Below are 57,671 nucleotides of genomic sequence, written 5' to 3'. Positions count from 1 at the left end.
ATTCTGTAGCGTCGAGACCATGCCTGTAGCTTGCTTGGGATCGATCACCCTCGATTGCAGTGATCCACAACGCCTTGCGGAATTCTGGCGAAATATGCTGGGCGGCGAAATCACGTACAACACTGAGAAGTTTGCGACCGTCAGCACAGGCGGTGGCCAGATCACCGCAATCCGCATCGACGAACACCGCCCGAGCACGTGGCCGATGGCTGCAATACCGAAGCAGATTCATCTGGATTTAGTGGTCGATGATCTGGACATCGCACAGGAGCAAGCTGTCAGCCTCGGTGCTCAAATCGGTAGCCGGCAGAACGCGCCGGAGCGTTGCCGGGTTCTACTCGATCCCGCTGGTCATCCGTTCTGTTTGTGTCTGGCGGGTCCGAATCTGTCGCCGTGGTCAATGCCTGGCGAATCTGCGTGAGTTCGTCGATCAGAGCTTGAACGCGCCGCTCGATTTCGTCACGGATCGGGCGAACTGCTTCAAGGCCCTGTCCGGCCGGGTCGTCGAGAACCCAGTCTCGGTAACTCTTGCCGGGGAAGATCGGGCACGTGTCGCCGCAGCCCATGGTGATGACGACATCCGAATCCTGGACGGCGTCGACAGTGAGGATCTTCGGAGACTGCGCTGAGATGTCGATACCGCGCTCTGCCATCGCCTCGACCGCTGCCGAATTGACGGTCTCGGCGGGTGCGGATCCGGCGGAACGGACCTCGATGGCGTCGCCTGCGAGATGGCTCAGGAATCCCGCGGCCATCTGAGATCGACCGGCATTGTGGACGCAGACGAACAACACCGATGGTTTGCTCATGACCTCGCTCTTTCTCGACTGGATGAAACCTCTTCGACTGCAAAGCGTTTGCGTAGTGCAAGGGAGACATAGACCAGCCCGACGAGCACCGGTACCTCGATCAGCGGGCCGACGACACCGGCAAGAGCTTGCCCCGAGGTGGCGCCGTAGGTGGCGATGGCTACCGCGATCGCGAGTTCGAAGTTGTTGCCCGCGGCGGTGAACGCCAGGGTCGTGGTGCGTTCATAGCCCAATCCGATTGCGGCGCCGAGGATGTAGCCTCCGCCCCACATGAGCGCGAAGTACGCGAGCAGGGGCAGCGCGATCCGGACGACATCCCAAGGCTGGGAGGTGATCTGTTCGCCCTGCATCGAGAAGAGCACGACGATGGTGAACAGCAGACCGTAGAGCGCCCAGGGGCTGATCTTGGGGATGAACTTGTTGTCGTACCAGTCGCGGCCTTTGGCGCGTTCGCCGAAGAAGCGGGACAGAAAACCTGCCAGCAGCGGGATACCGAGGAAGATCAGAACGGATTTGGCGATCTGCCAGGGCGAGGTGTCGATGGTGGTCTGTTCGAGGCCGAGCCACCCGGGCAGGACCGAGAGGTAGAACCAACCGAGCACGGCGAACATGATCACCTGGAACACCGAATTGATGGCGACCAGCACCGCGGCGGCTTCGCGGTCTCCGCAGGCCAGGTCGTTCCAGATGATCACCATCGCGATGCAGCGAGCGAGACCGACGATGATCAAACCGGTTCGGTATTCCGGCAGGTCAGGCAGAAACAGCCAGGCGAGGGCGAACATCAGCGCCGGGCCGAGAACCCAGTTCAGGAACAGGGAGCCGGCGAGGAGTTTCTTGTCCCCGGTGACTGTGTCGAGGCGGTCGTAGCGGACCTTCGCCAGGACCGGGTACATCATGATCAGCAGACCGAGGGCGATCGGTAGCGAGATGCCGTCGATCTGCACCTTGTCCAGGGCAGTGTTCACACCGGGGATCCAGCGTCCAACCAGCAGGCCGACGACCATGGCCACGCCGATCCAGACCGCCAGATAGCGGTCGAGGGTGGAGAGTTTTCCGACGACTTCGGGGTGTTCGGTGGTGGCAGCGGTGTTGCTCATGCGGTGACCTCTACGCACGCGTCCGCGACACTCACGCTCGTACCTTCAACCAGTAGAACGGCGGAAAGCTGTTGCAGCGCAGCCGGAATAACCCAGTAGTACACCCAGGTCCCGCGTCGTTCACAATCGAGTAACCCGGCCTGGCGCAACACCTTGAGGTGATGCGAGATAGTCGGCTGAGACAGATCGAACGAGTCGGAGATGTCGCAGACGCAGGCTTCACCACCCTCGTGACTTGCCACCAAGCTGAGCAAGCGGAGACGAACCGGATCGCCGAGGGCCTTGAACATCCGAGACAAGTCGCCGGCCCAATCCTCGGTCAACGGTTCACGAACGAGCGGGGTGCAGCAAGCCTCGGAGTCCGGCAGCTCTTGATTCGACATTCTTCGATATTGACAGATATCGAATCAACGCGCAATCGGGCATCCGGTCAGCCGGATCCCGGACTCATCCCTCGGCGATCGCCGTTCGACGCTCGAGCAGAACAGTGTCGCGCCACACGCCGTCGAGTTCGGCGATCTTCTCGCGAAGGCCGACCGTTCGAAACCCGGCCGAATGATGCAGCGAGATGGAGGCACGGTTCTCCGGGAACATCGACGTCTGCAGAGTCCAGAGTCCGTCGGCGTCGGCGGCCATGACTTGCTTGCGCAACAACGCCTTTCCGACGCCACGACCACGCATGCCGTCCGCAACGTACACGGAGTTCTCGGCAACCCCGCGGTAGCAGTCACGCTCGGAAACCGGACTCAACGCAGCCCATCCGACAACAACACCCCCGACAGTCGCCACCCATCGATGCTGCGGCAGCCACCGTTCGTGGAGATGCTCACGCGAGGGGACCTCAGCGGCAAAGGTGGCATTTCGGGTGTCGATACCCTCGCCGTAAATACGGCGAACCGCATCCCAGTCGTCGTCGATCATGGCCCGGACAGAGACATCGTCGGGCAGATCACTCGGGCAGCACGGACGCGGAGCAAGGACTCCCATCACCACATCCGCCGCCTGCGGCAAGGCAACGCAACACGTCGGACTCATCGCGACGACCGTGCTCGTCCCTTCCTTACGCATGGTCACAAAACCCACATCGGCGAGCTTGCGCAGGTGGTGCGACACCGTCGGTTGCCCGATCCCCAACGCCTCGGCGAGCGCTCCGACGGTAATACCACCGACCGCGCTCGCTACCCGGTGAAGCAATCGGACGCGCATCGGCTCGGCAAGGCAGGCGAACCACTGCGCGTAGGTATCGGCATCGCCCTGCGCGAGGACGGAAGAACGGATCTGATCCGGGTCCGAATCGCCGACTCGCACCGTCGGAGTCTGCAGCGAAGTCATCTCTCCATTATATCGACAGCTGTCGATGGTTGCCTACATTGATGATCGTCGATACAGTTCCCCGTAGATCGATAATCGTCGATGAAAGGCACGAAAATGAACCCCCTACCCGTTGTCGTGATCGGGGCCGGCCCGATCGGCCTGGCAGCCGCAGCAGAACTGCGCGAGCGCGGACTCACACCCCTTGTATTCGAGCGCGGAACCACAGCCGGTGCTGCGATCTCCGAGTGGAATCACGTTCGACTGTTCTCCCGGTGGTCCGAACTCGTCTCCCCCGCCGCGCGGCGACTCCTCGACCAGAATGGATGGAGCTCACCCGACGGGCAGACCTATCCGACCGGCCGGCAATGGCGCGAGCTCTACCTCGAACCACTCGCCTCGGCCCTCGCCGACCTGGTCCAGTTCGACACCGAGGTGATCGGCGTCGCTCGACGCGGACGTGACCTGGTCGTCGACGCCGGACGCGACAGCGAACCCCTCTCGATTCACCTGCGGCGCCGGGACGGAACCGAGGATCGGATGTTCGCCCAGGCCATTGTGGATGCGTCCGGCACCTGGGGCACCCCGAACCCGCTCGGTGGTGAAGGTCTTCCTGCACTCGGCGAAGGCGCTGTGGGTACTGCGATCCGGTACCGGGTTCCTGATCTCGACGATCCGGCAGTGCGGGCACAGTTCGCCGGAACGCACACCGTCATCGCAGGTAGTGGCCACTCCGCGCTGACGGCGATCGTTGCGCTGTCAGGGTTGGCGGAGCAGGCTCCGAGCACCCGCATCACCTGGGCGGTCCGCCGAGGAAACATCGGCTCTGCATTCGGAGGCGGCGACGCTGACGAACTGCCCGCGCGCGGCGCCCTGGGCTTGCGTGCAAAGAAGGCCGTCGAGGATGGCCTGTTGAGAGTCGTCACCGGCTTCCGCACCGCAGAGGTGACAACTACCCCTTCGGGACAACTCATACTCGCCTCCGATGCGGGTGATCGCATCGAGAACGTGGACAACGTCATAACGCTGACCGGCTTCCGCCCCGATCTGTCCTGGCTCTCGGAAATTCGACTCGGCCTCGACCCGGTCTTACAAGCACCGGTCGAGCTTGCTCCGCTGATCGACCCGAACGTCCACTCGTGCGGCACCGTTTACCCGCATGGCGCGAAGGAGCTTCGCCATCCGGAGCCGGGGGTGTACTTGGCTGGAATGAAAAGCTACGGCCGAGCACCCACCTTCCTGGCGATGACCGGCTACGAGCAGGTTCGCAGCATCGCAGCCGAGCTCGCCGGCGATCACGAAGCAGCGGCCCGCGTCGAGTTGATCCTTCCGGAGACCGGAGTCTGCGGCGGCGCAGGCATTTTCGACGAACCTGACACAGCAGAAACCGACACAGGGAAAGCCGAGGGCGGATGCTGCAGCGCCCCCGCTCCGAAACTGATCACGCTGTCTGCACCGTCCGGCAACACCTGCGGATAGAAACAGTCCTTGACGACGGAACCAGCCCGCCGGGCTGCCACATCCGGCCGAACAAGGCATGCTGATCGTGTGCATACATTCGAGGTCTGGGCGCCCACACCGGAATCGGTCCGGGTCGAAGTCGACGGCATCACGCACGAGATGGACCGGACCGACGACGGGTGGTGGCGCGCCGAGGTCGACTGCGACAACCGCGCTCGCTACGGCTTTGTCGTCGACGGTGAAACACTCCCGGATCCGCGTTCACCACGCCAGCCCGAAGGCGTGCATCTCCGCTCCCAACTGCACCAACTCGACGAGGCGTCCTGGACCGACTCTCAGTGGACCGGACGACAACTCCCAGGATCATCGGTCTACGAACTGCACATCGGAACGTTCACCCCCGAAGGAACATTCGACGCCGCGATCGAACGTCTCGATCACCTGGTAGACCTCGGCGTCGGCTTCGTGGAAATCATGCCGGTCAACGGCTTCAACGGAACTCACAACTGGGGCTACGACGGTGTGCTCTGGTACACGGTCCACGAGATCTACGGTGGCCCGGACGGATTGCAACGCTTGGTGAATGCGGCCCACGAACGCGGACTCGGCGTGATTCTTGACGTGGTCTACAACCACCTGGGCCCGTCGGGCAACTACCTCGAAAAGTTCGGCCCCTACATTGCCGATGGAGCGAACACCTGGGGCCGAACGATCAACATCGGCGGTCAGCAGTCGGGCGAGGTTCGCGAGTACATCATCGGGAATGCCCTGCGATGGATGCGCGATTTCCACATCGACGGTCTACGCCTCGACGCCGTCCACGCGTTGGTCGATCACACCGCAACGCACATCCTCGAGGAACTCGCCGTCCGAACGGAAACACTGTCGGCTCATCTGGGTCGACCGCTCACGCTGATCGCCGAAAGCGATCTCAACGACGCCACTCTGATCACGCCACGAGCGGCCGGCGGGTTCGGCTTGGACGCGCAGTGGGACGACGACATCCACCACACCATTCACACGGCCGTGTCCGGCGAACGCCAGGGTTATTACGCCGACTTCGGATCCTTGGAATCCCTTGCAAATACATTGCGGCGCGGTTTCTTCCACGCCGGAACGTATTCCTCGTTCCGTGGACGGGTTCACGGCCGGCCGATCGACATCACGCATCAGCCCGCCAGCGCCCTGCTCGCATACACGTGCACCCACGATCAGATCGGCAACCGCGCGATCGGGGACCGCCCGAGCGCCTATCTGACGCCAGGACAATTGGCGATCAAGGCGGCGCTGGTCCTGCTCTCGCCGTACACGCCGATGCTGTTCATGGGCGAGGAATGGGGAGCGACGACGCCGTTCCAGTTCTTCACCTCGCATCCGGAACCGGAACTCGGCGAGGCCACTGCCAAAGGCCGCAAAGCGGAGTTCGCGGCGCACGGCTGGAACAGTGACGACATTCCGGATCCGCAAGACCCACAGACATTTCTGCGATCGAAACTGGACTGGGACGAGCGAGACGACGAGACACGCGCTCGCGTCCTGGCCTGCTATCGCGATCTACTTGCCCTGCGCAGGAAGCGAATCGAGATCACCGACCCTTGGCTGGGGCACCTGCACGTCGACTACGACGAGGACGACCAGTGGATCACCCTGCGCCGCGGCGCATTACAGATCGTGTGCAATCTGGGAACGGACGCGGCCTCGGTCCCGGCCGGCGGAACCCCCATCCTCTGGTGGGATCCGCCGACACAGGACGAGACCGCGTCCGCAACAGTGGTGCCGGGGCACTCGTTCGTCGTACTCGAAAGCTGACTAACTCTCGAGATTCCGGTATTAACGCTTCGCGTTCTCTGGTGTACTCCGCAGCATCCGCAACACCAATGCGGCACTGACGAACAGAACCAAAGCTGTTGCACCGGCAGCAACGTGCATACCGTCGACAAACGCCGACTTCGCGGAATCGGCAAGCACCGAACCGAGTTCACCAGGTAGGTACGTTGCTTCCTGCAGGGCACCGCCGAGTGTGCCCTGTGCAGCGTGCGCCTGATCTGCTTCGAGCATCGAGGTGTCGATTCCCTTGCGGAAGATCGCCATCACCACGCTGCCCAGGATCGCCACGCCGAGCGCGATGCCGAGTTCGTACGCGGTCTCCGACACAGCGGACGCAGCGCCGGCGCGTTCGGGTTCCACCGAGCTGACCACGAGATCCGATGTCAACGTCAACGCGACACCGACACCAGCACCGGCCAGACCGAAGCCGATCACGAACATCAACGGGCCGCTGTCGACGCCGAGCGCGAGCAGCATCGCAGCACCGATACCGGCAACCGCGAGGCCCGCGCTGAGCACGTGAGACACCGACCACCGGCGAATCAACCAGGCCGCCGCAACCGCGGTGAATGCGCTGAGCAACATACCCGGGAGCATCAGCAGGCCGGCGTCGAGCGCCGAGTTACCCAGCACCAACTGCAGGTACTGCGAGCCGAAGAACAGGACACCTGCCAGCGCGAAGATCGAGAGCAGGTTGGTGATGACGGCGGTGGAGAACGACGCGTTGGCAAACAGCTTCAGATCCAACATCGGATCCTTCAGCATCCGCTGACGACGCACGAACACGTAACCCGCCGCGAGACCAACGAGGCCGATCACCAGCAACGTGATGCTGACGCCGTGCACCACGGATTCCTTGACCGCGTACACCAGCGGCAACATGGTCGCCATCGACAGACCAGCGCTGATGAGGTCGAATCGACCCGGATTGGGGTCCTTCGACTCCGGGATCAGGATCGGGCCGAGTACAACCAGCGCGATCATGACCGGAATGTTGATCAAGAAGACCGAACCCCACCAGAAGTGCTCGAGCAACCAACCACCGACCAACGGGCCGGCCGCGGTACCGCCACCTGCCATCGCGCCCCAGACGCCGATCGCCTCGGTGCGCTGACGCGGGTTGACGAAGATCGTGCGGATCAGACCGAGGGTGGCAGGCATCAGCGTTGCACCGGAAATACCCTGCAGCACGCGGGCGGCAATGAGCATCTCGGGACTGACAGCGAGAGCAGCGATGATCGAGGCGAGACCGAAGCCGACTGCGCCGATCAGGAGCAGTTTTCGCCTACCGATCCGGTCGCCGAGCGTACCCATGGTGATGAGCAGACCGGCGAGCACGAACGAATAGACGTCGATGATCCACAGCAACTGCGTGCTGCTCGGCTCGAGGTCGGCGCTGATGAACGGAAGCGCAAGATCGAGCACCGTGCCGTCGACTGCGATGAGCAACACAGCAAAGGCAAGGACTATCAAGCCCGCCCAGTCACGCTTTGTCGCCCGAACCTCGTCGGGATTGATTGCAGACGTCTGATCTGCCGACACTGACATTGCTCCCCTGCGACTTTCTCTGAGTTCTTTCGAAAAGATTTCACTGAACCGTCCAGCCGGTACAGTAGGTCTACGGTAACAGTGAACCGTCCGAGCGGTAAAGTTATTTCCGGGTAGGGTCACATCACATGGCTGCCGACACTCGCGATCGAATTCTCGACGCACTGGAGAAGCTGCTGCTGGTCAGCGGCGTTGCCCAAGTCACGCTCGAAGGCGTTGCCGCCGAAGCCGGGGTTTCCAAGGGCGGACTTCTCTATCACTTCCCCAGCAAGGAAGCCCTCCTCGCGGCGATGGTCCGCAGACTCGGGGAACGCTCGGATCAGCAACTCGACGACGCCGTAGCCGGCGGTACGACGGTCACCGAGTTCTATCTGCAGATCCCCGATGCGAACGAAAGCGAAGAACTCTCACTCTTCCGGTCGATCATCGCGGCACTAAGAACAGTCGACGGACAACACGACGAAATCCAGAAAGCCGTCACACATGTGATGCGGAGCTGGGACAAGGGCCTTCAGACCGAGATCGCCGACCCTGTGCAGGCCGAGATCATCCGGCTCGTCGGCGACGGCCTGTATCTGGCGGCCATGCTCGGGCTCCCCCAGCCGGATCCCGAACTGCATCGACAGGTGGTCGAGCGACTGCGGCCCTGACCGGGGGCGTCCCTTACGTCAGATAGCGGTACGCCGGGCTTCCCGGCTCGAGCCTCTCGGACTGCATCGGCGCGCGCTCCATCCGCTCGAGTAACGCCGCCAAACCGTCGGCGGAACCGAGTTCGATACCCACCAACGCGGCACCCGTCTCGCGATTGTTTCGCTTGACATACTCGAACAGCGCGATGTCGTCGTCCGGCCCCAGCACGTCCGAAAGGAAGCGACGCAACGCTCCCGGTTCCTGCGGAAAGTCCACCAGGAAGTAGTGCTTGAGCCCGAGGTGAACGAGCGAACGCTCGAGAATTTCGCCGTAACGGGAGACGTCGTTGTTGCCACCGGAGATCAGGCACACGACGGTCGAACCCGGCTCGAACGTCAAATTCTGAAGTGCCGCAACGGAAAGCGCACCCGCAGGTTCGGCGATGATGCCCTCGCTCTGATACAGCTCGAGCATCGCCGTGCAGATAGCGCCCTCGTCGATCTGATTGACGACAAACGATCCCGAACCGGACCGCGTCTGAAGTTGACGAGCAACGAGCGGCAACGACGCGTGCGACACGACGGCGGCACCCAGACGTGAAACGACCTCGTAGGGAACATCGCCGATCCTCTTGACCGCTGCTCCGTCGACAAATGGATCGACGTCGGGAAGAGTCACCGGGCCCCCGGCAACAAGAGCGGCCGTCATGGACGCCGCGCCGGACGGCTCGATCCCGACGATCGACGTCTTCGGCGACCGCTCGTGCAGGTAGGTGGCGATGCCCGCAATGCAACCGCCACCGCCGACCGGCACGACGATCGTGTCGAGAGGGGCGTCCAATTGCGTCAGAATCTCCGCTGCAATGGTTCCTTGCCCCGCAGCGGTGCGCACGTCGTCGAACGGCGGAACCATGGTTGCGCCAGTTTCGGCTACGTCCTCCGCGGCCGCAGCAGCGGCGGCGTCATAGGTCTCACCGATCATGAACAGTTCGACAAACGCTCCGCCGTGGGCGCGGATGCGATCACGCTTCTGCTTGGGGGTATTGGCCGGAACGTAGATCCGACCCTTGATCTGCATCGTTCGGCACGCGAAAGCAACACCCTGCGCATGGTTACCGGCACTGGCAGTCACTACGCCGGCACCGCGTTCGGCCTCGTTGAGCTGAGCGATCAGGTTGTACGCGCCACGAATCTTGTACGAACGAACGCCCTGGAGGTCCTCACGCTTGAGATACACGTGTGCCCCGGTCAACGCCGAAAGACGATCGCTGTACTGCAGGGGTGTCGCCGCAATGACGTGCTGAATTCGCTCGATGGCCGCGTCGATCTCCTGCGCGTCGAGCGCGGGGACGGTGGACTTCGTTACTACGACATCGGGCGAGTTAGACACCCCGCCATTTTCGCACGTCGGAGATCAACCTTCCCACCACCCCGCCCCGCATGGTCTGCGAGGCAGGGTGGCGGTAGGTCAGCCGCGCGGATCCAACTGTGAAGGACGTGGCACGTTCCGCAGATTCGACTTGGCCATCTGTACTGCCTCGCCGACGCCGCCGTTCATCACCATCTTCGACATCGCCAAAGCGAAGCCCTTCATCTGACCACCGGTGATGGTGGGCGGCAACGACAATGCCAACGGATCGGTCACCAGATCCACCAAGGCTGGACCGTCGTGATCGAGCGCGGCGCGTAGGCCCGCTTCGATGTCCGCGGGATTCTCGATTCGGCGCGAAAAGATACCGAGCGCAGCAGCAACCGCCGCGTAGTCGACCGCGGGCACGTCGACCCCGAAATCCGGAAGGCCGTCGACCAGCATCTCGAGCTTGACCATTCCGAGCGTCGAGTTGTTGAACACCACGATCTTGACCGGCAACTTGTACATCGCGACGGTGACCAACTCACCGAGCAGCATCGACAATCCACCGTCGCCCGACACCGAGATGACCTGACGCCCCGGACTCGACCATGCAGCACCCATCGCGTGTGGGAGCGCATTGGACATGGATCCGTGCAGCGCCGAGGAGATGAAGCGTCTCGATCCGTTCGGATTGAGATAGCGCGCCGTCCACACGTTGCACATCCCGGTGTCGGCGGTGAAGATTGCGTCGTCGGCTGCCAGATCGTCCAAGATCGAGGCCGCATACTCGGGGTGAATCGGCGTGCGCTGCTTGACCGGATCCGTGTATGCACCAACCACTTTGGTCATCAAAGTGTTGTGCTTGGCGAGCGTGTCCTCCAGGAACCCGCGGTCGGTCTTGCGATCGAGCTGCGGAATCAGTGCATTCAAGGTGCTCGCGACGTCGCCGTGCACAGCCAGGTCCAGGCTGGTTCGACGCCCCAACCGCTCGGCCGCGATGTCGATCTGAGCGGTACGAACGTCGTCGGGCAAGAACTGATCGTAGGGAAAGTCCGTACCGATCAGGAGCAGGAGATCGGCGCCGTGGATACCGTCGTGCGCCGCACCGTAACCGAGCAATCCGGTCATCCCGACGTCGTATGGATTGTCGTACTGGATCCATTCCTTGCCACGCAGTGAATGCCCGATGGGAGCGCCGACGGTTTCGGCCAACGCCAGAACCTCCGCGCGCGCATCTCGCACGCCCGCGCCGGCGAAGATCGCAACCTTACGCGAGCCGTTGATCACATCTGCCAACGCCTTGACGTCACCGGCATCCGGAACGACTGTCGGCCTTCGGGTTTCGACGAGCGTCGGCGGGGTGCCTTCTGCCGGACAATCGGCGATGTCCCCGGGAAGCACGATCACCGAGACGCCGTTTCGAGCCACCGAATGCTGAATCGCCGACTGCACCACGCGAGGTGATTGGACTGCCGTGCTGACGAGTTCGGTGTAACTCGAACATTCGATGAAGATCCGCTCGGGATGCGTTTCCTGAAAGTAGCCCATTCCGATCTGGGCGCTGGGGATGTGCGAGGCGATCGCGAGGACCGGCGCGCCCGAACGATGAGCGTCGTACAGGCCGTTGATCAGGTGAAGGTTTCCGGGACCGCAGGATCCGGCACACACTGCGAGTTTTCCGGTGATCTGGGCATCCGCTGCGGCCGCAAAGGCGGCTGCTTCCTCATGCCGGACGTGTATCCAATCGATTCCGCCCTTCTCGGAACCACCGGTGCGACGAACCGCATCGACGATGGGATTGAGACTGTCACCGACAATGCCGTAGATCCGACTGACACCCGCGTCAACGAGCTGCTGAACCAATTGATCTGCAACGGTTTTCGGACTCATCAGACCTCCATGACACACTCACGGGAGTCGGGATCGCCGACCCCCGGGAGTGACGATTTACTTGTGATTGATGCAGCGCTTCTTGTGGAATGCGGGGTTACTTGGGTTCGAGCACGAACACCGGAATCTCACGATCGGTCTTCGTCTGATAATCGGCGTAGTCGGGGTACGCAGCGACAGCGCGCTCCCACCAGACCGCCTTCTCGTCGCCGGTGACTTCCCGAGCAACCAGGTCGAAGACCTGCGTCGCGTCACGCAGCGTGACGTGCGGGTCGGCTTTGACGTTGTAGTACCAGACCGGATTCTTCGGGGCGCCACCGAGCGAAGCCACAACGGCATACGAGCCGTCGTGCTCGACGCGCATCAGCGGCGTCTTCCTGACCTTGCCGGACTTTGCCCCGACGGTCGTGAGAACGACGACGGGCATGCCGTTCATGTCGTTTCCCTCGGTGCCACCCGAGTTCTCGATGCGTGCGACCTGATCGGCGGCCCACGACGCTGGACTGGGTTCGTACTCACCTGTGATTGGCATGTGTACCAGTGAACACCCACTCGAGCACCTTGGCCACCGAACCACACCGACCAGGTCCGTCGTCGGCACACTCCCCTGGTTGATCGATTAAGTGAGCTGCCGATCAATAAAGTTCGCTTGCCCGAACTCTCATCTCTGGTTACTCTGAAACCACAGCTTCGAACAGCCGTATCGCTAACCAGGCCGCAGCGAGAACAGACTGCACCGAGAAAGGGACGAGATGACTACCGCAGATATCTCCACTCGCGAATCACGCCCCTCGTCCGACCATTTCGTCGATCTGGCCGGGACTCGGTGGCCGCTGTACAAGATCGAAGCTCTCGCGGTCGGTTTTGTGCTGTTCGTGGTCGCCGGAGCTGTCACCCAGTCGATGCAGGTAGCCGTACTGACTGCCGCAACAGCAGCCGTGGTCACCTGGTGGGCGCGTCGCGTGTACTACTCACGCACCACCTGATCACCCCACTCCCCGATCTCCCGCGAACCACGAAGGGACCTTGCTGCTGATGCAGCAAGGTCCCTTCGTTCGGTTCAGATCCGCTCGATCGGCGGTCAGACCGTCAGACAGCTCGGCCCGAGTAATGCCTTCAGGTCGCCCATCAAAGCCGAGGATGGTTCGACCCGAAGGACGTCGTCGACCTTCCACAAGCTGATCTCGGTTCCACCGATCAGCCGAACGTGAACGTCGGATGTTCCGGGGTGCCTCGTCAGCACCTGCTTGAGAGCACTGAGCTTGTCCTTGGTGCATTGCCGAAGCGGCAGCGAGACCGACAGGGGGCGCGCGACCCCGATCGCCGAAATATCAGGCACCGCAAGGTCGTTGCCGATCAGCGACATCCGATCGTCTCGGATCGAAACGCGAGCCTTGACCAACACGATGGCATCCTCGGCGATGTCCATCCCGTACACGGCGTAGGCCTGCGGGAAGAACAGCACCTCGATTCCACCCACGAGGTCTTCGAGCTGCACGATGCACCAGGTCAGACCGTTCTTGTTGACCCGACGGTCCACCGAGGCAATGATTCCGCCGAGAGTTACCTGGGCACCGTCCTGAACGCCGCCTTCGAGTATCGCAGCGATGGACGTGTCGGACTGCTGGCGAAGAATGTGCTCGACTCCGTTGAGCGGATGGCCGGAGACATACAGCCCCAACATTTCTCGTTCGAGTGCCAGGCGATGCTTGGAGTCCCACTCTTCGTCAGGAATCTTGACGTCGAACACCGAGGTGATCGACTCGTCCGCCTCGGCACCGCCGAAGAGGTCGAACTGTCCGATCGCCTCTGCCTTCTTGGTGCTCATCACGGAATCGATGGCGTCGGCATGAACCAACATCAGGCCCTTGCGCGGGTGACCCAACGAGTCGAAGGCACCGGCCTTGATGAGAGATTCGGTGACCTTCTTGTTGCATGCCATCGCGTCGATCTTGCCGAGATAGTCGGAGAAATCGGTGAACTTCGATTTCTCGGTGCGCGCCTTGATGATCGAGGCAACGACGTTGGCGCCGACGTTGCGCACCGACCCCATACCGAAACGGATGTCGTCGCCGACCGTCGCGAAGTCGACGCGTGACTCGTTGACGTCCGGTGGGAGAACTGTGATGCCCAACTTGCGGCAGTCTGCGAGGTAGATCGCGGACTTGTCCTTGTCGTCACCGACGGAGGTCAGCAGACCTGCCATGTACTCGGCCGGGTAGTTCGCCTTGAGGTACGCAGTCCAGTACGACACGAGTCCGTAGCCGGCGGAGTGCGACTTGTTGAACGCGTACCCGGCGAAGGGAAGGACCGTGTCCCACAGCGCCTTGATGGCGGCTTCGCTGAAGTTGTTGTCCAACATGCCCTGCCGGAAGCCGGCGTAGGCCTTTTCCAGCTCGGACAGCTTCTTCTTACCCATGGCGCGACGCAGCAAGTCGGCCTGACCCAGGGTGTAACCGGCCACCTTCTGCGCCAGTTGCATGATCTGCTCCTGGTAGATGATCAGGCCGTACGTCTCCGAGAGGATCTCCGCGAGCGGCTCCTCCAGCTCGGGGTGAATCGGCTTGACGTCTTCCAAGGCGTTCTTGCGCTTGGCGTACGAGATGTGGGCGTCCACACCCATCGGTCCCGGTCGATACAGCGCCAATGCGGCGACGATGTCGCCGAATCCGGTGGGCTGCATCAGTTTCAGCAACTCGCGCATACCGCCGCCGTCGAGCTGGAACACACCGAGAGTGTCGCCGCGGGCGAGCAGTTCGTATGTTGCCGCATCGTCCATCGGCAACGTGTCGAGGTCCAGGTCGATGCCGCGGTTGGCTTTGATGTTCTCGAGCGTATCGCCGATAACCGTGAGGTTTCGCAGACCGAGGAAGTCCATCTTGAGCAGGCCGATAGCTTCACACGATGGGTAGTCCCAACCGGTGATGATGGCGCCGTCCTGGGCGCGCTTCCAGACCGGGATTGCGTCGGTGAGCGGTTCGGACGACATGATGACCGCGCAGGCGTGCACACCGGCGTTACGGATCAGCCCTTCCAGACCCACCGCGGTCTTGTAGATCTTCGCGACGTCCGGGCTGGAGTCGATGAGCGCTCGAACCTCGACTGCCTCCTTGTACCGCTCGTGCTTCGGGTCGGTGATACCGGAAACCGAGATGTCCTTGGCCATGATGGGCGGCGGGAGCGCCTTGGTGATCTGATCGGCGATGGCAAAGCCCGGCTTGCCGAACTGGACGCGAGCCGAGTCCTTGATGGCAGCCTTGGTCTTGATGGTGCCGAAGGTGATGACCTGGGCGACCTTGTCGTTGCCCCACTTGTCCGTCGCGTAGCGAACCATCTCGCCGCGACGGCGATCATCGAAGTCGATATCGATATCTGGCATGGACACACGCTCGGGGTTGAGGAATCGCTCGAACAGCAACCCGTACGGGATGGGGTCGATGTTGGTGATACCCATCGCGTAGGCCACCAACGAACCGGCAGCCGATCCACGGCCGGGCCCGACGCGGATTCCGACGTCCTTGGCGTGGTTGATCAGGTCGCCGACCACCAGGAAGTAGGCCGGGAAGCCCATTTCGTTGATGACGCCGATCTCGTAGTCGGCGCGGGCGAGGTACTCCTGCGGAGGTCCGCTCGGGAAGCGGCGATCGAGTCCGCGCATCACCTCGGCGCGCAGGAAGGTCTGCTGCGTGTGACCCTCCGGGACCGGGAAGATCGGCATGCGGTCGTGGAACGCCCACACGTCCTCGTACGACTGCACACGCTCGCCGATGGCAACGGTGTTGTCGCACGCCCCCGGTACTTCGTTGTCCCAGATGGCGCGCATCTCGGCAGCGGACTTGAGGTAGTAGCCGTCGCCGTCGAACTTGAAGCGCGTGGGGTCGGACAGCGTCTTGCCGGTCTGGATACAGAGCAGCGCCTCGTGGTTCTCGGCGGCGTCCTTGGTGACGTAATGGCAGTCGTTGGTGGCAAGTGGCGGGATACCGAGTTGCTTGCCGATGTCGAGCAGACCCTCGCGCACCCGGCGCTCGATCGAGAGACCGTGATCCATCAGTTCGAGGAAGAAGTTGTCCGGTCCCCAGATCTCCTGCCACTTCGCGGCAGCTTCGAGAGCCTCGCGATCGTGACCGAGACGAAGACGCGTCTGAATCTCACCCGAAGGGCAACCGGTGGTGGCGATAATGCCCTCGGCGTGCGCCGCGATGAGTTCCTCGTCCATGCGAGGCCACTTGCCGAGCTGTCCCTCGATTGACGCGAGAGAAGACAGCTTGAAGAGGTTTCGGAGCCCCGTGGCGTTCTCGGCCACCATCGTCATGTGCGTGTACGCACCGCTACCGGAGACGTCGTCGGACTTCTGGCTGCGATCTCCCCAGAGAACTCGTTTGGTGTTGAAGCGAGACTCGGGTGCGATGTACGCCTCGATGCCGATGATCGGCTTGATGCCGGCACTCTTGGCCTCGTTGTAGAACTGGCTGGCGCCGTACATGTTTCCGTGGTCGGTCATGCCGACAGCGGTCATTTCGAGACGAGCGGCCTCCTCGAACATGGCGCCGACCTTGGCCGCACCGTCGAGCATCGAGTACTCGGTGTGATTGTGAAGATGTACGAACGAGTCAGCCACGTGCGCCTCTCTGAAGGTCTGGGAGCGAGATCGAGTGTATGCCGCGTTGCCGACACGTTCGGCGACCGCCATCGAGGAGTCGCAGTGTGCCGCCTCCGATCACGTGACCGGAACCTCAGGTTCGGCGCTCGACCTCATCGAACGCCGCGAACGTCGACTGGCGACGAAGGTATCTGTCGTGAAGATCACCAGCGCAGCCCAGATCAGAACGAAGCCGATCCAGCGTGAGGCCGGCATGTCCTCGTGCATGACGGCCACACCCCACGCCATCTGCAGCGCCGGGGTGAGGTACTGCAGCATGCCCATCGTCGCCAAGGGAACTCGCTGAGCGGCGACGCCGAACAGGAGCAGGGGCAGTGCAGTGACCGGGCCGGCGGCAAGCAGCAACAGGCTGTGTCCGGCGCCGCTGCTGATGAAGGCACCGGCCCCGGTCAGGCCGAGAAACACGAGGTAGCCGACCGCGAAGGGTGCGGCGACGACTCCCTCGGCAGTCAAACTGGTTCGGGGATCGAGCGGAACCACCTTCTTGACCAGCCCGTAGGTGGCAAACGAACCGGCGAGCACCAATGCGACGATCGGCGGTTTACCGAAGTCGACCGTGATCACGACAACTGCCGTTGCAGCGAGAACAAGGGCAGCGATCTGAGCGCGGCGCAATCGTTCGCGGAAGATCACGACGCCGAGCAGAACAGTGACCAGCGGGTTGATGAAGTACCCGAGGGCCGCCTCCACGACGCGGCCTGACACCACGGCATAGATGTACGTTCCCCAGTTCACCGCGATCGCCGCTGATGCCGCGGTCACCAGCAGCCAGGTGCGTGCGCTGATTCCGCGAAGCGATCCGAGGCGGCCGGCAAAGGCCAACACGATCAGCATTAACAGAAGGGTCCACACCACCCGGTGCGCAAGGATCTCGACCGGATCGGCGAAGTCGAGTAGCCCAAAGAATGCCGGGAACGTTCCCCACAACAGGAAAGCCGCCACACCGTAGAAGATCCCCGAGGACGAACCGGACCTAGCGCGTTCGTCCTTGTTCACAGAACCGGAGTTCACGGAACCGGAGTTCACGGGACCGGGCCGTCGTCGGGGCCGGGAGCAACGACGTCCACGTACTCCGGCAGCAATGGACGGACGGCCGCCAACCACGGCGAGGCGTCGGACGGCAATGCTTCCACTGCACGGACGTTCGAGTCATGTTCGATCGCTTCGAGTCCTTCGGGAGTAGCTCGCACCAGCACGCCCACCGCGCAGGCGCACCCGGCGGACAATTGCTTCGCCGACGCGAGCGCCACCTGTTGCTGACGATCGGTGTCGCCGCCGAGCGAGATCAGTCGCGTGGCTGCAACACCGGGCGATCTGCGCACTGCTTCGTCGTTGTCGGGAACGGGCACGGACATGAGCGGCGTCTGGACGCGCTCGATCGGAACTCGGAACATGACCCTGGACACGCGAACGCCCGAGACCTCAGCGCCCGGCACCTGAACACTGCTGGTCGACGTGATGACCTCGTCGACGGTGAGTGCCTTCGTGAACGAGACCAACGCCCACACCGGCCCGTCGACCGACGCGACAGAATCTCGCGCTCGCTCGAGGTAGCCCGGCACAGCTTCCCCACTGTCCGGACCGAGAGTGTCCGTCGTGATCGGCGGGGTCGGCACGGGATTCGCGAACCCCACGCCCACCACCGCCGCCACGCCGACCACCACCGCGACGACGGCCAGCGCGGGGGTAAGCCCGCGCGGTGTCATGAGGACCGGAGAACTTCGAGTGCGTGTTCGAGATCCTTCGGGTACTTGCTCTTGATCTCGACCCAGCGACCGTCCGCCGGGTGGGCGAAGCCGAGCGAGACTGCGTGCAGCCACTGGCGTTCGAGACCGAGCCTCTCGGCAAGTCGGGGGTCCGCGCCGTAGGTCAGGTCGCCGCAGCACGGATGGCGCAACGCCGAGAAGTGGACACGGATCTGGTGTGTGCGACCGGTTTCGAGGTGCACGTCCAGCAGACTCGCTGCCTGGAACGCCTCGATGGTGTCGTAGTGCGTGACGCTGGGCTTGCCGTCGGCCGTGACCGTGAATCGCCAGTCGTTCCCGTGGTGGCGTCCGATGGGGGCGTCGATGGTTCCGCTGCTCGGGTCGGGGTGTCCCTGCACGAGAGCGTGGTAGCGCTTGTCGATGGTCCGCTGCTTGAAAGCGCGCTTGAGCAAGGTGTATGCGCGCTCGGAGGTGGCAACCACCATGACACCCGACGTTCCGACGTCCAGACGGTGGACGATGCCCTGACGCTCGTGGGCACCGGACGTCGAGATACGGAAACCGGCCGCGGCAAGTCCGCCGATGACGGTCGGTCCCGTCCACCCGACGCTGGCGTGCGCGGCAACTCCGACGGGCTTGTCGACTGCCACGACGTCGTCGTCGGCGTAGAGGATCTCCATCCCCTCGACCGGTGTCGCCTCGATGGTCAGGGGCCGCGGCGGTTCGGGCAGGACAACCTCGAGCCACGACCCTGCGGTCAGACGATCGGACTTGCCGACCGCCACACCGTCGACGAGTACCGAGCCTTCTTCCGCGAGTGTCGCGACCACGGTGCGCGAGAGTCCGAGGAGGCGCGCCAGGCCGGCATCAACCCGCATGGCGTCGAGGCCGTCGGGCACGGGCATCGAACGGGATTCCCTCACTTGGTTTCTCCCTCGGCTGCGGCCTTCGATTCGATGAGCTTCTTGTCGTCCGCCTTGTGATCACGCAGGCGTTCACCGTTGGGTTCGAAGCCGAAAAGAGTCAGTACGACGAGCAGGATCGCGCCACAGACGATCGCGGAATCCGCGATGTTGAACACGGGCCACCAACCGACGGAGACGAAGTCCACCACATGTCCGCGCATGATTCCGGGAGAGCGGAAGAATCGGTCGACGAGGTTACCCAGCGCGCCGCCGAGAACGAGGCCGAGACCGAGCGCCCACCACGGTGATCGGAGCGTGCGACCGATCTTGATCACACCGATGACGACACCGATGGCGACGAGGGTGAGGATCCACGTCATCGACGTTGCCATCGAGAACGCTGCACCGGGATTGCGCACCATCGTGAATGTGACCACGTCACCGATGATTTCGATCGGCTGCCCCGGCTTGACCGCGGCGACTGCCCACACCTTCGTGAGAATGTCCGAGAGCAGGATGACAGCGGCGATGGCAATGAGCATGGTCAGCCGGCGGGGCTTTGCGACCGGCGCAACCGCCAGGTCACCGTCTTCCGATTTCACGGCTTCCGGTTTCACGGTTTCGGGCTCGTCGGCCTTCGAGATTTCGGTAATCGGCTGATCCTCCGCGTTGACATCTCGGTCTGGGTGGTCTGTACTCACGCAACCATCATCCCTCATGTTCACCGCACCGGGTCACGCACTCTGCAACTGCGGCTAGCCTGGAGCGCGTGCCACTGCTGTCCACGACCGGCCGACGAGTTCCGTTCGCCCTCGCTGCCCTCGCTCTCACCACCGTTCTCACCGCTTGCGGCGACTCGGATCAACCTCCCACCGCACCTACCTCGTCGCCGAGCGAAGTCACTGTTCCGGTGACCGCCGCCACCGTCGAGGTACTCGATGGGGGAAGCGAACCGCGCGAGGTACTGCGCATGAACTTGCCTGTCGGCACCACGCAGACGGCGACGCTCGTCACCCAGGCGGTCGTGAGTCAGCAGATCGATCAACAGCCGGCACAAGATTTCTCTTCGCCGGAGATCACGATCCCGCTCTCGGCAAACGTGACCGCTGACGATCCCACCGCTGTCGTGGACCTGACGCTGTCGTCGATGACCTCGCCGGATGCAACGCTGCAGGCAGCGCTGAGCGGGGCCGACGGATCTGCGGCCGGATTGTCGGTCACGGATTCGGGCGCCATCACCGCCCTACGGTTGAAGCCGTCCGCCAACTCGGCCAATGCTGCCCGCGCTGCAATCGAACAGGCGCTCGGCCAAGCGGTCTACCGGACCGTTGCACTCCCCGACGCTCCGGTCGGTGTCGGCGCACGTTGGGTGGTTCGACAACAAGTCAGCAGTGAAATCCTGCTCGATCAGACAACCACCGTCACGCTCACCGCGCGGGAGGGCAATCGGCTTTCGCTCGCGGTGGACGTATCGCAGACCCCGCAGAGCCCGGTCTGGAACCTGGCCGGTGACGCCGGAACGCTGAACATCGATCAGTACGTCATGGCCGGCTCCGGAAACCTCACCGTCGACCTCTCACTCCCCTTGCCGATCGCCGGACAGATGACCGTCGGCGGCGACCAGGCGTACGGCGATCCGGACAGCTCCTCGGTGATCCGGCAGACGATCTCCAACAGCATTCGGTGGGAATCGTGACACGCCGGTCGCTCGCACTGGGCCTGACAGCAACGGCGGCACTGTTCGTCGTGACCGGTTGCGGCTCGGACGACTCTCCTAGTGCTGACACAACTACGCAGGTTTCCGCCCCACAGGTCGGCTTGGCGCCGTTCACGGCTGCTCCGGCCGCACCGCTGAGCGGGACACCTCTCGACCGTGATGCGCTGCAACGAGCCGCGCTCACCCTCTCCGAACTACCTGCGGACTTCGACATAGTTCCCGACCCGGTCGACGACCTCGGCCTCGCACCGGCGCCGGAGAGTTCGGAGGCGGACAAGTCGAGCACCGACCCCGCCGTCTGCGCTCAGGTTCTGGCACCGATAGCCACCCAGGCCGCCGGATCCGTCGCCGACCTCTCCGACATGTTCACCGGCCCCGATTTCACGAGCATCGATCAGGACTCTGCTTCGTACGCCGACGGCACCGCGGCAGCAGCAGCTTTCGAGAAACTTCAGACCACGCTGGCCGGGTGTGCGGAGTATTCAGGAACCGATGCCGACGGAACGACAATCACCTATCGCGTCGGCGGAGCGTCGCAACCGAACGTCGGCGACGCGTCTTTCGCTTTCCGAATCATCACGGAGAGTGGCGGTTTCACCTTGGTCGCCGATGCGATCGTGGCCGCAGTCGGGACCACGTTGACCCAGGTGTCCGCAACTGCGCCGAGTCCGATCGCCCCCGACGTGCTGCACTCGATGGCATCGGCCGCCGCCGATCGCCTGCGCGCACAAACGCCCTGACAACGAGCGGAATAGTCCCGTCTCGGCCTTACGCGAATGATTCGGGACCACAGACCCTTTGACAACTGCCCGTCCACACTGAACGGTGAGAGTAGGTACGAAACAGACCAACGCGACACACTGATGTGAGGAGCCAGAGTTCATGCCGGAACCCAGAAGGTCAGATCACACCGATTACGTAGCCGTCAATCCGATCTTCTCGAGGCCTGGCGAGGATTCGGTTGCATCGAAGTACACACTCGAACCCGACGGCATGCTTCCCGAGACCGCGTATCAGATCGTCCACGACGAAACGATGCTCGACGGCAATGCGCGGCTCAATCTCGCGACGTTCGTCAGCACGTGGATGGACGATCACGCCACCAAACTGTATGCCGAGTCGTTCGACAAGAACATGATCGACAAGGACGAGTATCCACAGACCGCCGCGATCGAAACCTATTGCTGGCGCATCCTTGCCGACCTCTGGCACTCGCCCTCCCCCAAGGACGCAATCGGTACCTCGACGATCGGTTCGTCCGAGGCGTGCATGCTCGGTGGCCTGGCGATGAAACGACGCTGGCAGCACGCACGAAAAGCCGCGGGGAAGTCCACCGAAAAACCAAATCTCATCATGAGTTCCGCCGTCCAGGTGTGCTGGGAGAAATTCTGCAACTACTGGGACGTCGAGGCGCGCTACGTGCCGATCAGCGAGGAACACCGGACCCTCGACGGTCACGATCTGGACGAGTACGTCGACGAGAACACCATCGGCGTAATCGCGATCATGGGTGTCACGTACACCGGGATGTACGAGCCGGTCCTGGAAATCTCGAAGGCACTCGACGCGATCCAGGAAAAGACGGGACTCGACGTTCCCATCCACGTCGACGGCGCTTCCGGCGCAATGATCGCCCCGTTCCTACAGCCGGAACTCGAATGGGATTTCCGGCTCCCGCGCGTGCACTCCATCAACACCTCGGCGCACAAGTACGGACTCGTCTATCCCGGCCTCGGCTGGGTGGTCTGGCGATCGCAGGATCTACTTCCCGACGACCTCGTGTTCAAGGTGAGCTACCTCGGCGGCAGTATGCCGACCTTCGCGCTGAACTTCTCGCGGCCCGGTGCTCAGGTGATCCTGCAGTTCTACTTGTTCCTGCGTCTCGGCCACGACGGCTATCGCGCGATCCAGCAGTCCTCACAGGACGTGGCGAAATTCCTCGCCGAAGGAATCGGGAAGCTCGACGCCTTCGAATTGTGGAACGACGGTTCCGACATCCCGGTCTTCGCGTGGCGCCTCGCCGAGGGGCACACGTCCAACTGGACGCTGTACGACCTCTCGGACCGGTTGCGAGGCAAGGGCTGGTTGGTGCCGGCCTACCCCATGCCGGACGATCTCGCGGATCTGACAGTGCAGCGCATCGTGGTTCGTAACGGACTGAGCATGGACCTGGCGGCCAATCTGCTGCGCATCATCGAAGAGGAAACCGCGTTCCTCGACGAACTGGACAGCCCGATGCCGCGGCCGCGCGTCACCGAGGGATTCCATCACTGACGTCGCTTACCACGTGAAGAGCGGCCGCCCACTCCCCTTCGGGAGTCGGCGGCCGCTCTGGTGTTTCAGGTGTTACCGAGAGATCAAGCAGCGCAAGCCGGCGAGGTCAGACCTGCAACGCCGACGATCTGGCAAGCGGTGGTCTTCGAGAGCTTCCAGACGCCGTCTTCGTAGACGAACGAAGCCTGCAGGCCCTGCTGCAGCGGCTGGCCGTTGACGACGATGTTCAGCGAAGCTGCTGCCGTCTCGCTGCCCGTGTCGGTGACCGGGTCGAGGATCTCGACCTGCGCGCCGGCAGCCTTGGCGGCAGCGGCGACCTGGTTGATCAGCTCGGGATCAGCCTCGGCGCCCTGGACGAGGTTGACCTTGTCTGCGGCCGGAACGCTCTCGTCGAGTGCCTGAGCGACCTTGGCGTTGAGCTCAGGGGCGGTCGGCAGAACAACCTCGGACGTGGGTGCCGCAGAGGTGGTGGTCGTGGGCTTCGCCGAAGTCGTCTTGTCGGAGTCTCCTCCGTCTGAACCACACGCGGTCATCGTCAGGGCTGCTGCGATCGCCACGGCTGCAACGGTCATCTTCTGAAGCTTCAACTTCTCAGTCCTATCCATTCGGGTGTTCACATTCGAGCGTCAGTCGAACATCGTGCTTGCTCGAGGATCGTCGACAACATTACCCAACGGTAAGCGGAAAAAGTCTAAGGACATCCTCAGAGAAGGCTGTCGACCGCATCTGCTACCTCGAGCACCTCATCGGATTCGGCAAAAGTTTTGGCGATTCCCGTTCCGCTGGAACGGGTTTCGAAGCGAACGGTGACCACACCGTGCCCGGCGCCCTGCACCCAACCGTGTCCGTATTCTGGATGCTTCACGTCCAAACCGGGGTGCCAGTAGCGCTGAGGGACACGTGCTGCCACCGGAACGTCGAGTTCGGCCTCATCGAGGGCGCCCGTGAGAGTCTCGACCGGATAGCCGGGAACATCCTGATCCAACTCGGGAAAAAGTGATCCTTGCCGAACGGTGGACAAACCGGCGAATCCCACACCGACCAGGCGAATCGGCCCCAATTCCTGTGGATCGATGACCTGTTTCTGCGCAGTCGCGATGAGGATTTGGCGGTCGATGGTGGCAAACGGCAGCGTCACGGATCGAGTCAAGATACTCATATCGGACTTCTTGAGCTTCAGTACGACGGTGCGAGCAGCTCTTCCGTCCTTCTCCAGCCTGGAAAATGCTGCACGACCACTACTTTCGACGGCGGCGCGCAGTTGCGCCATCGTGACGATGTCTGCGGCGAAAGTGGATTCCGCGCTGATCTGCTTGGATTCGGCACGCTCGGCGACCGGCCGATCGTCGATCCCCTGTGCGAGCCGATGCAACCCCGGACCGACAGTGGTTCCCAGTATCGACGCCACCTCCGCTATGGGAGTGCGGGCAAACCCACCGATGGTTTCGATGCCGAGACGCTTGAGCTTTTCCTCGGCGACGGGACCGATCCCCCAGAGCTTTCGCACCGGCAGTGGATCGAGCAACTCGTGCTGCATCCCGGGAGGAATCACTGCGACGCCGTCGGGCTTTGCCAGTCCCGACGCGATCTTGGCGACCTGCTTACCTGCGCCGGCCCCGATCGAAGCGACCAACCCGGTCTCGGCTTTGATCAACGCCCGCAGGTCCTCGCAAAACGCGCGGACCTCGTCAGCTCCGACACCGGCCAACTCCACCGGTTCCCCGAAAGCCTCGTCCACCGACAGTTGCTCGAGGATCGGCATACGAAGGCGCAACGCGTCGAACGTGCGTTTACTGAGAACCGAGTACAGGGACATCCGTGGCGGCAGTACCACCGCTCCACCACCGACCATCCGGCGTGCTTGATGCATAGGCATTGCCGAACGCGCACCGAAAACTCTCGCTTCGTAACTTGCCCCGGCCACCACCCCGCGCCCGCCCAAGCCGCCGACCAGCACCGGGCGACCTCGCAGAGTGGGACGCGTCAACTGCTCGGCGGAAGCGAAAAACGCATCCATGTCGAGATGCAGCACCCACCTACGACTTCGTGTGGGATCACCTTGATTCATCGGGCGTTACGGTTCTCTCAAAAGTAGGTGCAGAATTTACGTCCGCGCCTTCTTCTTCGGCGACTTCTTCTTCGGCAGGGGCAATACGTCGGCAGTCCGTTGAATGAAGGCGTGCAGGTGATCGAGGTCCTGCAACCGTTCCTCCGTCACCCGGTAATAATCCTTCGCTCCCGGGTACGGCGGAGCCAGATCAGCCTCTGATCCGAACTCCGTACTGACCTCGGTGGGTTTGACGAACAGAACGTCTCCGCAGATCAAGCCCACGATCTTCTCGTCGCAATACAATCCGTACTCGCCGAACATCGCCCTTGCCCGCACGTCGAGCGGTTCCAACTGCTCGAGAATGCGCGCCACGGTTTCCTTGCTCGTGCTCATGAGAGCAAACTACTCCGGCTCCCCGACATACAGACATTCATCGGAGAGCCGGAGTAGTCGCGTCGGTACTAGACCTTCGTGATTGCGGCGCGGATACCCTCACCGAGATCGACGGCGTCGTCTCCCGCTTCACCCACCGAGAAGGAGGTGGCCAGAACCTCACCGGCGATCAATTCGCGATGACGCTCCGCCCACTCCTTGCAGTCCTGCGGAACCTCGAGCACGACGTTGATCCGGTCCGAGACGTCGAAACCGGCAGCACGGCGCGCATCCTGCAACTGACGGATACGGTCCTTGGCCCATCCCTCGGCTTCGAGTTCCTCCGTCACAGCGGAATCGAGTACGACCAGTCCCGCACCGTCCGGCAGTGCTGCCGTCGAATCCGGCTCGGCCGCAACCAGTTTCTGCGTGTACTCCTCGGGCAGCAGTTCGATGCCCGCCGCAACCACGACGCCGTCCGCGTTCTCGGTCCAGTCGCCCGCCTTGACCGCCTTGATGACAGTCTGAACGGACTTGCCCAGACGCGGTCCTGCAGCACGCGCATTGACCGCGATCTCGAAGCGCCCGTGCACGTCGACGTCATCGGTCAGATCGACCTTCTTGACGTTGACCTCGTCGGCGATCAGTCCGAGGAACGGACGCAGACGCTCGGCATCCGGCGCCGCAACCGTGACCTCGGGCAGCGGAAGACGAACACGCAGATTCTGCGCCTTGCGCAGGCTCAGCACCGTGGAGCACACGGTCCGGACGTCGTCCATCGCCGCTACCAGCTCGGGGTTCGCGGGGAGCTCCGACGCCTCGGGCCAATCAGCCAGGTGAACCGAGCGCTCCCCGGTCAGCCCGCGCCAGATCACCTCGGACACCAGCGGCAACAGCGGCGCAGCGAGACGCGTCACGACCTCGAGCACGGTGTGCAGGGTGTCGATCGCGTCGCGATCCTCGTCCCAGAACCGCGAACGCGACCGTCGCACATACCAGTTGGTGAGTGCGTCACAGAACAACCGAAGCTCGTCGCACGCGCCGGCGATGTCGTTGACCTCGAGGGCCTCGGTGATCACGTCGCGGGTGGTAGCGAGCTTGGCCAGGATGTACTGATCGAGGATGTTCTCCGAATCGGTACGCCACACACCGGATTCCGGCGCGTACAACTGCAGGAAGCTCCAGGCGTTCCACAGCGGGAGCAATGCCTGACGCACACCTTCGCGGATGCCCTGCTCGGTCACGATGAGGTTTCCGCCGCGCAAGATCGGCGAAGACATCAGGAACCATCGCATGGCATCGCTGCCGTCGCGGTTGAACACCTCCTTCACGTCCGGGTAGTTGCCCTTGGACTTGCTCATCTTGAGTCCGTCGTCGCCGAGCACGATGCCGTGCGCAGCAACGGTTTTGAACGCCGGACGATCGAAGAGTGCGGTGGCCAGCACGTGCAGCGTGTAGAACCAGCCGCGAGTCTGCCCGTTGTACTCGACGATGAAATCGCCCGGGAAATGGCCCTCGAACCATTCACGGTTCTCGAATGGGTAGTGCACCTGCGCGTACGGCATCGAACCGGATTCGAACCAGCAGTCGAGCACCTCGGGAACGCGGCGCATCATCGACTTCCCGGTCGGGTCGTCGGGGTTCGGGCGGACCAGGTCGTCGATCATCGGGCGATGCAGATCGGTCGGACGCACACCGAAGTCTGCCTCCAACTGATCGAGCGATCCGTAGACGTCCGTACGCGGGTACTGCGGATCGTCCGACACCCACACCGGGATCGGGCTGCCCCAGTAGCGGTTTCGGCTGATGTTCCAGTCGCGTGCACCTTCGAGCCACTTGCCGAACTGGCCGTCACGGATGTGCTCGGGCACCCACGTGATGTCCTTGTTCAGCTCGACCATGCGATCGCGGAACTTGGTGACCGCGACGAACCACGAGGGAACCGCCATGTAGATGAGCGGCTGCCCACTGCGCCAACTGTGCGGGTACGAGTGCTCGATCGTCTCGTGCCGCAGCAGCTTTCCAGCGGCCTTGAGGTCCTTGATGATGACCGGGTTGGCGTCGAAGACCATCAAGCCCTCGTACGGCGGAACCATCGAGGTGAACTTTCCACCCGGATCGAGCGGCTGCACGACCTCGATACCGTTGGCCGTGGCGACATCCATATCCTCCTCACCGAAAGCCGGTGCGAGGTGGACGATTCCGGTTCCGGAATCGGTTGTCACGTAGTCGGCCGAAAGCACGACGTGCGCGTTCGGATGTCCGAGGAAGAAGTCGAACGGCGGTGTGTACGACAGTCCGACCAACTCGGCGCCCTTGTGACGGGAAACGACCTCGGGGTCCTCCCCCAGCTCACGTGCGTAATGAGCAACCCGTGCTTCCGCGAGCACGTACCGCTTTCCGTCCTCGCCGAGCACCTGGACGTAGTCGACCTCGGGATGAACCGCAGTGGCCAAGTTGGACGGCAGTGTCCACGGAGTCGTGGTCCAGATGATCGCGTTTGCGCCGTCCAATGGTGAACCCGGAGCGACCAGCGGCATGTCGACCGTGACTGCAGGATCCTGACGCATCTTGTACGCGTCGTCGAGACGAGTCTCCTGATTGGACAGCGGAGTCTGCTCGTACCAGCTGTAGGGCAGCACGCGGAAGCCCTGATAGATCAGGCCCTTGTCGTGCAGCTCCTTGAAGGCCCACATGACGGACTCCATGAAGTCGACGTCCAGGGTCTTGTAGTCGTTGTCGAAGTCGACCCAACGTGCCTGGCGGGTGACGTAGTCGCGCCACTCGTCGGTGTACTTGAGCACCGAGGCCTTGCAGTACTCGTTGAACTTGGCCAGACCCATGACTTCGATCTCGGCCTTGTCCTTGATGCCGAGTTGCTTCTCCGCTTCGAGTTCTGCGGGCAGTCCGTGGCAGTCCCAGCCGAAGCGTCGCTCGACCTTGCGTCCACGCATGGTCTGGAAGCGCGGCACCAGGTCCTTGACGTACCCCGTCAGCAGGTGACCGTAATGCGGCAAACCGTTTGCGAAGGGCGGTCCGTCGTAGAAAACGAACTCTTCGTTGCCGTCCCGATTGGAAACCGACGCACGGAAGGTGTCGTCGTCGTCCCACTGTTTCAGGACTTTCTGTTCCAGTTCGGGGAACTTGACTCCGGTGTCGGCGGGGACACCGTAGTCGACTTTGGGATACCCGTTACTCGCCATGGCGATCTCCTCGTGCCAGTCGGACTCGGCACGGGGACGACGTGGCGCTTGTGCGCCGACACCGCGGTACCACCCCGTTTGCACCCCGTAGATCCGCGCTTGGATCCCGAGGTGCCACTCGATCGAGCTGTGACGGGCTCACCCGTTCGGTTCTACTGAGTTCTGGGCGCCTGAAGCGACAAGAACCGTTCTTCCGAAAGCTCCCCGGTGATTGCCGGATCACAGCCTGGTATTCGTGTTGGACAGTCTAATACTCGTCCTGGACCTTGTCGGAACTCGCCCTAGGACTTGTCGGGGCCACCCGGCGACTCGCCATGATTTCTCTGATTGTCATCGTTGGCGGTGGCTGCATCGTCGATCGACGAATTCGAGGAACTCTCGACTCGACCGTAAGGCGACGACATTCCGCTGCCCGATGCCGGGTCATCCAACGAAGGAACCGCCTTCCTGCTGGTCAGCGCACTGACCAGCAGGAGGACGGCACCTGCTACACAAATCGCGATACATGCCCACGCCCAGATCAGCGACCCTGTGGTCAGGGCGACGATCAGGAGAGCGAAACCAACTCCCGCGAGAACCAACGTCACGACCAGCACGTATCAACCTTTGTCCGGTCCGATAGCTGAGCCGACGGGGCGCTCTCGGTCAGCTGTTTCCCTTGGCGAAGGACGGGCTGTAGGAATCCTGTCCACCGTCGACCGGAACGGCCGAGCCGCGCTGTTCGAGCTCTTCGAGCTGCGATTCCAGGTAGGACTTCAGGCGCACCCGGTACTCGCGTTCGAACGTCTTGAGCTGCTCGATACGGCCCTCGAGGACCGAACGCTGCTGGTTGATGGTCGCCATGATTTCGGTGTGCTTCTTCTCGGCGTCCGCCTTGAGAGCGTCTGCCTTCTCCTGAGCCTGGCGAAGCTGGGTCTCGGAGCGAGTCTGAGCGTCGGTGAGCATCGCCTCCGACTTGTTGCGCGCATCCGCGATCATGCCGTCAGCCTTGCTGCGAGCCTCGCTCATGAGCTGCTCGGAGTTGGTGCGGGCACTGCCGAGCAGCTGCTCGGACTCGGTCTTGGCATCGTTGGTGAGGCGATCCGCCATCTCCTGAGCCAGTCCGAGGACCTTTGCGGCCTGCATGTGGGTGTCGCCACTCTGCGGCGCTGCAACGGCAGCGGCGGCGGGAACCGGCGCTGCAACAGGTGCAGGCTTGGGCGGTTCGACGACCCGAGCGGGCTCCGGCTTGGGCTGCGCTGCGACGGGTGCTGCCTGCTGAGCAGGTGCCGGCGACTTCTTGGCAGCCGCGAGCTCCTGATCCAGCTCACCTACGCGCTGGCGCAGGTCCGCATTCTCTTCGATGAGCTGCGACAGCGCCTGCTCGACGAGGTCGAGGAATGCGTCGACCTCGTCCTCGTTGTAGCCACGCTTGCCGATAGGCGGCTTGCTGAACGCAACGTTGTGCACGTCAGCTGGAGTCAGTTGCGGCATGGAAGGATCCCTTCACGCGTCATTTGGCGGTCTAGCAAGCATTCAGTTGCAACACAGTCTACGTAGTGGCGAACCACTGGATGAGTTATGGCATCCATTCTGGCATACCACTCACTCGGACTGCGCTCAGCGAACAACCGACATCAGGATGATGACGATGAAAAGCAAGACCATGATGGATAGATCCAAGCGAACTCCACCGAGGTTGATCGGGGGGATCAACCTGCGGAGCAGTTTCACCGGAGGATCGGTGATCGTAAAAATGGTTTCGAGAATGACTGCGACCAATCCGGTCGGTCGCCAATCTCTGGCAAACGAACGAACGAACTCGACGATCACTCTGCCGATCAGCAACAGCCAGAAGACAACCAGCACCAGATAGATCACAGAGAGAAGCGCGTCCACACCCTCACTCTGCCTGACTTCTGCGGTGTGTCCAAAACAGACACACCGCAGCAATTCCGGAACCGGTCCGCATCGAGTCCGTCTTGTAACGGCCGGCGATGGGTCCGAATGCGGCGTCCGCCGAGGCGGGCCGCCGTTCGAATGTGCTCACGTCACCCCTGCTCAGGGGCCGGACTGCGGTCGAGACCATCATTTCTGGCTGTAGAAACCCGTCTCGGCGATCCGACGGCGCTCCTCGGCGGAAACGTCGATGTCGGCCGGTGAGAGAAGAAACACTTTGGTGGCTACCTTGTCGAAAGAACCACGCAATGCGAACGCCAGGCCGGCCGCGAAATCGACCAGACGCTTCGCGTCGGCGTTGCTCATGTCGACCAGATCCATGATGACGGGAGTGCCGTCCCGGAACCGCTCACCGATCGTGCGGGCCTCTGCGTAGCTCTGCGGACGCAGTGTCGTGATCTTGGCGAGCGGGCCGCCGTCGTCGACAACCGGCGCACGTCGCGCTTCGGGTCGCTCTGCGCGCGCGTCGACCGCGAGGTTGCCACGGCTTGCCGGGCGCGGCGCCATCGCCGGGCGGCTGCTGCGGCTGGGAACGGTGTCGACGCGGGGCCGGGAATCGTAGCGATCGAACTCCGCGTCCTCTTCGTCACGACGACTGGGCGCGTAGCTCGCCTTCGAGAAGGCAGGTTCGACGAACTCGCGGTCGTCGCGCTCGGCATAGCCGTCGTGACTACGACGGGGTGCGCGGCGAGCCTGATCGGGCTCCTCCACGTATTCGTCCTCGTAGTCATCGAGGGGAACCATGCCGAAGTAAGCCTTGAACTTATGCAGGTTGCTCATTGATCGACCTTCCTTGGCGCGGCGGAATCAATCCGACTGCGACCGGTCGCAGCGGTGTGGACGGGTTGGGCGATCACCTGAGCGATCACCTCGAGATTACTGGTCGTGAGCCGAGCAGTGCGGTTCCGACACGCACGCAGGTTGATCCGTGGCGCACTGCAGCCTCCAGATCGCCGGTCATACCGGCCGAGAGTTCGGTTGCCCGGGGATGCGATTCGAGGATCAAAAGATGTGCCCTGCGGAGGATTTCGAACTGCTCGTCCGGATCTGATCCAAGCGGCGGGACGGCCATCAGTCCCGCGAATTCGAGACCTTCGGCTGATTCGATCCGCTCGGCGAGAGGCGTTAGCTCGCCCGTCGGAACTCCGCCACGCGCGGGGTCTCCGTCGAGACTTACCTGGATGAGCGCCCGGAGCGGCTCCGTGCGCTCACCGTCCGACAAAGCACTCAGCGCAGCCCGATCGAGTGCATCGACCAGTCGCGCACTGTCCACCGAGTGAATTGCATAGGCCCACTTCGCTACCGACCGAGCTTTGTTGCGCTGCAACTGTCCGATCATGTGCCAGCGAACCGGATCATCGATCGCGCCCGTCTGTGCAGCGCCGTCGAAGTCCGCGACCTTCTCCACTGCTTCCTGCTCACGCGACTCACCGAATTCACGGCAACCCAGTTCGTACAGAATTCGAGCGTCGGACGCCGGAAAGAATTTGGTCACCGGCAGCAGTGCTACGTCGGAAACCTCGCGACCGGCGGCAAGGCAGGCGGCCGCCAATCGCGCCCTCACCGAGTCGAGTGCCGTCGATATTTCTGTCAGCCGCATTTCCGTCTCGCGCATTTCTGCCTAGACGGTTTCCTGCGCTGCGGGCGCTTCCATCCAGATCACTGCAGCTTGACGCCCGGTCAGAGATTCTCGGCGATGACTGAACAACGCGCGATCCTCGATCGTGCACCGCGGGTCCTCGGCGACACCGGACACACCCGCGGCGAGCAACTGCTTACGCAGTCCCGCACGCAGATCGAGCCCCGGCGTGCCCTTCTCGGTGCGAGTTGCGCTGCCCGGCAAGTGCTTTTCCACGTCCGCGCGCATCGCAGCGGGAACCTCGTACTGGCGTCCGCTCGCAGCCGGACCGAGGAAGGCGCCGATACGCGAAACGTCCGCGCCCTGACGCACCATCTCCGCGAGGACGCGCGGGACGATACCGATGCGGGCACCGATCCGTCCGGCATGAACGGCCGCGATCACACCGGCCTCCTCGTCGGAGAGCAGAACGGGAACACAATCTGCACTGAGGGTGGCGAGCGCCAGGCCGGGAACAGTGGTGACCAGAGCATCCGTCGCCGGAATCACTTCGTCGGTCGGTTCCGTCACGACAGTGACGTTGCGCGAATGGATTTGTTCCATCCACACGAGATGGTCAGGCTCGACGCCTATTTCGCGTGCCAGACGTCGGCGATTCGCATCGACGGCTGCCGGATCGTCTCCGACGTGATCGCCCAGATTGAACGACTCGTACGGTGACGCGGAAACACCACCGGCTCGGCTGGTCACGACGCGGCGAATGCGGGTGCGGGTGGTCGACTTCTCGGTACTCAAGATAAGTGTGCTCACAAACGTCGAAAGTTGTCGTCCGGCTCAGACGTGACCGGACATCCAGTCAAGAACAGGGTACCCAGAAATTCCGGGCACCCTGTTCTCGAAACTGTTTGTAGCCCTACGTCAGCGACGCATGAAGACCGGCACGTCGACGTCGTCGTCGCCCTCGTCTTCCTGGACCGGCGCATGGCGGGGGCCACCGATCGGAGGCAAGCTGCCCGAACCGGTGGTCTCGCGCGCTGCGGAAATCGGCTGCTCGCCAGCAGGTTCGGCGGCCACCGGTGACCGGCCGACCTCACCCGCGCGCCCGGCGCCGATAGCTCCACGTCCCTGCGCGGTCGACTCCACGGGACGACGAGCCGGAGCTCCTCCGTCGAATCCCGCAGCGATGACCGTCACACGAACCTCGTCACCGAGTGAATCGTCGATGACCGTTCCGAAAATGATGTTGGCGTCGATGTGGGCAGCTTCCTGCACCAGCGAAGCCGCCTCGTTGATCTCGAACAGGCCCAGATCGCTACCGCCGGCGATCGACAGAAGCACGCCGCGGGCGCCTTCCATCGAAGCTTCGAGGAGCGGGGAATTGATCGCGGATTCCGCCGCCTTGATCGCGCGTCCCTCACCCCGCGAGGAACCGATTCCCATCAACGCACTACCGGCACCGGACATGACACCCTTGACGTCCGCGAAGTCGACGTTGATCAGACCCGGAGTGGTGATGAGGTCGGTGATGCCCTGGACGCCGTTGAGGAGAACCTCGTCCGCGCTGCGGAACGCGTCCATCAGGCTGACGGCCGCGTCACCCAGCTGGAGCAGGCGATCGTTGGGAATGACGATCAGCGTGTCGCAGGACTCGCGGAGCGCCTGGATTCCGGTATCCGCCTGTCCCCCACGACGCTTGCCCTCGAAAGAGAACGGTCGCGTCACGACACCGACGGTGAGTGCGCCCAGCTTCCGGGCGATGCTTGCCACGACAGGGGCACCACCGGTTCCGGTGCCACCGCCCTCGCCTGCGGTCACGAACACCATGTCGGCGCCCTTGATGACCTCTTCGATCTCGTCCTTGTGATCTTCGGCTGCCTTGCGACCCACTTCCGGGTCGGCACCGGCGCCGAGGCCACGGGTCAATTCACGACCGACGTCGAGCTTGACGTCGGCGTCACTCATCAGAAGGGCTTGCGCGTCCGTGTTGACCGCGATGAACTCGACTCCCTTGAGTCCCTGTTCGATCATGCGGTTGACTGCGTTCACGCCGCCGCCGCCGATGCCGACGACCTTGATTACGGCGAGGTAGTTGTGCGGGGGCGTCATCGGCTCTCGCCTTCCGTGTCGTGTTTCACGCTGCTTGTCAGTGCTGCTGTCTTTGTTACTGCTGTTTTTGTAGCTTCATGCTCTTCGAGAACAACCCTAAACCTCAACCACAGGGTTAGAGTTATGTCAAGTATTCGATCTGAAACGAAACGCTATGCACCGTCGTCGCGTTCCGCCATTAGGCGCGCCGAGACACACCGAAGTATTTGCTGCGCACTGACGCACGGCTGCACCGTGCGCTATCGGACCGTCGGCAGATCGGGACTGGACACGTCGTACGTCTGCCCCGGTTGGGTCAACAGCGGAAGCGTCACAGCAGCCTTACGATCCGAGTGCTCGACACCGCCCCAGTTTACGACGCGACCGTCGAGCAGAGTCAGCGTGACACTCGAAATCGACCGAGCGGCAACCTCTCCCACTTGAAATCTCAGATCCGGCGGCAACACCGACAACACCTCGAGCGCGGCAAGCGTCGGCTCGTCGTTCCACCCGGGCGTCGGTGTCACCAGACGCGGAACCCCGGGCGGCGGGACGCCCATCTCGAAGTCGACGCCCTTCTCGTCCAGCAGGTGTGCACCCTCAGGTGAGTCGACGAAGACGACCGGTACCCGTTCGGTGACGGTGACGCGGATAGTCGACGGATACATCCGCTGCACACGAGCCGAGGCCACCTTCGGAATCGTCGCCACACGTGCGGCGGCGGCGCCGGTGTCTACCCGCATCAACGGCTGACCGGTCGGTACGGCCAGGAGCGAAAGGATCTGTTCCTCACTGACGGTCGTCGCACCGAGAACTTCGGTGCCCCGGACCGAGAGCACCGGAGACAACCAAGCCGTCAACGCAATTCCCACCACCAGCACGATTGCCAGCGGTGCCACGATCAGCGGTCGCTTGAACCACTTACGAGTCGGTGTGGGTTCGGGAGCCGGCTCCGTCGACCGCGTCGAGTATCGCGATTCGGTGCGAGTACTGCGCCGACGCGTACTGGTGGCTTGTCTGGCTCGAGGATCTCGACGCCCGCGCCGACTTCGTGCGTCGGGTGTCATCGCGGCGCGGGATGCGGCGCCGAACGCAAAGCATCGAGGATCTGTTTGCCGAGCATGGTCACGTCACCGGCACCCATCGTGATGACGATGTCGCCGGGGTGAGCCAACGCCGCCACCTGCTTCGGCGCCTGTGACAGATCCGGTTGATAGTGAACAGGTTTCGTGACCGACTGAGCGACCAGCGCACCACTGACGCCCGGCATCGGCTCTTCGCGAGCGCCGTAGACATCGAGAACGACAACCTCGTCGGCCAAGTCCAGCGCCTGCGCGAACTCCTCGGCAAACGCGGCGGTGCGTGAATAGAGATGAGGTTGGAAGACCACGATCACGCGTCCGGCTGCCGAATTGGTCGACGACGAATCGTCCTCCGGTCGAACCAGATCCGCCGCCGCGCCGAGAACCGCACGAACTTCGGTCGGATGGTGGGCGTAGTCGTCGAACACCCGGACACCACGCTCGCGGCCGGTGAACTGGAACCGGCGGTGTACGCCACCGAATCCGGCGAGCCCCTCGACGATCTCCTCCGTCTCGGCGCCGGCGTCACGGGCAGCCAGTAGAGCCGCAAGTGCGTTGAGCGCCATGTGACGACCCGGCACTGCCATCCGCACGGTTCGCGCGGCGCTCTCGCCCGCCAGGTGGAACTGCAGGACTCCCCCGACGTCGTGCGCATGGAAGCCCAGTAGTCGGACTCCGACCTCGACACCGTCGACAGGCTCGAAGGCGGTGCCCGCCTCCACTTCCTGCGCGTCTGCCGATCCGTAACCGAGTACCCGGATGTCCGAACGGCCCGAGGCCACGATTCGCTTCGCGAGATCCGCCGATCCCGGGTCGTCGAGGCAAGCAATCAAGAGCCCACCCGGACGCAACTTGTCGACAAAATCGTCGAACACCTTCACATACGCTTCGACACTCCCGAAATAGTCGAGGTGATCGGCCTCGATGTTGGTCACGACGATCACGTTGGGGTCGTACTGCAGCAGCGACCCGTCACTCTCGTCCGCCTCCGCGACAAAGACGTCACCGCTGCCGTGATGGGCATTCGTTCCCGCTTCGTTGAGTTCGCCGCCAACGGCGAACGAAGGGTCGAAACCACAGTGCTGCAGGGCGACCACGAGCATCGACGTTGTCGACGTCTTGCCGTGTGTACCCGAAACCAGGAACGTGCGATTGCCCTGCATCAGTGATGCAAGGACAGCCGGACGAAGAATCACCGGGATTCCGCGGCGAGCGGCCTCGACGAGTTCCGGGTTGTCCTTCGGGATAGCCGCGTGCGTCGTGACGACGACGGTCGGACCACCCGGCAGCAGGTCGAGAGCATCGGCGTCGTGGCCGATCCGGACCTGTGCCCCGCGTGCACGAAGCGCCAGGACTCCTCGGCTCTCCTTGGCGTCCGAACCCGAGACAAGGCCCCCGCGGGAAAGCAGAATTCGAGCGATGCCGGACATACCGGCACCGCCGATTCCGACCATGTGTACTCGCTCGAGGTGGGCGGGCAGCGCGGTCATCGGTTTCCCCTTGCGTTTTCCTGGACGGCGTTTTCCTTTGCCGCGATGTCGAGCACGATCCGTGCGATCTCGGTTGCCGCGGTGCGGTGCCCGACGTTGGCAGCACCACTGCTCATCTTGTCGAGGCGCGCGCTGTCGCTCAGCATCGGGACGACGGTACCGGCGACGAACGTCGGCGTGAGCTCGTTGTCGGAGACGATGATCGCACCGCCCGCTGCGACAACGGGTTTCGCGTTGAGTTCCTGCTCACCATTGCCGTGCGGCAACGGAACGTAGACGGCCGGAAGCCCGACCGCCGAGACCTCGGCGACCGTCATCGCGCCCGAACGACAGATAGTCGCGTCGGCTGCGGCATACGCGAGATCCATCCGCGAAAGATAGGGAACAGCCACATACGGTGCCGTCTCCGAGTACTGCGTGACTTCGAGAGAGTTCTTGGGTCCGTGTGCGTGAAGGACCGAGATCCCGGCCTTCGCCAGTTCTTCCGCTGCTCCGGACACCGCGTCGTTGAGCGACTTCGCGCCTTGCGATCCGCCGAAGACGAGCAGAACGGGACCGTCCTGAGGTAGTCCGAAGTACTCGCGAGCTTGCGAGCGGAGTCCCGCTCGATCGAAATTGGCGATCGACGCGCGAACCGGGATGCCGACGATCTCGGCGTCCTGATCGCCGCGGTTCTTCACACCTGACCCCGGAACCGCGGCAAGCACCCGCGTCGCCAGGCGAGCACCGATCTTGTTCGCGATGCCGGCACTGGCGTTCGCCTCGTGGATGACGATCGGAATCTTGCGGCGGCGCCGAAGAACACCGCCACGTGCGGCAAGATACGCCGGAAGCGCGACGTAACCACCGAAACCGACGATCACGTCGGCGTCGACGGAATCGAGTACCTCACGGGTCTTGCGCACCGAGGCGAGGATGCGTGTCGGCAGTTTGACGAGATCCATCGTGGGCTTACGAGGAAGCGGAACCGGGGGAATGAGCTCGAGCGTGTACCCGCGAGCCGGCACCAAGGTGGTTTCGAGACCACGCGCCGTCCCGAGCGCAGTGATTCTGGTGTCGGGCGCAGCGGCCTTGACCGCGTCCGCGACAGCAAGTGCGGGTTCGATGTGACCAGCCGTGCCTCCCCCTGCCACCACTACCGACAGAGCCGATTTGTTGCCGCTCACCTACGAATTCCTCGCTCTCGAACTTCTCGTGGATCTTGTGCCCTACGTGTCGGCGCCTGCCGACGCTGACCATTCTGCCCTCCCGCGGTGCGCTTCCGTGACCCAGCGGCCGCACCTCGGTTGGAATCCGAGGAAGGGCGAGCACCTTGATCTGCCCGCTTGCGTCGATCGCCCGTCTCGATCGCGCGCCGGCCGTCGCGTCCGCGTGCCGGTTCGATCTGCCGTGCGGGCTTCGGTCGACGGATCGGCCGGCCCCCTGACGGCGGGTGGTACAGCACGGGCTTCGGCAGTCTGAGCAACTTCGAGATCTTGCCGTCCTGCCCGGAGTTCAGAGCGGCAACTGCTTCGGGCTCGTGGCGCGCTGCATTGGCGATGACACCGAACATGAACAATGTGATCGCCAAGGACGAACCGCCGGCGGAGACCAAGGGCAACTGGAGTCCGGTCACCGGCAGCAGTCCGATGACGTAACCGATGTTGATCATTGCCTGGCCGACGATCCAGGTAGTTGCAGTGGCCGACAGGAGCCGCCAGAACGGATCGATGCTGCGGGCTGCGATCCGCAATCCCGTGTAGACGAATACAGCGAACAAACCGATCACCACTGCGCAGCCGACAAATCCCAACTCTTCGCCGATGATCGCGAAGATGAAGTCGTTGTGCGCGTTGGGTAGGTAGTTCCACTTGGCGACGCTCTGACCGAGTCCGCGTCCGAAAAGGCCCCCGTCGGCGAGCGAATACAAAGCCTGCTTGGCCTGATAGTTGTTGCCCTGCAGGTCGTCGCTCTTGTTGAAGAAGGCTTGAACTCGATCGGAACGATAACCGGCCGTCATCGCCAGCACGCCCGCCACGACGACGCCCGTCACCGCGATCGAGCCGAAGAGCTTCAGTGGCAGCCCACCGAACCACAGCAGGGCCCCGACGATGATTCCCAATGCGATGGTCGTACTGAGGTTCGGTTGCGCGACGACCAGCGCGAAGACCAGCATTGCTGCGGGCACGAGCGGAATCAGGATCGACTTCACGGATCGGTCGTCCGGCCGCCGCGAAGCCAACAGATGGGCGCCCCAGATCGCCAACGCGACCTTCATGATTTCCGAGGGCTGCACCGAGAACCCGCCGACGTTGAACCAGCGACGCGCGCCCTGCGCTTCTGTGCCGATTCCCGGAATCAGGACGAGTACCAGCATGATCAGCACGACGACGAACAGCGGAAACGAATACTGCCGGAGCACTCTCGCCGGGATCCGCAGCGCGACGTAGAAGAGCACAGCTCCGAGAATCGCGAAGATCAACTGCTGGGTGAACAACGAATACGCCGAGCCACCGGACACGTACTGCTCGACGCTCGACGCCGACAGAACCATCACGAGCCCCAAGACAGTCAACATCGTGGCAATCGTCACCACCAGGTGGAACGACGCCAACGGCCGCGCCAACCAGGCACCGATTCGGGTCTTGGGACCCTTGGTCATAGCAAGTTCCCGGCTTGGCCAGGCGAATCCGTGAACGGATCGGGTAATGCGGCGACGGCGGCGGCGAAGCTGTCACCACGATGTCCGTAGCTGGCGAACATGTCCAAGGACGCGGCGGCCGGGGCGAGTACAACTGCATCACCGGGGGACGCCAACTCGGCAGCTTCGACTACCACTGCGGCCATGACGGCATCCGCGTCGGCACCCGACGGCAGCCGGATGGTGAGAGTCGAGTTGCTGCTGTTTTCGCTCACCACTGCATCGTCCCCCGACATCACGTGCACCACGGGAACATCGGGCGCGTGTCGCGCGAGCGCGTCCTCGATCACACCAGCGTCACGCCCGAGAAGGACAGCGCCGGAGAGTCGAGGGCCGACTTCGCTCACCAATTGGTCGACGCTGGCTCCCTTGAGCAGACCGCCTGCAACCCAGACGACGCGATCGTGCGCGAGTAACGACGGCCTGGCTGCGTGCGGATTGGTGGCCTTGGAATCGTCGATGTACACAACGGACCCGACACGGCCGACCAGCGCCCCTCGGTGTGGGCCGACCTTGTGTGCGGCCAGACCGCGTTCGACGACGTCTGCCTCGAATCCGAGTGCCCGCGCCAACGCGGCGGCGGCCAGCGCGTCCATGACGCCTGCCGGGCCGGCGGGATCTATCGACGCTGCTTCGGCCAAGCGGACGTGATCGCCGAATGCGTTGTCCACGAGGTGTCCCGCTTCGACACCCAGTTCTCCTTCGCCCGGTTCACCCAATCTGAACCCGGTGACAATGTCTGCAGTTGCGCGAGTTCCCAGTTCGGAAGCGATCGCGTCATCGAGGCCGACCACCGCGACCTTTCCGCTCAGCGCCCGCGACTTGGCCTCGGCGTACGCGCTCATTCCGCCGTGCCAGTCGAGGTGATCCTCGGCGACGTTGAGGACCACGCCGGCATCCGGACGCACCGAAGGCGCCCAGTGCAATTGGAAGGACGACAGTTCGACAGCGAGGTACTCCACGCGCGGCGACGTCTCGGCGAGTGCGTCGAGTATCGGCAGCCCGATGTTTCCGCAGGCTCGGCCGACAACTCCGGCGGCGTCGAGAATCGAGGCCAGCATCGACGTCGTCGTGGTCTTTCCGTTCGTCCCCGTCACGACGAGCCATTTACGGGGTGTGCCGAAGTGCCCGCTGTGGTCGACGCGCCAGGAGAACTCGACGTCTCCCCAGATGGGAATCCCGTGACCGGCGGCGGCTGCAAGGATCGGTGCATCCGGCCGAAAGCCCGGACTGGTGACTACGAGCCCGTACTCGGTGATCGAATCCGGGGCATCCTCGATCGAGGTGGTGGTCACCATGTCCGCGCCGAGCTCCGCGCAGCGCTCCGCGAAGTCCAAGGTCGAATCGGCAACCGTCACGACAGCACCGAGGGCGACGAGAGGTTCGATGGTCGCTTGACCGGACACCCGCCCACCGGCGACCAGCACTCGCGTACCGCGGAGCCAGGACAGGTCGTTCTCGGAATCCGCTGAGCTGGTCATGGTTTTCAGCCTCCGAGCGCTGCGAGGTATTCGCTGTAGAAGAGTGCCAATCCGATAGCCGACGCAATAGCCGCCAGCAACCAGAATCTGATGATGACCGTGGTTTCAGCCCACCCGGCGAGTTCGAAGTGGTGATGGAACGGCGCCATTCGGAACACCCGCCGTCGGCTGGACCGGAACACCGCTACCTGGATCACCACCGACGCGGCCTCCGCGACGAACAGTGCACCGATGACAACCATCAACAGTTCCGTGCTGGTGGTGATCGACAATCCGGCGAGCATGCCGCCGAGGGCAAGTGAACCGGTGTCGCCCATGAAGATCTTGGCGGGTGCGGCATTCCACCAGAGGAATCCGATGCACGCGCCGGCGCCGGCCGCGCAGAGCACCGCGAGGTCGAGCGGGTCTCGGACGTCGTAGCAACCCTTGCCGGGATTCGTCTCGCACGAGTAGCGGAACTGCCAGAACGTGATGATGACGTAGGCGCCGAGAACGAAACTCATCGCACCGGCGGCCAATCCGTCGAGGCCGTCGGTCAGGTTGACGGCATTGGACCAGGCGCTGACCAGTAGGTAGCAGAATGCGATGAAGACCACGGACCCGAGTGAGACGGTGGCGATGTCGCGCACGTACGACAGATGAACACTGCCCGGAGTCAGCCCGTCGTCACCGCGGAACTGAAGGGCCAGGATTCCGAAGGCAATGGCAGCGACGAACTGTCCGACCAGCTTCGCTGTCTTGTTCAGTCCCAGATTGCGCTGCTTGCGGATCTTGATGAAGTCGTCGAGGAAACCGACTCCACCGAGCGCGGTGGTCAGACCGAGTACCAGTAGGCCGGACGCCGATGGCCCCTCCGCGTTGTTCATGCCGAGACCGATGAGGTGTGAGCCGAGATAGCCGGCCCAGATTCCGGTCAGGATCGCGACGCCGCCCATCGTGGGAGTGCCGCGCTTGGCCTGGTGACTGGCTGGACCTTCGGTTCGGATCTCCTGCCCGAAACCTTGTTTCGAGAACGCCTTGATCAGGATCGGCGTGAGCATGATGGAGACCGCCAGCGCGATGCCTGCGGCGAGAAGAATCTGGATCACTGCGAATCCCCGCCGTTCTCGCCGTCGGTGTTCTCGCTGTCGGTGTTGGGCGTTGCAGCCAGTATCGCTTCGGCGACCGTCCACAGTTCCACCGACTTGGACGCCTTCACCAGGACGAGATCGCCCGGTTCGAGTTCCGCTTCGAGAATGGCGATTGCCGCAGCTGCGTCGGGCACGACGACGGACTCGTCACCCCACGACCCCTCCATCACCGCACCTTGATGCATCGCACGCGAGGTGCGGCCCGTTCCGACGACGATCAACTTGCTGACATCGAGTCTGACGGCCAAGCGACCGATCGCGTCGTGCTCGACAACTGATTCCGGTCCGAGCTCACCCATCTCTCCGAGCACAGCCCAGCTACGGCGACCGAAGTGCCGATCCGATCGCGCCATGGACACCAACGCTTTGAGGGCGGCGCGCATGGAATCGGGATTGGCGTTGTAACTGTCGTTGACGACGGTGACGCCGTCGGCGCGCTCGGTGACTTCCATCCGCCTCGCGGACGCTGCCTTCGTGCCCTCGAGGACACGTGCGATGTCTGCAACCGCGAGGCCGTTCTCGAGTGCGACGGCCGCCGCGGCCAGGGCGTTGCTCACGTGGTGTTCGCCGTGAACGGCCAGGCGAATACGTGCAGAACCCTGTGAACAGTTCAGTGTGAAGGAAGCCCTGGCCTGGTCGTCGACAACCACGTCGGTCGCCCGAACGTCGCAGTCTTCCGACTGGCCGACGAATACGATCCGGGCCTTGGTTCGACTCGCCATTGCGGCGACCATGCGGTCGTCGGCGTTGAGGACCGCAACTCCACCGTCGGCTGCCGACGGGAGTGCTTCCACCAGTTCACCTTTGGCGACCGCGATCGCTTCACGCGAACCGAACTCACCGAGATGGGCAGTGCCCACATTGAGAACTACGCCGATCTTCGGCGGCGCGATCTTCGTCAGTTCGCCGACATGACCGACCCCACGGGCCGACATCTCGAGAACGAGGAAGCGGGTCTTCTCGTCGGCGCGGAGCACTGTCCACGGCAGACCCAATTCGTTGTTGAACGACCCGGGGGGCGCAACCACCTCGCCGCACTCGCGCAGCAGCGCTGCTATCAGATCCTTGGTCGAGGTCTTGCCGGCAGAACCGGTGACACCGACCAGCGTCAGTCCACCATCGGCCGGTGTGCCATCAGTTGCCAGTTCGTCGACCACGGCCCTGGCCAGAAGGCCGAGGGCATGCAGGACCGCGGCTCCGGACCCGTCGGTGTCGTGTTCGAGCAGCATCACTGCACTGGGACCGTCGTTCGGCACCGATGGAACGACGATTGCCGGAACTCCGACCGGTCGCGCCGCGAGCACCGCCACAGCGCCCGCTGCCACCGCCGCTTCCGCGTGATCATGACCGTCGACACGCGCTCCGGGTAGGGCGAGGAAGAGCCCACCTGGAGCTACTTTGCGCGAATCGAATTCGACGGTTCCAGTCACCTGCGTCGACGAATCGTCGACGTCGTGCAGGGTTCCTCCGACGATCTCGGCGATCCGAGAGAGCGTCATCGGGATCATTGCTTGCCTCCATGTGCTGTGTTGATCGCGAATCGGCCGATCATTTCGCCCAACACCTCGCGGTCGTCGAACGGGTGTTTGACCCCGTCGATTTCTTGACCTACTTCGTGGCCTTTGCCTGCCACCAGGACGACATCTCCTGGCTGTGCCCACCGGACTGCTTGCTCGATCGCGGCGGCCCGGTCCCCCACTTCGCGAACCTCGCCGCGTTCGGATTCGGGCACGTCCATGGCGCCTTGCATCACCGAAGCGCGAATCTTCGCCGGATCCTCGGTGCGTGGGTTGTCGTCGGTGACGATCAGCAGGTCTGCGCCTCGCGCACCCGCTTCACCCATGAGTGCCCGTTTGCCGGCGTCGCGATCCCCGCCTGCGCCGACCACCACGGCAACGCGACCGGGAACCTGGTTGCGCAGCGTGGCGATCACAGCTTCGAGCGCTGCCGGTTTGTGCGCGTAGTCGACCACGGCGAGAAAGCTCTGCCCCCGGTCGATCCGCTGAACTCGCCCGGGGACGTCCACGGTCCCGAGCGCTCGAACAGCCGCGTCCGGGTCGAGGCCCGCAGCAAAACTGACGGTCAACGCCAGTGCAGCGTTGGCCACGTTGTATCGCCCGGGGAGCCGAAGTGAGACCGGCCACGATTGTCCGTCCGGCCCGACCAACTCGAAGGTCTGCGAGCCGTCCTCGGCAACCTCGACTGCGCCGACCGTCCACTCGGCCTCGGCCGTCGAGGTCGAGACCGTGGTCACCGCGTCGCTCTCGTCGGTCGCGGCCAACTCGGCCATCCGTCGACCCCACACGTCGTCGACGCAGACGACGGCATGCTCGGCTCGCACCGTCGACTCAGGATCGAACAACCGAGCCTTGGCCTGGAAGTACTCCTCGAAGTCCCGATGGAAATCCAGGTGGTCCTGCGAAAGATTGGTGAACGCGCCGATGTCGAAGCGGATGCCGTCGACGCGTCCGAGAGCAAGAGCGTGACTGGAGACCTCCATGACGACGGTATCGATCCCCTGCTCTGCCATCACGGCGAACAGAGCATGCAGTTGCGGAGCTTCCGGCGTGGTCAGAGCGCTGGGCACCCGGCGGCCGTCGATTCGAGTCTCGATGGTCCCGACCAGGCCGGGCTTGCGGCCGGCTCCGGCAATCGCAGCTTCGAGCAAGTACGACGTCGTGGTCTTGCCCGATGTACCGGTAATGCCGACGACCTGCATCTTCTCCGAGGGCCGGCCGTAGATTTCCGCGGAGATCTCACCGAGCACATCCCGCGGGTTCGGATGAACGAGAACTGGGACGGACCGGTCAGGCGCCTTGTCCGCGGCCTCGATCAGTTCGAGGCCGGCCTCGTCGGTCAAGATCGCGGTCGCACCGCGCCCCAGAGCGTCGACGGCGAACTGAGCGCCATGGGTCCGTGCACCGGGCAGAGCGGCGAAGAGGTCATCGGTCACGATTCCCTGCGCACGCAGGTCGACGCCCTTGACGACGACCTCCGAGGACTGTGATCCCGGTTGCCCCACCCATTCGAGGCGAGCCCCGGACAGTTCGGAGAGCGCCGTGATCGCGGTAGCAACCGGTTGTGTCGGACGCGTCCCGGGAGCGCCGTCCGAGTTCGACGATTGCAAACGATTCGGCACTGTCACTCGACTCCTGGCAATTGTCGTTGTTCTATCGCGGTCGTTGTCTATGGCGGTCGTTGTCTATGGCGGTCGTTGTCTATGGCGGTCGCAACGCAAGCAAAGTTCGGCGCACTGCGATGAATGAGGTTACTGCGACGTTTGAGATTACCGTGTCCGGGATTCACCCGAAGACCGTGTCGAAACCGACACACCGCAATCAGTCCGCCTGCAACACCAACTTGCGACCGGGGTCCGGCGACATCGGGACACTGTCACGCTGGAGCATCCACGACGCGATGTTGTGGAACAACGGTGCCGCCGACTGACCGCCGCCGCCGTCCACGCCGCGAACCGGTGCGTCGAGCATGATTCCGATCACGAATCGAGGATTGTCCGCAGGCGCGATTCCCGCGAAGGTGATCCAGTAGTTGGAGTTGGAGTAGCACTTGCACGCGGGATCCACCTGCTGCGCGGTCCCGGTCTTTCCACTGACCTGGTATCCCTCCACACCCGCGGCAACACCGGTTCCTCGTTGGTTGCCGGTGTCTTCCTGAGTGACCGACCGGAACATGTCCCGAACGGTCGCCGCTGTCTGGGCGCTGACCACCTCGACGCCCTCGGGCTGCGGCGTCTCGGTCCGCGTGCCGGAAGAGTCGACAGTCGACTTCACGATCCGCGGAGGAATTCGCACGCCGTCATTGGCAATGGCCTGGTACATCCCGGTCATCTGCAGGGTTGTCATCGAGAGACCCTGCCCGATCGGCAGGTTCGCGAAGGTTCCGCCGGACCACTGGTCGCGACTTGGAACGCTGCCCGCGCTCTCGCCGGGAAGTCCGACGTCGGTGCGTTGTCCGAGGCCGAACCTGTTCAGCATGTCTGCGTAGCGATCCTCGCCCACGCGCTGAGCGAGCATCAAGGTGCCGACGTTCGAGGACTTTCCGAATACACCGGTAGAGGTGTACGGGGCCACACCGTGATCCCACGCGTCCTTGACTGTGGCACCGGACATCGTGATGCTGCCCGGGACCTGCAGAACTTCGTCCGGAGTTGTCTTACCGTCCTCGATGGCCGCTGCTGCGGTGACGATCTTGTTCACCGATCCGGGCTCGAACGGCGTACTGACCGACGGATTGCCCATTTCGGCTGTCGGCGCGTTCTTGTCGATGCCGATTGCGGGGTTGAAGGTGCTGTCGTTGGACATGGCCAACACCTGTCCCGTCTTGGAGTCCATGACCACAACCGAAGCGTTCTTTGCGCCCGACTTGTCCTTGGCGATCTGGACCTGCTGCTGAACGTAGAACTGGAGGTCCGAATCGATGGTCAGCTCGACACCCGAACCGTTGACTGCCGGTTGCTTGTCACGCCAGCTGCCGGGGATCACAGCGCCGTCGGAACCGCGGTCGTACGTTTCGGATCCATCGGTTCCGGCGAGCGTGGAGTCCATCGAATCTTCGAGACCGAGCAAACCGTGCCCGTCCCAGCCGGTCGCGCCGACGAGATTCGCGGCCAGAGAGCCACCGGGGTACTCGCGGATGTCCTGACGCTCGAGGCCGACCTCCCGGAACTTGTCCGAGATCTCGGCAGCAACCGCCGGATCCACGCTGCGCGCGAGGTACGTGAAAGTCTCGTTGCTGTTCATCTTCTGAAGCAGATCTTTTTCCGGAACGGTATCGCCGAGCTTGGCGTGGATTCCGGCGGCGATCTCGGCGAGGCGATCGCTCACTTCCGGCGCCTGCTTGTCACCCTCGGCGCCCTGCTCGATGCTCTTGGCGCGCGCTTCCTCGAGTTCCTTGCGTACCCGCACCGGCTGGAAAGTCAGCGCCTTGGCTTCCATGGTGAAGGCGAGGGGGTTTCCGTTGCGATCGGTTATCGAGCCACGTACAGCCGGATCGACCTGCGTCGTGGTTCGTTGATTGGCAGATTCCGCAGCCAGACTCGGCGCGTCGATTCCCTGAATCCACAAGAGCTGCAATGCCGCAACGGCGAGCGCACCACACATGGTGATACGACCGACTCGCTGACGAAACGGAAATGAGGCGGTGGCCGAGCGGCGCGGACGCCGACCGGGGTTGTTACGGGAGTTCTGACTCACCGACGTTCCTCAGGCGGAGCAGGCACCGCCGTCGTGGTGGCGGGTGCTGTCGTCGTGGGGATCACAGGAACCAATTGTTCACTCTGCGCGAGGTTTCGCGTGTTATTCGGAACGCTCGGCGTGGCTCCGGGAGCAACCGGCGTTGTGGTGCGCGGGGGTGTCGCAGTCGGTGCGGGCACCGATGTGGGCGCATCGAGCGGCGGCATAGCTCCGGCAGTCGCGGGAGTCGGCGTTCCGACGACCTCGACCGAACCGTCCGGATGAACTACCAGTCGTGCAGGGTCCTTGGCGGGGACCATGCCGAGAGCGCTTGCCTGATTTGCCAACTCCGGAGCCGAGTTACGCGACTGGAAGTCACGTTCGAGCGCTGCTTTCTGCTCGACCAAAGACTGGTTGTATGCACGTGCATCACTGAGTTGGTACGAATCCTCGGCAGCGCGAGTGGTCAGCAGCAGAGTCACCGCGAGACCGATGGACAGAAGTCCGATGACGGAGGCCACGAACGGCACTCTCCCCTTGAGCATCGCCCGAGGAGAGATAGACGGGCCGGCAGCAGCGACAGTTCCGGTCCGGCCTGCCGCCCGTGCGGTGCGCTTGTCGTATGCACGTTGCGCTGCACCGGATTTGCCCTGACGACTCATGCCCGCCTCCTGGAAATGCGTTCTGCGGCACGCAAACGCACCGGAGCTGATCGTGGGTTCTCTTCGATTTCCTGCTCTGACGCACGTTCTGCGCCACGGGTGAGAATGCGGAACTCCGGTCCCATACCCGGCAACTCGACCGGTAGTCCTTCAGGACTGGTGGACTTCGAGCGGGGAACCAACTCCGCCTTCACAACTCGATCCTCGAGCGACTGGTAGGACATGAACACCACTCGCCCACCGACTGCCAGTGCGTCGAGCCCGGCAGGAACGGCTGCACGAAGCGAATCCAACTCGGCATTGACTTCGATCCGCAGCGCTTGGAAGGTGCGCTTGGCCGGGTGTCCCCCCGTACGCCGCGTGGCTGCCGGGATTGTTCGGTACAGCAATTCGACCAGAGCTGCACTGGTGGTGAAGGGTTCACGCTCACGCTGCCGAAGGATCTCGGACGCAATCTTTCCCGCGAACCGTTCTTCGCCGTACGTGCTCAGAATGCGAGCAAGGTCGCCGTGACTGTAGGTGTTCAGGACCTCTGCCGCGGTCAGCCCGACCGTCTGATCCATCCGCATGTCGAGAGGAGCGTCGATCGAGTACGCAAAACCTCGGTCGGCTTCGTCCAACTGCATCGACGACACACCCAGATCGAAAAGGATCGCGTGAACCGACTCCGTCGACGGCAGACCTGCCTGTTCGAGCGCGTCCTCGATCCCGTCGTACGTGGTGTGCACGAACGTCGTTCGGTCCGCGAATGGCGCCAGACGCTCGGAAGCGATCCGGAGTGCGTTGGTGTCGCGATCGAGACCGATGAGGTGAAGGCCCGGGTACTTGCCCAGGAAGAATTCGGAGTGGCCACCGAGCCCCAACGTCGCATCGATCATGTATGCGCCCGCTCCACCGTCACCGACGGCGGTGATGGCAGGGCCGAGAAGATCGTCGGCGCGGTGCAGAAGTACAGGGACGTGCGCGAAGCCATCGGCATCCGAGGGTTCGTTCACCTCGTGATCCACCATGATTGCTCCGGCTCCTACTTTCATGATTTCCGATGACTTTTCGAAAAGGTGCTGACTTTCCGAGAAGGCGATGACTGTTCGAGAAGGCGAATGCTTCGAGGTCCCTGCCCGAAGGAGAACCTGGCGCTGGGGAAGTGCGTCAGGGTCTTTCCGGGCAGAGGCCTCGCGGCATTCGCCGGGGGCTCTTCGCCTAGACGATCTCGCTGAGAGATTCGCCTGTTGCCTGCGAATAGTCCTCTTCGTTGTCTCCGAGATACCTCTCCCAGGCTGCTAGATCCCAGATCTCGAGGTAATCGACGGAGCCGGTCACTACGCATTCCTTGGACAGGTTTGCGTAACGCCGATGATCAGCCGAGAGGGTGATTCGCCCCTGGGCATCGGCGTGCTGTTCATCTGTGCCGGCGGCCAGAGCACGGACATACGCCCGAGCTGCCGGATCATTGCGTGGAGCTGCCGCTGCCTTTCGAGCAAGCTTGACGAACTCGTCCCGGGGGTAGATGGCGAGGCTGTGATCCTGACTCTTGGTGATCATCAATCCTCCTGCCAGTTCGTCTCGGAACTTTGCCGGCAACGTGAGCCGACCTTTGTCGTCGAGCTTCGGCGTGAAGGTACCGAGGAACACTCGACACCTCCTGCGAGCTTGCGCTGAAACCCTCCCTATCGAGCGGATCGTGCTTCAGCTCTCCGCCCGAACCCACAGTACCCCACTTTCCCCCACAAACAAGGAGCACATGGTCCCTATTCAGCATCATTTGCTGATAAATAGCAGGTCAGCGCAGGTGGGGAGACGTGGGGGAAATTTGTAACCGTGTCCCGGCCCACACCGCCGTCAGATCGACCCTTTACGCCACGATCTGTTGCTCCCCCACACAAAATCGCAGTACAAGCGCGGTTTTCGAATAGACGTGAGCGGGACGAGGTCTGGTCGTGCGTTGCAGTTCGACCAGGGTGGAGGAAAGTGGAGGGCCGAGTGGAGCGAAGTGGAGGAAGCCCGCGGGCATGCCCTGAGGCAGCAGGAGTGGCGAGTGATTCGCTCGCACGTCACTGATTCACTCGATGGATTGCCGGCGCACACGTACAACACCCACAGCAACGGCGTGTGGTCGTCCGTGCCCTGAAGAGGGCGTCACGTCCGAACTGCATCACTCTCGAAGTACGCCCGAAGAAGGGCGGGAGAGCTAGTCCTGCTCGAACCTGCGTTTGAATCGATCTTCCATCCGCGACGAGAATCCACCGCCGGACTTCCGGCCGCGTCCCCGCCCGGATCCGCCGGCACTACCCCTACCCGGCGGACCGGAGGGATGATTGCCACCTTCGGAAGCGGAGTCGGCGGCCGGCGCAGACTTACGTCCACCACCCCAGAGGAACAACACCCCTGCGCCGAACATGAACAAGAAACCGAACAGGCTGATGATCGGAAAACCGCCCGGCTTGAGCGGGAGTGCAACCCCCGCGATCAGCAGGACCAGACCCAGCACGAATAGAGCCGCTGCTTGGAACCGCCGTCTACTCGACGGCGCCCGCATACGGCCGCCCCTCACATTGGAGGCGAACTTGGGGTCTTCGGCATAGAGAGCGCTCTCGATCTGATCGAGCATGCGCTGCTCGTGCTCGGAGAGTGGCACGGTACCTCCCCCGGCACTGGAAGTTTGGCAACCACCCCACGGTGTGAGGCGGCGGGTAATCAAGTTGGACGATTACCTGTTTTCATAATACGAGCAGTTTAGGTCTCGGACCACCAACTCCGGGTACGAGTTCCGCCACAAGCGTACGTATTCGTGCCGAAGGGCCCCGATTCGGCTCCATTTGCCTGTGCGGACCAGGAAATTCCCCGGAAACAACTGCCGACACGGACCATTTGTTCACGACGCTCGCAAATGCTCGGACGCGTCCTGACCGATGAAATCTTCGACCGCCGTGAGAAAACGGCCGACCTCGGCGAAGAATGCGTCGGAATCGGAGTCCGTGATCACGATCGACACGCCGGTTTCCACGGCCGCACGCGTAGAGGACCACCCTGCGAAGAACTTCGACCACGCTCCGAACGCGGGCGCTGCGGCGTCCATCAGAACCCACGCGTTTCCGCTTCGCTTGCGCTTCGAGCCGGCACCGGCAGGAGCTGCGGCCAACACTGCCCCGGCACCACGTAGGGCCGCCAGGTAGGCACACCGGAACCGGTCGGCAGGATCGCCCGCCCCAATCGCTTCCTCGAGAAGCGCATCCGCCTTCCGGAGCAGCCCCCACGCCACACCGGACTTTCCCACTCGAGCAGTGCGGTCGCTGGCGTCCCTCGCGCCGAAGGACCGCCTCGCCGACATCGGCAATCGAGAAATTGCGGCATCCGACGGACTCGACAACTCGGCAGGAAGAGTTCGTTGGCACTTCACACGTTCAGGCTTCACACGCTCGGACATCGGGGCACCTCCTGCACCGTGAGGATCCAAGACCAGGTGGGCCGGAGATGCCCGCTTCCCTTCGGGCATCTCCGGATCACCCACATCGAACATCTGTTCGACCTATTCAATATAACTGCACCCACCGACACGCCGTCAAGAGAAGAGGTGAGACCGGTCGACCCGCAGATCGCCTGGACACCACATACGGTCGACCTCGATCGCGCAGAATTCGCGAGTCGACTCCACGAGGCACTGGCCGTGTACGTCACCGCGATGGACTATCCGCGAGGAACCGAGTTCCATCGCGCACCGATGTGGCAGGAGCACGCGAACCGGCCTGGCTGGAAGGCAGTCGGCGCTTTGGCGGTTCCTCAGCAACCGTCACACGAAAATCTGCCGCTGGTGGGGATCGCTTACGGGTATCGCGGGAGCCCGGACCAGTGGTGGCATCAACAGGTACTGCACGGGCTTCGGCGCTCGGGTCGTCCCCAGAGCGAGATCGACGCGATTCTGAGCGACTACTTCGAACTCACCGAACTCCACGTGCATCCGAGCGGACAAGGTCACCGGTTGGGCGAATCGCTCTTGCGTCACCTCCTCGTCGATCGACCCGAACGTAGTGTTCTGTTGTCGACACCCGAGGTGTACGACGAGGACAACCGAGCCTGGCGGCTGTACCGTCGCCTCGGCTTTCGTGACGTGCTCCGCAGATTTCGTTTTGCCGGCGACAACCGGCCGTTCGCAGTCCTCGGCCGTGGACTGCCGCTGTGAGCGCGCTTCTCGACGCCGTCGTCGTCGGCTCCGGACACAACGCGCTCGTATCGGCCGCCTACCTCGCACGCGAGGGTTGGTCGGTCGAGGTTCTGGAGAAGGACACGGTTCTCGGCGGCGCCGTCTCGACCGTCGAGCGATTTCCCGGATACAAGGTGGACCGGGGGTCGTCGGCACACCTCATGATCCGACACAGCGGCATCATCGAGGAACTCGGACTCGGCGCGCACGGACTGCGCTACATCGACTGTGACCCGTGGGCGTTCGCGCCGCCCGCCCCGGGCACCGACGGGCCGGGCATCGTGTTTCACCGCGACCTCGACGCAACCTGCTGGTCCATCGAACGAGCATGCGGGACAAAGGACGCCGACTCCTACCGGCGATTCGTCGCGGTCTGGTCGGAGCGCAGTCGACATGTCATGAAAGCGTTTTCCGCACCGCCCACCGGATCGAACCTGATCGGTGCGTTCGGAGGTCTCGCCACCGCACGCGGCAACAGCGAACTGTCTCGGCAGTTCCTCGCGCCTGGCGACGCACTGCTCGACGAGTATTTCGACAGTGAGGCACTCAAAGCAGCGCTTGCGTGGTTCGGCGCCCAGTCCGGGCCTGCGATGTCGGAACCGGGAACCGCTCCGATGGTCGGCTTCGCGGCCCTCATGCACGTCTTGCCGCCAGGGCGAGCAGTCGGTGGAAGCGGCGCACTGAGTGCTGCGCTGGCCTCCCGGATGGCTGTCGACGGCGCCACCGTCGCGCTCGGTGACGGCGTGACGTCTATCCGCCGAAACTCGAGTCACTGGACCGCCACAACCGAGAGCGGTCGAGAAGTTCACGCTCGCAAGGTAATCGCCGGGTGCCACATCCTGACCACGCTCGACCTCCTGGGCCGAGGGGGCTTCGACCGAACCACGCTCGATCACTGGCGGCGGAAAATCAGGGTCGGCCCCGGCATCGGCGCGGTACTTCGACTGGCGACATCCGCGCTTCCGTCGTACCGCGGCGACGCCACGACACGGGAAAGTACCTCGGGATTGCAATTACTCGTCTCCGATCGCGCACACTTGCGCACTGCACACGGCGCAGCACTGGCGGGGGAACTTCCTCCTCGCCCTGCGGTTCTCGGAATGAGTTTCAGCGGAATCGATCCCACGATCGCCCCGGCCGGTCGGCATCAGGTGACACTGTGGTCGCAGTGGCAACCGTATCGCCTCAGCGGACATCGCGATTGGGCATCGGTCGCCGAGGCGGAGGCCGACCGGATCGTCGGCGAGATGGAGGCTTTCGCACCCGGGTTCGCCGATTCCGTCCTCGACCGGTTCATTCAGACTCCCCGGGACATCGAGTCGGAATTGGGGATGATCGGCGGAAATGTCATGCACGTCGAGATGTCACTCGATCAGATGATGTTGTGGCGACCGCTTCCGGAACTGTCCGGCCATCGTGTTCCGGGAGCAGACGGGTTGTATCTGACCGGAGCATCGACTCATCCCGGTGGCGGTGTGTCCGGAGCCAGCGGTCGCAGTGCGGCTCGAATCGCACTGTCGGACAGCCGCCGGGGCGCGACTCGTCGTTGGATGCGTCGTTCGAGCAGGTCGTGAAGGTCACCCGCCGAACTTCACCCGCCGACACGCCCCCGCCTCGATGACTGGCTACGCCACGGCTGGCACGATGACCACTGTGCAACAGTCCACCGATCCCGCCGCCAAGCCGACCAGTCGGAAACGTTTCCTGACGGTTGCCGCGCTCGCCCTCATGCTTGTTCCCTTGCTGGCCGGGTGCATCCGCGTGCAGGTGTCGATGGGAGTGTCCGCGAACGATCGTGTGACCGGACAGGTGGTAGCTGCCGCTATTCCGGCGAACGAGGCGGACAAGGGTCCGCAGCTGACCCCACCTTCGTCGCTGGAGGACAAGATACGGGTTCAGGAGTACAAGAAGGACGGGTACGTCGGCAGCCAAGCGTTCTTCAGCGACTTGTCCTTCGGTGACGTCGCCCAACTGGGCTCCATGTACGCCGAGGGGTCCGGGTCGTTCCAGATCACCCTCAAGCGATCCGGGGACACCGTCACGCTCGACGGCAAGGCAGACCTGAAGACGGTTCCGACTCAGGGCGCCGACGTCCAGGTCAGCATCGCCTTCCCGGCACGGGTCGGCACGACCAACGGAACACGAGACGGCGATTCCCGGGTGTCGTGGACCTTGCCCGCCGGCGAGGTGTCCACGATGCGCGCCGAGGTCAACTACGCGGACCCAAGCACCCGAAGCTTCGCCGGGTGGGCAGGAATCATGGCCGGGCTGGCGCTCGGTGTCGCGATTGTCGTCGGTGCAATGGCCTGGATGGCGCGCAATCGAGCACCGATCAAGCGCGCGCCGGCCGCGAAAGCACCGGTCATGAAGACGCCTGTCACGAAATCACCTGCCAGCAAGCAAGCTGACAACAGGAATCCGAAAAACACCACGAAGTAGCGCCTGGCGATTGCCCCCCTCGATTGGTGTCGAGCGGGGCAACGGGATCAGACGGCTTGTGCTGTCCCGACAGAGGTGTCGGGGGTGAGACCGAGTCGCTCGAGGACCTCACTGGTGGCGCGCGCAAAGTTCAAAGTGATGAAGTGCAGGCACGGAGCGCCTTCAGCGATCAACCGCTCACCCATCTCGGTGGCCAGATCGATGCCGAGTTCGCGGACCGCTGCACGGTTCTCGTCCGGACCGCTTCCGGCCGCGGCGTCGAATCGACGCTCGAGAGCGGGGGGCAATGACGAGCCCGAGAGCTCGAGCATGCGCCGCACCGAGCGTAGCGACGTCACCGGCATGATCTCCGGGATGATCGGCTTGGCGCCCTGTTCTGCGTCGTACGCACTCACCCGGTCACGAAGACGCAGGTAGTCCTCCACGTCGAAGAACATCTGTGTGATCGAGTACTCGGCGCCGGCACGCAACTTCGACACCAGGTACTTCGTGTCGTACGCCAAGTCCGGAGCGCGATAGTGCCCCTCGGGGAACGACGCGACGCCGACGTGGAAGTCGCCCAGGTCACGGACCATCCGTACGAGTTCCTCGGCGTACTCGACGCCTTCGGGATGCTTCTTCCATTCGCCGAGCGGATCGCCGGGCGGATCGCCGCGCAATACGAGGATGTTGCTGATCCCACGATCGGCGTAGGCACCGACCATGGCGCGAAGCTCTTCGGTGCTGTGTGAGACAGCAGTCAGGTGAGCAACCGGCAGCAGGGTCGTCTCTTCGGCAAGTTCGCCGGTGACACGCACCGTACGATCGCGCGTCGAGCCACCTGCGCCGTAGGTCATCGAGACGAACGCCGGTCCGAGCCGCTCGAACGTACGCACCGCACGCCACAGGCGCGCTTCGGCGTCCGCGTCACGCGGCGGCGAAAACTCGACCGAGAACGGAATACGGCTACCTGTCGAGGAAGCGATCCGATCGACGATCGACGGTGTTCGGGTGGCCCACCCCTCGCTGGAGCGGCCCCTGACTGGATCGAATGTCACCGGTCAAGCATATGTTTTCCAGCTGCAAACAAGCTCATCGCCCAGTACTGCGTATCCCGAATGTCAGGATCGCGCAGTTCACGGCCCGACCCGCCGTTGATTCCAACCCCTACTAAGCTGGGCCCCAAGCTCGCTTCCGTGTAACCATCCGGCGCGAGAACATACCGATCTTGGAGGCCACCCTGTCCGCAGGAACCGCGCGCGTTGGACAGAGTTCGACCAACACCGCACCGCATCCGACCTCACTCGAACTGCCAGGTCTGTTCGAAGCAGCGCTCCGCGACTTCTTCGCTTCACGCCGCGAACTCGTCTCGAACATAGGCGGTGGATACGAGGAGGCCGTCAGCACCCTCGAGGCCTTCGTCCTGCGCGGAGGAAAGCGCGTCCGACCGTCGTTCGCCTGGACGGGATGGCTCGGCGCCGGAGGCGACCCGAACGGTAAGGGCGCAGACGCGGTGATTCGTGCGTGCGCCGCCCTCGAACTGGTGCAGGCCTGCGCGCTCGTCCACGACGACATCATCGACGCATCCACGACCAGGCGCGGCTTCCCGACCGTTCATGTCGAATTCGAGGACCAGCACCGAGACGAGGAGTGGAGCGGCGATTCCGCGCACTTCGGCGAGGCCGTCGCCATTCTTCTCGGCGACCTGGCCTTGGCCTGGGCGGACGACATGATCCGAGAATCCGGGATCAGCCCCGAGGCGGCCGCACGTGTCAGCCCGGTCTGGTCGGCAATGCGCACCGAGGTGCTCGGTGGCCAATTCCTCGACATCAGCAATGAAGCCCGAGGCGACGAGACCGTCGAGGCAGCCATGCGGGTCAACCGCTACAAGACCGCCGCGTACACGATCGAACGCCCACTGCACCTCGGCGCCGCGCTGTTCGGTGCGGACGCCGAGTTGGTCGACGCCTACCGGACCTTCGGCACGGACATCGGTATCGCCTTCCAACTTCGCGACGACCTGCTCGGTGTCTTCGGAGATCCGTCCGTCACGGGCAAACCGTCGGGCGACGATCTCATCGCCGGTAAGCGAACTGTCCTGTTCGCGATGGCGCTTGCCCGCGCCGACGCCGCAGATCCGGCGGCAGCAGAACTGCTCCGCAACGGAATCGGCACGCAGCTGACCGACACCGAGGTCGACACTCTGCGCCAGGTGATCACCGATCTGGGCGCCGTCACCGACGTCGAAACGCAGATCGACACCCTCGTCGAGGCAGCTGCGAACGCCCTCGACTCGAGCACGGCAACGGCAGAGTCCAAGGCTCGCCTGACCGACATGGCGATCGCGGCCACGAAGCGAAGCTACTGACCGTGGCACACGTGCACCGCACTCGAACCGTCAGCTCGCCGACCGATCGAGTCGTGATCGTCGGCGCGGGACTTGCCGGACTGTCTGCGGGGTTGTATCTGCGTGGCGCCGGCCGCGACGTCACGATTCTCGAGAGCAACAGCTCGGTCGGTGGGCGAGTCGGTGTCTACCAGGGCAATGACTACAGCATCGACAACGGCGCAACGGTGCTCACGATGCCCGAACTCGTCGAAGACGCCCTTGCGGCCGTCGGCGCCGACCCAGCCTCGACAAACCCCAAATTCGTTGTGCACAAGCTCGATCCGACGTACCACGCGCGATTCGCAGACGGCACCGCTCTCGATGTCCACGCCGACCCAGAAGACATGGCTGCCGAAGTCTCCCGTGTCTGCGGGCCGGAAGAAGCGCAGCGATACCGTGCGTTGCGGCGATGGCTGAACCGGATCTTCGACGCGGAATTCGACCGCTTCATGGACGCCGACTTCGATTCTCCCCTCGGACTGGTCAATTCGCGTGACGCAGTCAAAGATCTGAGCCGGCTCGTCGCACTGG

The 57,671-nt window shown here is 63.3% G+C and carries 51 protein-coding genes and 1 pseudogene (1 of these 52 only partly in view); 13 read left to right on the top strand and 39 right to left on the bottom strand.

Going from position 1 to position 57,671, the window contains the following annotated elements; all coding sequences use genetic code 11:
* The first annotated feature begins 19 nt into the window (after positions 1 to 19).
* Entirely contained in the window at positions 20 to 421 is a 402-nt protein-coding gene (locus AC1Q61_RS14970) for a VOC family protein (RefSeq protein WP_073513039.1), read from the top strand.
* On the opposite strand, the pseudogene AC1Q61_RS14965 reads toward AC1Q61_RS14970, so the two are convergent.
* The 4 genes and pseudogenes from AC1Q61_RS14965 to AC1Q61_RS14950 all read right to left on the bottom strand — a co-directional run.
* Positions 420 to 809: pseudogene (locus AC1Q61_RS14965) on the bottom strand (arsenate reductase ArsC); the annotation flags it as partial. The gene AC1Q61_RS14970 and the pseudogene AC1Q61_RS14965 overlap by 2 nt on opposite strands.
* Positions 806 to 1,909, bottom strand: a complete 1,104-nt coding sequence (gene arsB / locus AC1Q61_RS14960; RefSeq protein WP_003941673.1) for an ACR3 family arsenite efflux transporter — start codon at positions 1,907 to 1,909, stop codon at positions 806 to 808. The pseudogene AC1Q61_RS14965 and the gene arsB, both read right to left, overlap by 4 nt.
* The gene (locus AC1Q61_RS14955; protein WP_030537016.1) at positions 1,906 to 2,292 is read right to left on the bottom strand and encodes an ArsR/SmtB family transcription factor; all 387 of its coding nucleotides are present in this window, start codon (positions 2,290 to 2,292) and stop codon (positions 1,906 to 1,908) included. The genes arsB and AC1Q61_RS14955 overlap by 4 nt, the downstream gene beginning before the upstream one ends.
* A 64-nt stretch (positions 2,293 to 2,356) precedes the next feature.
* Positions 2,357 to 3,241: a helix-turn-helix domain-containing GNAT family N-acetyltransferase gene (locus tag AC1Q61_RS14950; RefSeq protein WP_042921823.1), complete on the bottom strand. Its 885-nt coding sequence runs from the start codon at positions 3,239 to 3,241 to the stop codon at positions 2,357 to 2,359.
* A gap of 96 nt (positions 3,242 to 3,337) precedes the next feature.
* Here AC1Q61_RS14950 and AC1Q61_RS14945 point away from each other — a divergent pair, with 96 nt between their 5' ends.
* Both AC1Q61_RS14945 and treZ read left to right on the top strand, forming a co-directional pair.
* A complete protein-coding gene (locus tag AC1Q61_RS14945) occupies positions 3,338 to 4,699 on the top strand; it encodes an NAD(P)-binding domain-containing protein (protein WP_042921825.1) in 1,362 nt (453 codons plus the stop codon).
* 69 nt (positions 4,700 to 4,768) lie between these two features.
* Positions 4,769 to 6,490, top strand: a complete 1,722-nt coding sequence (gene treZ / locus AC1Q61_RS14940; protein WP_042921827.1) for a malto-oligosyltrehalose trehalohydrolase — start codon at positions 4,769 to 4,771, stop codon at positions 6,488 to 6,490.
* Positions 6,491 to 6,511: 21 nt separating this feature from the next.
* Here treZ and AC1Q61_RS14935 read toward each other — a convergent pair whose 3' ends face one another.
* A complete protein-coding gene (locus AC1Q61_RS14935; protein ID WP_054781564.1) occupies positions 6,512 to 8,056 on the bottom strand; it encodes an MFS transporter in 1,545 nt (514 codons plus the stop codon).
* Positions 8,057 to 8,184: 128 nt separating this feature from the next.
* On the opposite strand from AC1Q61_RS14935, the gene AC1Q61_RS14930 reads away from it, so the two are divergent.
* Positions 8,185 to 8,706, top strand: a complete 522-nt coding sequence (locus AC1Q61_RS14930) for a TetR/AcrR family transcriptional regulator (protein WP_003941685.1) — start codon at positions 8,185 to 8,187, stop codon at positions 8,704 to 8,706.
* A 13-nt stretch (positions 8,707 to 8,719) separates the two neighbouring features.
* Here the strand turns inward: AC1Q61_RS14930 and ilvA are convergent, their stop codons facing one another.
* From ilvA to AC1Q61_RS14915, 3 genes are all read right to left on the bottom strand, one after another.
* Positions 8,720 to 10,075: a threonine ammonia-lyase IlvA gene (gene ilvA, locus AC1Q61_RS14925; RefSeq protein ID WP_007733150.1), complete on the bottom strand. Its 1,356-nt coding sequence runs from the start codon at positions 10,073 to 10,075 to the stop codon at positions 8,720 to 8,722.
* A 78-nt stretch (positions 10,076 to 10,153) separates the two neighbouring features.
* Positions 10,154 to 11,929, bottom strand: coding sequence for a pyruvate dehydrogenase (locus AC1Q61_RS14920; protein WP_042921830.1), 1,776 nt, complete (start codon positions 11,927 to 11,929; stop codon positions 10,154 to 10,156).
* 97 nt (positions 11,930 to 12,026) lie between these two features.
* Positions 12,027 to 12,461 (bottom strand): nitroreductase family deazaflavin-dependent oxidoreductase, encoded by a 435-nt coding sequence (locus AC1Q61_RS14915; RefSeq protein ID WP_492650920.1) that lies wholly within the window; start codon positions 12,459 to 12,461, stop codon positions 12,027 to 12,029.
* A 220-nt stretch (positions 12,462 to 12,681) separates the two neighbouring features.
* Between AC1Q61_RS14915 and AC1Q61_RS14910 the strand changes: the two genes are divergently transcribed.
* Positions 12,682 to 12,915, top strand: coding sequence for a hypothetical protein (locus AC1Q61_RS14910; protein ID WP_019748854.1), 234 nt, complete (start codon positions 12,682 to 12,684; stop codon positions 12,913 to 12,915).
* A gap of 95 nt (positions 12,916 to 13,010) precedes the next feature.
* Here the strand turns inward: AC1Q61_RS14910 and dnaE are convergent, their stop codons facing one another.
* The 5 genes from dnaE to lspA form a co-directional block, all read right to left on the bottom strand.
* Positions 13,011 to 16,547 (bottom strand): DNA polymerase III subunit alpha, encoded by a 3,537-nt coding sequence (gene dnaE, locus AC1Q61_RS14905; protein ID WP_003941755.1) that lies wholly within the window; start codon positions 16,545 to 16,547, stop codon positions 13,011 to 13,013.
* A gap of 99 nt (positions 16,548 to 16,646) precedes the next feature.
* Complete coding sequence (gene rarD, locus AC1Q61_RS14900; protein WP_029255546.1) at positions 16,647 to 17,600, bottom strand: EamA family transporter RarD; 954 nt, start codon at positions 17,598 to 17,600, stop codon at positions 16,647 to 16,649.
* An 11-nt stretch (positions 17,601 to 17,611) separates the two neighbouring features.
* Positions 17,612 to 18,295: a hypothetical protein gene (locus tag AC1Q61_RS14895; protein WP_019748857.1), complete on the bottom strand. Its 684-nt coding sequence runs from the start codon at positions 18,293 to 18,295 to the stop codon at positions 17,612 to 17,614.
* Positions 18,292 to 19,218 (bottom strand): RluA family pseudouridine synthase, encoded by a 927-nt coding sequence (locus AC1Q61_RS14890; RefSeq protein ID WP_007733161.1) that lies wholly within the window; start codon positions 19,216 to 19,218, stop codon positions 18,292 to 18,294. The genes AC1Q61_RS14895 and AC1Q61_RS14890 overlap by 4 nt, the downstream gene beginning before the upstream one ends.
* On the bottom strand, positions 19,215 to 19,901 hold the full coding sequence (lspA, locus tag AC1Q61_RS14885) for a signal peptidase II (protein WP_492654890.1): 687 nt from the start codon (positions 19,899 to 19,901) through the stop codon (positions 19,215 to 19,217). The genes AC1Q61_RS14890 and lspA overlap by 4 nt, the downstream gene beginning before the upstream one ends.
* A 68-nt stretch (positions 19,902 to 19,969) precedes the next feature.
* Between lspA and AC1Q61_RS14880 the strand changes: the two genes are divergently transcribed.
* The 3 genes from AC1Q61_RS14880 to gad all read left to right on the top strand — a co-directional run bounded on the left by AC1Q61_RS14880 (position 19,970) and on the right by gad (position 23,191).
* Positions 19,970 to 20,896 (top strand): hypothetical protein, encoded by a 927-nt coding sequence (locus AC1Q61_RS14880; protein WP_060938914.1) that lies wholly within the window; start codon positions 19,970 to 19,972, stop codon positions 20,894 to 20,896.
* Positions 20,884 to 21,657 (top strand): sensor domain-containing protein, encoded by a 774-nt coding sequence (locus AC1Q61_RS14875; RefSeq protein WP_492650921.1) that lies wholly within the window; start codon positions 20,884 to 20,886, stop codon positions 21,655 to 21,657. Before AC1Q61_RS14880 ends, AC1Q61_RS14875 begins: the two co-directional genes overlap by 13 nt.
* A 142-nt stretch (positions 21,658 to 21,799) precedes the next feature.
* Positions 21,800 to 23,191 carry a glutamate decarboxylase gene (gad, locus tag AC1Q61_RS14870; protein ID WP_492650922.1) on the top strand — a complete coding sequence of 464 codons (1,392 nt, stop codon included), beginning with the start codon at positions 21,800 to 21,802 and terminating at the stop codon, positions 23,189 to 23,191.
* Between the two features lie 83 nt (positions 23,192 to 23,274).
* On the opposite strand, the gene AC1Q61_RS14865 is transcribed toward gad, so the two are convergent.
* The 25 genes from AC1Q61_RS14865 to AC1Q61_RS14745 all read right to left on the bottom strand — a co-directional run bounded on the left by AC1Q61_RS14865 (position 23,275) and on the right by AC1Q61_RS14745 (position 51,559).
* The gene (locus AC1Q61_RS14865; protein ID WP_047270137.1) at positions 23,275 to 23,778 is read right to left on the bottom strand and encodes a WKL family lipoprotein; all 504 of its coding nucleotides are present in this window, start codon (positions 23,776 to 23,778) and stop codon (positions 23,275 to 23,277) included.
* Positions 23,779 to 23,894: 116 nt separating this feature from the next.
* Positions 23,895 to 25,259, bottom strand: coding sequence for a DNA polymerase IV (locus tag AC1Q61_RS14860; protein WP_042452844.1), 1,365 nt, complete (start codon positions 25,257 to 25,259; stop codon positions 23,895 to 23,897).
* A 36-nt stretch (positions 25,260 to 25,295) separates the two neighbouring features.
* On the bottom strand, positions 25,296 to 25,634 hold the full coding sequence (locus AC1Q61_RS14855; protein WP_003941748.1) for a TfoX/Sxy family protein: 339 nt from the start codon (positions 25,632 to 25,634) through the stop codon (positions 25,296 to 25,298).
* A gap of 68 nt (positions 25,635 to 25,702) precedes the next feature.
* Positions 25,703 to 28,816 (bottom strand): isoleucine--tRNA ligase, encoded by a 3,114-nt coding sequence (ileS, locus tag AC1Q61_RS14850; protein WP_042921931.1) that lies wholly within the window; start codon positions 28,814 to 28,816, stop codon positions 25,703 to 25,705.
* Positions 28,817 to 29,097: 281 nt separating this feature from the next.
* Entirely contained in the window at positions 29,098 to 29,412 is a 315-nt protein-coding gene (locus AC1Q61_RS14845; RefSeq protein ID WP_007733197.1) for a hypothetical protein, read from the bottom strand.
* 49 nt (positions 29,413 to 29,461) lie between these two features.
* Positions 29,462 to 30,289, bottom strand: a complete 828-nt coding sequence (gene wag31, locus AC1Q61_RS14840) for a DivIVA-like cell division protein Wag31 (protein WP_003941722.1) — start codon at positions 30,287 to 30,289, stop codon at positions 29,462 to 29,464.
* 126 nt (positions 30,290 to 30,415) lie between these two features.
* Positions 30,416 to 30,694 (bottom strand): YggT family protein, encoded by a 279-nt coding sequence (locus tag AC1Q61_RS14835; RefSeq protein WP_003941780.1) that lies wholly within the window; start codon positions 30,692 to 30,694, stop codon positions 30,416 to 30,418.
* 189 nt (positions 30,695 to 30,883) lie between these two features.
* Positions 30,884 to 31,534: a cell division protein SepF gene (locus tag AC1Q61_RS14830; protein WP_003941752.1), complete on the bottom strand. Its 651-nt coding sequence runs from the start codon at positions 31,532 to 31,534 to the stop codon at positions 30,884 to 30,886.
* Positions 31,535 to 31,619: 85 nt separating this feature from the next.
* The gene (locus AC1Q61_RS14825; protein WP_007733204.1) at positions 31,620 to 32,369 is read right to left on the bottom strand and encodes a YggS family pyridoxal phosphate-dependent enzyme; all 750 of its coding nucleotides are present in this window, start codon (positions 32,367 to 32,369) and stop codon (positions 31,620 to 31,622) included.
* Between the two features lie 6 nt (positions 32,370 to 32,375).
* Entirely contained in the window at positions 32,376 to 33,143 is a 768-nt protein-coding gene (gene pgeF / locus AC1Q61_RS14820) for a peptidoglycan editing factor PgeF (protein WP_051649556.1), read from the bottom strand.
* A 108-nt stretch (positions 33,144 to 33,251) separates the two neighbouring features.
* Positions 33,252 to 34,439 carry a cell division protein FtsZ gene (gene ftsZ, locus AC1Q61_RS14815; RefSeq protein ID WP_003941788.1) on the bottom strand — a complete coding sequence of 396 codons (1,188 nt, stop codon included), beginning with the start codon at positions 34,437 to 34,439 and terminating at the stop codon, positions 33,252 to 33,254.
* Between the two features lie 239 nt (positions 34,440 to 34,678).
* A complete protein-coding gene (locus AC1Q61_RS14810) occupies positions 34,679 to 35,317 on the bottom strand; it encodes a cell division protein FtsQ/DivIB (RefSeq protein ID WP_007733212.1) in 639 nt (212 codons plus the stop codon).
* A gap of 164 nt (positions 35,318 to 35,481) precedes the next feature.
* Positions 35,482 to 36,990, bottom strand: a complete 1,509-nt coding sequence (murC, locus tag AC1Q61_RS14805; RefSeq protein ID WP_030537033.1) for a UDP-N-acetylmuramate--L-alanine ligase — start codon at positions 36,988 to 36,990, stop codon at positions 35,482 to 35,484.
* Positions 36,987 to 38,156: an undecaprenyldiphospho-muramoylpentapeptide beta-N-acetylglucosaminyltransferase gene (murG, locus tag AC1Q61_RS14800; RefSeq protein WP_003941767.1), complete on the bottom strand. Its 1,170-nt coding sequence runs from the start codon at positions 38,154 to 38,156 to the stop codon at positions 36,987 to 36,989. The genes murC and murG overlap by 4 nt, the downstream gene beginning before the upstream one ends.
* A complete protein-coding gene (ftsW, locus tag AC1Q61_RS14795; RefSeq protein WP_007730088.1) occupies positions 38,153 to 39,631 on the bottom strand; it encodes a putative lipid II flippase FtsW in 1,479 nt (492 codons plus the stop codon). Before ftsW ends, murG begins: the two co-directional genes overlap by 4 nt.
* Positions 39,628 to 41,151, bottom strand: a complete 1,524-nt coding sequence (murD, locus tag AC1Q61_RS14790) for a UDP-N-acetylmuramoyl-L-alanine--D-glutamate ligase (RefSeq protein WP_042921838.1) — start codon at positions 41,149 to 41,151, stop codon at positions 39,628 to 39,630. The genes ftsW and murD overlap by 4 nt, the downstream gene beginning before the upstream one ends.
* A gap of 5 nt (positions 41,152 to 41,156) precedes the next feature.
* Positions 41,157 to 42,239 carry a phospho-N-acetylmuramoyl-pentapeptide-transferase gene (gene mraY, locus AC1Q61_RS14785; RefSeq protein ID WP_065456586.1) on the bottom strand — a complete coding sequence of 361 codons (1,083 nt, stop codon included), beginning with the start codon at positions 42,237 to 42,239 and terminating at the stop codon, positions 41,157 to 41,159.
* Positions 42,236 to 43,789 carry a UDP-N-acetylmuramoyl-tripeptide--D-alanyl-D-alanine ligase gene (locus tag AC1Q61_RS14780; protein WP_065456587.1) on the bottom strand — a complete coding sequence of 518 codons (1,554 nt, stop codon included), beginning with the start codon at positions 43,787 to 43,789 and terminating at the stop codon, positions 42,236 to 42,238. The genes mraY and AC1Q61_RS14780 overlap by 4 nt, the downstream gene beginning before the upstream one ends.
* Positions 43,786 to 45,420 carry a UDP-N-acetylmuramoyl-L-alanyl-D-glutamate--2,6-diaminopimelate ligase gene (locus AC1Q61_RS14775; RefSeq protein WP_042921840.1) on the bottom strand — a complete coding sequence of 545 codons (1,635 nt, stop codon included), beginning with the start codon at positions 45,418 to 45,420 and terminating at the stop codon, positions 43,786 to 43,788. Before AC1Q61_RS14775 ends, AC1Q61_RS14780 begins: the two co-directional genes overlap by 4 nt.
* A 199-nt stretch (positions 45,421 to 45,619) precedes the next feature.
* The gene (locus tag AC1Q61_RS14770; RefSeq protein WP_003941764.1) at positions 45,620 to 47,494 is read right to left on the bottom strand and encodes a peptidoglycan D,D-transpeptidase FtsI family protein; all 1,875 of its coding nucleotides are present in this window, start codon (positions 47,492 to 47,494) and stop codon (positions 45,620 to 45,622) included.
* The gene (ftsL, locus tag AC1Q61_RS14765) at positions 47,491 to 48,135 is read right to left on the bottom strand and encodes a cell division protein FtsL (RefSeq protein WP_003941715.1); all 645 of its coding nucleotides are present in this window, start codon (positions 48,133 to 48,135) and stop codon (positions 47,491 to 47,493) included. Before ftsL ends, AC1Q61_RS14770 begins: the two co-directional genes overlap by 4 nt.
* Positions 48,132 to 49,145, bottom strand: coding sequence for a 16S rRNA (cytosine(1402)-N(4))-methyltransferase RsmH (gene rsmH, locus AC1Q61_RS14760; protein ID WP_007730079.1), 1,014 nt, complete (start codon positions 49,143 to 49,145; stop codon positions 48,132 to 48,134). Before rsmH ends, ftsL begins: the two co-directional genes overlap by 4 nt.
* Before the next feature lie 190 nt (positions 49,146 to 49,335).
* Positions 49,336 to 49,767 carry a division/cell wall cluster transcriptional repressor MraZ gene (gene mraZ, locus AC1Q61_RS14755; RefSeq protein WP_003941779.1) on the bottom strand — a complete coding sequence of 144 codons (432 nt, stop codon included), beginning with the start codon at positions 49,765 to 49,767 and terminating at the stop codon, positions 49,336 to 49,338.
* A gap of 556 nt (positions 49,768 to 50,323) precedes the next feature.
* Complete coding sequence (locus tag AC1Q61_RS14750; RefSeq protein ID WP_003941660.1) at positions 50,324 to 50,770, bottom strand: SCO2097 family morphological protein; 447 nt, start codon at positions 50,768 to 50,770, stop codon at positions 50,324 to 50,326.
* A 237-nt stretch (positions 50,771 to 51,007) separates the two neighbouring features.
* A complete protein-coding gene (locus AC1Q61_RS14745; protein ID WP_223304500.1) occupies positions 51,008 to 51,559 on the bottom strand; it encodes an SAV_6107 family HEPN domain-containing protein in 552 nt (183 codons plus the stop codon).
* A gap of 147 nt (positions 51,560 to 51,706) precedes the next feature.
* On the opposite strand from AC1Q61_RS14745, the gene AC1Q61_RS14740 reads away from it, so the two are divergent.
* From AC1Q61_RS14740 to AC1Q61_RS14730, 3 genes are all read left to right on the top strand, one after another.
* On the top strand, positions 51,707 to 52,312 hold the full coding sequence (locus AC1Q61_RS14740) for a GNAT family N-acetyltransferase (RefSeq protein WP_042921844.1): 606 nt from the start codon (positions 51,707 to 51,709) through the stop codon (positions 52,310 to 52,312).
* Positions 52,309 to 53,907, top strand: a complete 1,599-nt coding sequence (locus AC1Q61_RS14735) for a phytoene desaturase family protein (RefSeq protein ID WP_042452826.1) — start codon at positions 52,309 to 52,311, stop codon at positions 53,905 to 53,907. The genes AC1Q61_RS14740 and AC1Q61_RS14735 overlap by 4 nt, the downstream gene beginning before the upstream one ends.
* A 70-nt stretch (positions 53,908 to 53,977) precedes the next feature.
* Positions 53,978 to 54,772, top strand: coding sequence for an LppM family (lipo)protein (locus AC1Q61_RS14730; RefSeq protein ID WP_063892119.1), 795 nt, complete (start codon positions 53,978 to 53,980; stop codon positions 54,770 to 54,772).
* A 47-nt stretch (positions 54,773 to 54,819) separates the two neighbouring features.
* Here AC1Q61_RS14730 and AC1Q61_RS14725 read toward each other — a convergent pair whose 3' ends face one another.
* On the bottom strand, positions 54,820 to 55,809 hold the full coding sequence (locus AC1Q61_RS14725; RefSeq protein ID WP_003941803.1) for a methylenetetrahydrofolate reductase: 990 nt from the start codon (positions 55,807 to 55,809) through the stop codon (positions 54,820 to 54,822).
* Positions 55,810 to 55,979: 170 nt separating this feature from the next.
* Between AC1Q61_RS14725 and AC1Q61_RS14720 the strand changes: the two genes are divergently transcribed.
* Both AC1Q61_RS14720 and crtI read left to right on the top strand, forming a co-directional pair.
* Positions 55,980 to 57,119: a polyprenyl synthetase family protein gene (locus AC1Q61_RS14720; RefSeq protein ID WP_080726734.1), complete on the top strand. Its 1,140-nt coding sequence runs from the start codon at positions 55,980 to 55,982 to the stop codon at positions 57,117 to 57,119.
* A 2-nt stretch (positions 57,120 to 57,121) separates the two neighbouring features.
* On the top strand, positions 57,122 to 57,671 hold the beginning of the coding sequence (gene crtI, locus AC1Q61_RS14715; protein ID WP_030537040.1) for a phytoene desaturase family protein. It continues 1,043 nt past the right edge of the window; 550 of the gene's 1,593 nt are visible here — the first part of the coding sequence; the start codon lies at positions 57,122 to 57,124; its stop codon lies off the right edge, out of view.

It is taken from the genome of Rhodococcus sp. MPR-R1B, assembly GCF_058793255.1.
The sequence above is the reverse complement of the archived record's forward strand: the minus strand, read 5'-3'. Positions and strand labels throughout refer to the sequence as shown.

What these genes read in the sequence shown, in the direction of transcription:
- rsmH (WP_007730079.1), bottom strand. Translation starts at nt 49,145, where the DNA reads ATGGTGGATCACGAGGTGAACGAACCCTCGGATGCCGATGGCTTCGCG.
- AC1Q61_RS14915 (WP_492650920.1), bottom strand. Translation starts at nt 12,461, where the DNA reads ATGCCAATCACAGGTGAGTACGAACCCAGTCCAGCGTCGTGGGCCGCC.
- AC1Q61_RS14950 (WP_042921823.1), bottom strand. Translation starts at nt 3,241, where the DNA reads ATGACTTCGCTGCAGACTCCGACGGTGCGAGTCGGCGATTCGGACCCG.
- arsB (WP_003941673.1), bottom strand. Translation starts at nt 1,909, where the DNA reads ATGAGCAACACCGCTGCCACCACCGAACACCCCGAAGTCGTCGGAAAA.
- AC1Q61_RS14860 (WP_042452844.1), bottom strand. Translation starts at nt 25,259, where the DNA reads ATGAATCAAGGTGATCCCACACGAAGTCGTAGGTGGGTGCTGCATCTC.
- AC1Q61_RS14920 (WP_042921830.1), bottom strand. Translation starts at nt 11,929, where the DNA reads ATGAGTCCGAAAACCGTTGCAGATCAATTGGTTCAGCAGCTCGTTGAC.
- AC1Q61_RS14955 (WP_030537016.1), bottom strand. Translation starts at nt 2,292, where the DNA reads ATGTCGAATCAAGAGCTGCCGGACTCCGAGGCTTGCTGCACCCCGCTC.
- AC1Q61_RS14930 (WP_003941685.1), top strand. Translation starts at nt 8,185, where the DNA reads ATGGCTGCCGACACTCGCGATCGAATTCTCGACGCACTGGAGAAGCTG.
- ftsZ (WP_003941788.1), bottom strand. Translation starts at nt 34,439, where the DNA reads ATGACGCCCCCGCACAACTACCTCGCCGTAATCAAGGTCGTCGGCATC.
- AC1Q61_RS14730 (WP_063892119.1), top strand. Translation starts at nt 53,978, where the DNA reads ATGACCACTGTGCAACAGTCCACCGATCCCGCCGCCAAGCCGACCAGT.
- AC1Q61_RS14910 (WP_019748854.1), top strand. Translation starts at nt 12,682, where the DNA reads ATGACTACCGCAGATATCTCCACTCGCGAATCACGCCCCTCGTCCGAC.
- AC1Q61_RS14895 (WP_019748857.1), bottom strand. Translation starts at nt 18,295, where the DNA reads ATGACACCGCGCGGGCTTACCCCCGCGCTGGCCGTCGTCGCGGTGGTG.
- ftsL (WP_003941715.1), bottom strand. Translation starts at nt 48,135, where the DNA reads ATGAGTCGTCAGGGCAAATCCGGTGCAGCGCAACGTGCATACGACAAG.
- ftsW (WP_007730088.1), bottom strand. Translation starts at nt 39,631, where the DNA reads ATGACCAAGGGTCCCAAGACCCGAATCGGTGCCTGGTTGGCGCGGCCG.
- murC (WP_030537033.1), bottom strand. Translation starts at nt 36,990, where the DNA reads ATGACCGCGCTGCCCGCCCACCTCGAGCGAGTACACATGGTCGGAATC.
- AC1Q61_RS14970 (WP_073513039.1), top strand. Translation starts at nt 20, where the DNA reads ATGCCTGTAGCTTGCTTGGGATCGATCACCCTCGATTGCAGTGATCCA.
- AC1Q61_RS14935 (WP_054781564.1), bottom strand. Translation starts at nt 8,056, where the DNA reads ATGTCAGTGTCGGCAGATCAGACGTCTGCAATCAATCCCGACGAGGTT.
- AC1Q61_RS14780 (WP_065456587.1), bottom strand. Translation starts at nt 43,789, where the DNA reads ATGATCCCGATGACGCTCTCTCGGATCGCCGAGATCGTCGGAGGAACC.
- wag31 (WP_003941722.1), bottom strand. Translation starts at nt 30,289, where the DNA reads ATGCCGCAACTGACTCCAGCTGACGTGCACAACGTTGCGTTCAGCAAG.
- AC1Q61_RS14855 (WP_003941748.1), bottom strand. Translation starts at nt 25,634, where the DNA reads ATGAGCACGAGCAAGGAAACCGTGGCGCGCATTCTCGAGCAGTTGGAA.
- ileS (WP_042921931.1), bottom strand. Translation starts at nt 28,816, where the DNA reads ATGGCGAGTAACGGGTATCCCAAAGTCGACTACGGTGTCCCCGCCGAC.
- AC1Q61_RS14825 (WP_007733204.1), bottom strand. Translation starts at nt 32,369, where the DNA reads ATGCGCGAGACGGAAATGCGGCTGACAGAAATATCGACGGCACTCGAC.
- gad (WP_492650922.1), top strand. Translation starts at nt 21,800, where the DNA reads ATGCCGGAACCCAGAAGGTCAGATCACACCGATTACGTAGCCGTCAAT.
- AC1Q61_RS14945 (WP_042921825.1), top strand. Translation starts at nt 3,338, where the DNA reads ATGAACCCCCTACCCGTTGTCGTGATCGGGGCCGGCCCGATCGGCCTG.
- AC1Q61_RS14830 (WP_003941752.1), bottom strand. Translation starts at nt 31,534, where the DNA reads ATGAGCAACCTGCATAAGTTCAAGGCTTACTTCGGCATGGTTCCCCTC.
- AC1Q61_RS14745 (WP_223304500.1), bottom strand. Translation starts at nt 51,559, where the DNA reads ATGTCCGAGCGTGTGAAGCCTGAACGTGTGAAGTGCCAACGAACTCTT.
- murD (WP_042921838.1), bottom strand. Translation starts at nt 41,151, where the DNA reads ATGACCAGCTCAGCGGATTCCGAGAACGACCTGTCCTGGCTCCGCGGT.